Raw genomic sequence first — 57,671 nt, forward strand, 5'->3', positions numbered from 1 at the left:
CTACCTCTCTGCGTAGGCCTGAAAAGGCGTTTACGCCGTCATCAGGCAGGGAGAAAAACATGCTAGAAAATCTCAAACGTCAGGTGCTGGAAGCGAATCTGGCGCTGCCAACGCACAACCTGGTCACCCTCACCTGGGGGAACGTCAGCGCGGTCGATCGCGAGCGCGGCGTCTTTGTGATCAAACCTTCCGGCGTCGATTACAGCGTAATGACCGCAGAAGATATGGTGGTTGTCAGCATCGCGACAGGGGAAGTGGTTGAAGGTAAGAAAAAGCCGTCGTCCGATACGCCGACGCACCGTCTGCTGTACCAGGCTTTTCCCACTATTGGCGGTATTGTGCATACCCATTCGCGCCACGCGACCATCTGGGCGCAGGCCGGACAGCCCATTCCGGCAACGGGGACCACGCACGCCGACTATTTCTATGGCGCGATTCCCTGCACCCGCAAAATGACCGACAGCGAAATCAACGGCGAGTATGAGTGGGAAACCGGCAACGTAATTGTCGAAACCTTTGCAAAACAGGGCATCGACGCCGCGCAGATGCCAGGGGTGCTGGTGCATTCACACGGCCCCTTCGCGTGGGGGAAAAATGCCGAAGACGCCGTGCATAACGCCATCGTCTTAGAAGAGGTCGCCTATATGGGCATTTTCTGCCGCCAGCTCGCGCCACAGTTACCGGATATGCAGCAAACGCTGCTGGACAAGCATTATCTGCGCAAACACGGGGCTAAAGCCTATTACGGGCAGTAACATGCAATAAGCGCTCGTCAGACCGTTGCGCTTTCCCTTATTATCAGGCTCCATACCCAATGGATTTCGAGTCGCATTGCGATGGCTTTTCCATGAATCCCCAGAAGCATAGATAATATGATGTGACTGGGGTGAACAGAAGAAGCCAACAAAAATGCGGCTTGAACGACGAAGGGAATCTATTCCGCGAATGCGCTTAGCACTCCCCTCACTGGAGCTGGGATATTCAACACATCGTCAGAGTCGCCACATTCCTCATCGTCGTTATCGCTGCCGTGTTTACCTGGAACGCGGTCGCTATTTATCAGTTCAGTCTGGAAGATGAGACGCGACCGACGGACTGCGCAATTGTTGCAGGCGCTGGCGTCGATGGAGGGCGACCGTCACCGGTCTTTGAAGCCAGGCTGGATCACGCCATTTGGCTTTATCAGCAGGGTCTGGTACGCGCGCTGGTGCTAACCGGAGGTTACAGCGCCGGGGCATCCGCTTCCGATGCGGCGATTGCCCGACAATATGTACTGGGAAAAGGCGTTCCTGCCAGGGCGATTTTTATTGAAGAGCACTCTACGATCACTCGCGAAAATATCCGCTATGCGAAGCAAATCCTGCTGCGCCAGCGGTGGCATACCGCGCTATTGGTGAGCGATCCACTGCATATGCGGCGCCTGAAAACGCTCGCCGAAGATGATGGCATTGAGAGTTGGTCATCCCCCACCTCATCAACCCGTTACCAAACCTGGCTGGCGCAAGCGCGTTTTTTACTTCGTGAATCCTTTTACTACAGTGGATACCTCATCCTGCGGCACACGCCTGTACAAAATAACAGTATCCCTGAGTAAACCAGGCTATAATCATGCCTGGTTTTTTTGATGGATACACAGCGTGGCGCAGTCAGGTTTTATCTTAACCCGGCACTGGCGGGATACGTCGCAGGGAACAGAAGTCACCTTCTGGCTGGCAACAGACAGCGGGCCTTTGCAGGTCACGCTTGCGCCACAGGAATCCGTTGCGTTTATCCCCACCGCACATACCGCCCGCGTCACGTCGTTATTGAGTGCTGAAAATGGCTACCGCCTGACGCCGCTTAATCTTAAAGATTTTCATCGTCAGCCGGTTTCGGGTCTTTACTGTCGCTCGCATCGCCAGTTGATGCGTCTGGAAAAGCTGTTGCGTGAGAACGGCGTGACGGTTTATGAAGGCGATGTCCGCCCGCCGGAACGCTATCTGATGGAACGCTTTATCACCTCGCCGGTGTGGGTCGAAGGTGAGACACGCAACGGTGCCATCATTAATGCGCGATTAAAACCCCATCCCGATTATCGCCCGCCGCTCAAGTGGCTTTCTCTGGATATTGAGACCACCCGCCACGGCGAGTTGTACTGCATTGGACTGGAAGGCTGCGGACAGCGCGTTGTCTATATGCTCGGCCCCGAAAATGGCGAGGCGTCGACGCTCGACTTCCAGCTTGAGTACGTCAACAGTCGCCCGCAACTGCTGGAAAAGCTGAACGAGTGGATTGCCCGCCACGATCCCGACCTCATCATTGGCTGGAATCTGGTGCAGTTCGACCTGCGCGTGTTGCAAAAACATGCTGAGCGCTACCGTATCCCGCTGCGTTTTGGCCGCGATAACAGCGAACTCGAATGGCGTGAACACGGTTTTAAAAATGGCGTTTTTTTCGCCCAGGCCAAAGGTCGGCTGATTATTGACGGCATTGAGGCGCTGAAGTCTGCCTTCTGGAATTTCTCGTCATTTTCGCTGGAGACCGTTTCGCAGGAGCTGCTTGGGGAAGGCAAATCGATCGATAATCCGTGGGATCGCATGGATGAAATCGACAGGCGTTTTGCCGAGGATAAACCCGCGCTTGCCATGTATAACCTGAAAGATTGTGAGCTGGTAACGCGAGTCTTTCATAAAACCGAGATCGTACCGTTCCTGTTAGAGCGTTCCACGGTCAACGGATTACCTGTCGATCGCCACGGTGGTTCGGTCGCCGCCTTCGGCCATCTCTATTTTCCGCGTATGCACCGTGCCGGGTACGTCGCGCCGAACCTCGGTGAAATTCCGCCTCACGCCAGCCCCGGCGGTTACGTGATGGATTCACGTCCCGGTTTGTATGATTCCGTGCTGGTGCTGGATTACAAAAGCCTGTACCCCTCGATCATTCGCACCTTTTTGATAGACCCCGTCGGTCTGGTGGAAGGGATGGCGCACCCGGATCCCGAACACAGCACCGAAGGGTTCCTCGACGCCTGGTTCTCGCGGGAAAAACACTGCTTGCCGGAGATCGTGACGAATATCTGGCACGGTCGCGACGACGCCAAGCGGCACGGCAACAAACCGCTTTCTCAGGCGCTGAAGATCATCATGAATGCCTTTTACGGTGTGCTCGGCACGACGGCCTGCCGCTTCTTCGATCCCCGCCTGGCCTCGTCGATCACCATGCGCGGTCACGCGATCATGCGCCAGACCAAAACGCTCATTGAAGCCCAGGGGTATGACGTGATTTATGGTGATACCGACTCCACCTTCGTCTGGCTGAAACGCGCCCACACGGAAGAGGAAGCGGCGAAAATTGGCCGTGCGCTGGTGGAACACGTCAACGCCTGGTGGACGCAGTCGCTACAAGAGAAAAATCTCACCAGCGCGCTGGAACTGGAATATGAAACGCATTTCTGCCGCTTTCTGATGCCCACCATCCGCGGGGCGGATACCGGCAGCAAAAAACGCTATGCGGGCCTGATTCAGGAAGGAGAGCGCCAGCGGATGGTGTTTAAAGGTCTGGAAACCGTGCGCACCGACTGGACGCCGCTGGCGCAACAGTTCCAGCAGGAGTTGTATCTGCGTATTTTTCGTAATGAACCGTATCAGGATTACGTTCGCGACACCATTGATCGACTGATGGCAGGTGAACTGGACGATCGCCTGGTCTATCGCAAGCGCCTGCGTCGACCGTTGAGCGAGTACCAGCGCAACGTCCCACCGCACGTGCGCGCCGCCAGACTGGCTGACGAAGAAAACCTGAAGCGGGGACGTCCGGCGCAGTACCAGAACCGCGGCACTATCCAGTATGTCTGGACCCTGAACGGCCCGGAGCCAAAGGATTATCAACACTCGCCGCTGGATTACGAACACTATCTGACGCGTCAGCTTCAGCCCGTCGCGGAAGGAATTCTTCCCTTCATTGATGATAACTTTGCTACACTACTGACAGGCCAATTAGGGTTATTTTGACGCGTGACGAATCCATCGCCATCCATTACCATAGCGCCCTTTCCATTCCTGGACCCAATTTACCGTTCTGCCATAGCATCTCCCTGGCAGAGGGTGATTATTGCCTGCAATTAAAGAAATAGAGCCGAACAAATATGCCTTTTACACTTGGTCAACGCTGGATCAGCGATACAGAAAGCGAACTGGGACTTGGAACCGTCGTCGCAATGGATGCGCGCACCGTCACTTTACTTTTCCCCTCCACTGGTGAAAACCGTCTGTATGCGCGTAGCGACTCCCCCGTGACCCGCGTGATGTTCAACCCTGGCGATACCATTACCAGCCATGAAGGCTGGCAACTGCAAATCGATGAAGTAAAAGAAGAAAGCGGTTTGCTTGCCTACATTGGTACCCGTCTTGATACCGAAGAAACCGGCGTGACGCTGCGTGAAGTTCTGCTCGACAGTAAACTGGCGTTCAGTAAACCACAGGATCGTCTGTTTGCCGGTCAGATTGACCGCATGGACCGGTTTGCGCTGCGCTATCGCGCGCGTAAATTTCAGAGTGAACAGTACCGTATGCCGTGGAGCGGTCTGCGCGGACAGCGCACCAGTCTGATCCCTCACCAGTTAAACATCGCCCACGACGTGGGGCGTCGTCATGCGCCGCGCGTGCTGTTGGCGGATGAAGTGGGTCTGGGGAAAACCATTGAAGCCGGGATGATCCTGCACCAACAACTGCTGTCCGGCGCGGCAGAACGCGTGCTGGTCATTGTGCCGGAAACTTTACAACATCAGTGGCTGGTCGAAATGCTGCGCCGTTTTAACCTGCGTTTCGCCCTGTTTGACGACGAACGCTACGCCGAAGCACAGCACGATGCGCTGAACCCGTTTGAAACCGAACAGCTGGTTATCTGTTCACTGGATTTCGCCCGCCGCAACAAACAGCGGCTGGAACATCTGTGTGATGCCGAGTGGGATCTGCTGGTTGTCGATGAAGCCCACCACCTTGTCTGGAGCGAAGAGGCACCGAGCCGCGAGTATCTGGCGATTGAACAACTGGCGGAACGTGTGCCAGGCGTACTCTTGCTGACCGCCACCCCGGAACAACTGGGTATGGAAAGCCACTTTGCGCGTCTGCGCCTGCTGGATCCCAACCGCTTCCACGATTTCGAACAATTTGTTGAAGAGCAGAAAAACTATCGTCCGGTGGCCGACGCCGTCGCTATGCTGCTGGCTGGTAACAAACTCAGCAATGAAGAGCTCAACATGCTGGGTGAACTGATCGGCGAGCAGGATATAGAGCCGCTGCTGCAAACCGCCAATAGCGACCGTGACGGTGCGCAGAACGCGCGTCAGGAACTGGTCTCCATGCTGATGGACCGCCACGGCACCAGCCGCGTGCTGTTCCGTAACACCCGTAACGGTGTGAAAGGCTTCCCGAAACGCGAACTGCACACCATTAAGCTGCCGCTGCCGACGCAGTATCAGACTGCTATTAAAGTGTCCGGCATCATGGGGGCCCGCAAAAACGCCGAGGACAGAGCGCGCGATATGCTCTATCCGGAACAAATTTATCAGGAATTTGAAGGCGATACCGGCACCTGGTGGAACTTCGACCCGCGCGTTGAGTGGCTGATGGGCTACCTGACCAGCCATCGCTCGCAGAAAGTGCTGGTGATCTGCGCGAAGGCGACAACCGCCCTGCAACTGGAACAAGTGCTGCGCGAACGTGAAGGTATCCGCGCCGCCGTCTTCCACGAAGGTATGTCAATTATCGAACGCGACCGCGCCGCCGCCTGGTTTGGCGAAGAGGACAGCGGCGCGCAGGTGCTGTTGTGCTCAGAAATTGGCTCAGAAGGACGTAACTTCCAGTTTGCCAGCAACCTGGTGATGTTCGACCTGCCGTTTAACCCGGACCTGCTGGAGCAGCGTATTGGCCGCCTCGACCGTATCGGCCAGGCGCACGATATCCAAATCCATGTCCCATACTTAGAGAAAACCGCCCAGTCGGTGCTGGTTCGCTGGTATCACGAAGGTCTGGACGCGTTCGAACACACCTGCCCGACCGGTCGCGCCATCTATGACATGGTCTACAGCAACCTGATCAACTATCTGGCGGCGCCCGAAGAGACCGACGGCTTTGATGAACTGCTCAAAACCTGTCGCGAACAGCATGAAGCGCTGAAGTTACAACTGGAGCAGGGCCGTGACCGCCTGCTGGAGATCCATTCCAACGGCGGCGAAAAGGCGCAACAACTGGCTGAAAGCATCGAAGAGCAGGATGATGACACTAACCTTATCGCCTTTGCCATGAACCTGTTTGATATCGTGGGGATTAATCAGGACGATCGCGGTGAAAACCTGATTGTGCTGACCCCGTCCGATCACATGCTGGTCCCGGATTTTCCGGGCCTGCCGGAAGACGGCTGCACCATTACCTTTGAGCGTGACGTGGCGCTGTCGCGTGAAGATGCCCAGTTTATTACCTGGGAACACCCGCTGATTCGTAACGGTCTGGACCTCATCCTCTCCGGCGATACTGGCAGCAGCACCATTTCGTTGCTGAAGAACAAAGCCTTGCCGGTTGGAACGCTGCTGCTGGAACTGGTCTATGTCGTTGAGGCGCAGGCGCCGAAACAGCTTCAGCTTAACCGCTTCCTGCCGCCAACGCCGGTACGCATGCTGCTGGATAAAAACGGCAATAACCTCGCCGCGCAGGTAGAGTTTGAAACCTTCAACCGTCAGCTGAGCGCCGTTAACCGCCACACCGGCAGCAAGCTGGTCAACGCGGTGCAACAGGATGTACATGCGATTCTGCAACTGGGTGAGGCGCAGGTTGAGAAGTCTGCCCGCGCCCTGATTGACGCCGCGCGTAATGAAGCGGATGAAAAACTGTCTGGCGAACTGTCGCGCCTGGAAGCGCTGCGCGCCGTCAACCCGAACATACGTGATGACGAACTTGCGGCAATTGAAAGCAACCGTCAGCAGGTGCTGGAAAGCCTCGATCAGGCGGGATGGCGTCTGGATTCACTGCGTCTCATCGTCGTCACGCATCAGTAACGGAGCCGAAAATGGGGATGGAAAACTACAATCCGCCACAGGATCCCTGGCTGGTGATCCTGTATCAGGATGAGCACATAATGGTAGTCAACAAGCCGAGCGGCCTGTTATCTGTGCCGGGGCGTCTTGAGGAACATAAAGACAGCGTGATGACGCGTATTCAACGCGACTATCCGCAGGCAGAATCTGTGCATCGTCTGGATATGGCGACCAGCGGCGTGATTGTAGTAGCCCTCACCAAAGCGGCAGAGCGGGAGTTGAAGCGTCAGTTTCGCGAGCGTGAGCCGAAAAAACAGTATGTGGCGCGGGTATGGGGACATCCCGCGCCCGCAGAGGGGCTGGTGGATTTACCGCTGATCTGCGACTGGCCGAATCGCCCGAAGCAGAAAGTGTGTTATGAAACCGGTAAAGCGGCGCAGACCGAATATGAAGTGGTGGAGTTTGCGGCAGATAACACTGCGCGAGTCGTGTTGAAGCCCATCACCGGACGTTCGCATCAACTGCGCGTCCATATGCTGGCGCTAGGTCATCCGATTCTCGGTGACCGCTTTTATGCGCCACCCGACGCGCTGGCGATGGCCCCCCGACTGCAACTGCATGCCGAGATGCTGACCATCACCCACCCCGCGTACGGCAATAGCATGACGTTTAAAGCGCCGGCAGATTTTTAACAATAATGCCTGATGGCGCTACGCTTATCAGGTCTACGTTTGGGCTTTGTAGGCCGGATAAGACGCGTTGCGTCGCCATCCGGCAAAACCATTATTTAAAGCCTTTCTGTTCTTTGATCAGCTCGTAAGCCTTCTGAATTTCCTGCGCTTTTTGCTTCGCCATCTCCATCATTTCGGGCGGCAGACCTTTCGCCACCAGCTTATCCGGATGGTGCTCGCTCATCTGCTTACGGTAAGCGCGTTTGATGGTGGTCGCATCGTCAGTGGGTTTAACCCCCAGTACGTTGCAGGCGTCTTCCAGCGTCGGGCCACGCTGCGCCTGCTGCCAGCCACCGCCGCCGGACTGCTGCTGATAGCCGCCGCCAAACTGCGCGCCACCCTGCATCATACGCAGGAACTGATCGAACTGAGTACGGGAAATGCCCAGCTCTTCGGCAATCACATACAGCACTTCACGCTCGTTGGGATGCAGCGATCCGTCGGCAAACGCCGCCTGAATCTGAATTTCGAGAAACATACGAATCAGATCGAAACGGCCAAAACAGACGCTACGAAACTGGCGCATTTTTTCGCGTAGCGGGTAATTATCTGATTTTCCGATGCGGAACGCATTTTGCGCAGCCGATCGCGATTCACCGTGCAAATTCATCCGATCCATCAGTACATTAGCGACATGAATATCTGCTTCAGTGACGCGCCCTTTCGATTTGGTTAAGTGCCCCATCACCTCAAAGGTGGTGGCAAAAAACAGCGCCTGACGCTCACGCTGGTTGGCAAACCACGCCATTTTTCGGCTGCGGGCCTTATCGAACATGTGGCCGATCAACAGCCCCAGAACCACGCCCCAAAAGCCGCCGCCCATGAGCAGAGCCATGGCCACGCCAATTATTTTTCCCCAGTACTGCATAGACTCCCCAATTTGTCTCACTCCCGGTGAGGCCAGGTCCCACAAAACAAGCGGCTTTTTACGATCTTCCGGCTACGGTCAATTGTGGGACATCGCCTATAATTTGCATTATCATACCTGTCATTCACAGCCGTGACTAACACCACAGACGCTATAGCGGCAGGATTAACACTAGCGCTACGAACATGAGTAAGTTAGGCTGTGGCGGTTTGTCACGCGCGACGCTACTGATGATGGAACAATAAAATACAACGTATGAAAAAACGTATTCCCACCCTCCTGGCCACCATGATTGCCACAGCCCTTTACAGTCAACAGGGTCTGGCAGCCAGTCTCGCCTCACAGTGTATGTTAGGCGTGCCAAGCTATGACCGTCCTCTGGTGCAGGGCGAGACAAATGAACTCCCCGTCACAATTAATGCCGATCACGCGAAAGGGAATTATCCCGATGACGCGGTGTTTACCGGTAATGTGGACATCATGCAGGGTAACAGTCGACTGCAGGCCGATGAGGTACAGCTTCATCAGAAAGAGGCTCAGGGTCAGCCTGAGCCCGTGCGTACCGTCGATGCGCTCGGCAACGTCCATTACGATGACAACCAGGTTATCCTGAAAGGACCGAAGGGTTGGGCGAACCTGAACACCAAAGATACCAACGTCTGGGAAGGTGACTACCAGATGGTGGGCCGTCAGGGGCGTGGTAAAGCCGACCTGATGAAACAGCGCGGCGAGAACCGCTATACCATTCTTGAGAACGGGACCTTCACCTCCTGTCTGCCGGGTTCTGATACCTGGAGCGTCGTCGGTAGCGAAGTGATTCACGACCGCGAAGAGCAGGTCGCGGAAATCTGGAACGCCCGCTTTAAGCTGGGTCCGGTTCCTGTTTTTTACAGTCCGTATTTGCAGTTGCCGGTGGGGGATAAACGCCGCTCCGGTTTCCTGATCCCCAACGCCAAGTATTCGTCGAAGAACTATTTTGAGTTCTATCTGCCGTATTACTGGAACATCGCGCCAAACATGGATGCGACCCTGACGCCGCACTATATGCACCGTCGTGGCGGGGTGATGTGGGAGAACGAATTCCGTTACCTGAGTCAGGCGGGCGCTGGCCTGATGGAGTTCGACTATCTCAATTCCGACCGCGTCTACAGCGATGAGCATCCGAAAGATGACAATTCACGCCGCTGGTTGTTTTACTGGCAGCATTCAGGCGTGATGGACCAGGTGTGGCGCTTCAACGTCAACTACACCAAGGTGAGCGACCCTAGCTACTTTAACGATTTCGATAACAAGTACGGTTCCAGTACCGACGGTTACGCCACGCAGAAATTCAGCGTGGGCTACGCGGTGCAGAACTTTGATGCGACGGTCTCTACCAAGCAGTTCCAGGTGTTCGATACGGCAAACAGCAAAAGCTATTCCGCGCAGCCGCAGTTAGACGTCAACTTCTACCAGAACGATCTGGGTCCGTTTGATACCCGCATTTACGGTCAGGCCGTGCATTTTGTGAATACCAATGACAACATGCCGGAAGCAACGCGTCTGCACCTGGAGCCGACCATCAACCTGCCGCTGTCAAACCAGTGGGGCAGCATCAACACCGAAGCGAAACTGCTGGCGACCCACTATCAGCAGACCAATCTGAAATGGTATAACGCCAACTATGCGACAGATCTTGATGATTCCGCCAACCGCGTGATGCCGCAGTTTAAAGTCGACGGTAAGATGGTCTTTGAACGGGATATGAATATGCTCGCGCCGGGTTACACCCAGACGCTGGAGCCGCGTGCGCAGTACCTGTACGTGCCGTATCGTGACCAGAGCGGCATTTACAACTACGACTCTTCCCTGCTGCAATCTGACTATACTGGCCTGTTCCGTGACCGCAGCTATGGCGGTCTGGACCGCATTGCTTCCGCTAACCAGGTCACGACCGGCGTCACATCTCGCGTTTATGATGACGCTGCCGTTGAACGTTTTAACGTTTCTGTTGGTCAAATCTACTATTTCACGGAGTCTCGCACCGGCGATGACAATATCCAATGGGAGAACGATAACCAGACAGGTTCATTAGTATGGGCAGGTGACACCTACTGGCGTATTTCGGAACGCTGGGGTCTGCGCGGCGGCATTCAGTACGACACTCGTCTGGACAGCGTCGCCACCAGCAGCTCCAGTCTTGAATACCGTCGCGATGAAGACCGTCTGGTCCAGTTGAACTACCGTTACGCCAGTCCGGAGTATATTCAGGCGACATTGCCAGCACGATATTCCACGGCAGAACAGTACAAAAACGGGATCAGCCAGATCGGTACCGTTGCCAGTTGGCCGATTGCTGATCGCTGGTCCATTGTCGGCGCTTATTATTTTGATACGAATGTGAATAAACCTGCCGACCAAATGTTAGGTGTGCAGTACAACTCCTGCTGTTATGCAATTCGCGTCGGTTACGAGCGTAAGCTGAACGGTTGGGATAGCGATAAAGAACACGCGGTATATGACAACGTGATTGGCTTTAACATCGAACTTCGCGGCCTGAGCTCCAACTACGGTCTCGGCACGAGCGAGATGTTGCGTTCCAACATTTTGCCATATCAAAACTCTTTGTGATCTGATTGATTTACCACGTAATCCGCAGTGCGGTTAATTGAAATGGAAAAAGTATGAAGAACTGGAAAACGCTGCTTCTCGGTATCGCCATGATCGCGAATACCAGTTTCGCTGCCCCGCAGGTAGTCGATAAAGTCGCAGCCGTCGTAAATAACGGTGTCGTACTGGAAAGCGACGTTGATGGCCTGATGCAGTCTGTCAAACTGAACGCCAACCAGGCAGGTCAACAACTTCCGGACGACGCTACGCTGCGTCATCAGATCCTGGAACGTCTGATCATGGATCAGATTGTCCTGCAGATGGGTCAGAAGATGGGCGTAAAAATCTCTGACGAACAGCTTGATCAGGCGATTGCCAATATCGCTAAACAGAACAACATGACGCTGGATCAGATGCGCAGCCGTCTGGCTTATGATGGTCTGAGCTACTCAACCTATCGTAATCAGATCCGTAAAGAGATGCTCATCTCTGAAGTGCGTAACAACGAAGTGCGCCGCCGCGTAACGATCCTGCCGCAGGAAGTCGATGCGCTGGCGCAACAGGTTGGCAATCAAAATGATGCCAGCACGGAGCTGAACCTGAGCCACATCCTGATCCCGCTGCCGGAAAACCCAACGTCTGACCAGGTGAACGACGCAGAATCCCAGGCGCGTTCCATTGTTGAGCAAGCCCGTAACGGCAGCGACTTCGGCAAACTGGCGATCACCTATTCTGCTGACCAGCAGGCGCTGAAAGGCGGCCAGATGGGTTGGGGTCGTATTCAGGAACTGCCGGGCATTTTTGCCCAGGCGCTGAGCACCGCGAAGAAAGGCGATATTATTGGCCCGATTCGTTCCGGTGTCGGTTTCCATATCCTGAAAGTGAACGATATGCGCGGCCAGAGCCAGAGCATCTCCGTGACCGAAGTTCACGCTCGTCATATTCTGCTGAAGCCGTCGCCTATCATGACCGACCAGCAGGCGCGTCTGAAGCTTGAGCAGATCGCAGCGGATATCAAGAGCGGTAAAACCACCTTTGCTGCCGCAGCGAAAGAGTTCTCTCAGGATCCGGGCTCGGCTAACCAGGGCGGCGATCTGGGCTGGGCTGCTGCGGACATTTTCGATCCGGCATTCCGCGATGCGTTAACCCGCATGAACAAAGGCCAGATGAGCGCACCGGTGCACTCCTCTTTCGGTTGGCACCTGATCGAACTGCTGGATACGCGTAACGTTGATAAAACCGACGCCGCGCAGAAAGATCGTGCTTACCGTATGCTGATGAACAGGAAGTTCTCGGAAGAAGCCGCAACCTGGATGCAGGAACAGCGTGCCAGCGCTTACGTTAAAATCCTGAGCAATTAATGACGGTTGCTCAACGTGTTGTGATCACTCCCGGCGAGCCCGCCGGGATTGGTCCGGATCTTGTCGTTCAACTTGCCCAGCGCGACTGGCCCGTTGAACTGGTGGTTTGCGCCGATGCCACGGTACTGGCCGACCGGGCGGCAATGCTCGGTCTTCCCCTCACGCTACACCCCTACTCCCCACAAAACCCTGCCAAACCGCAGGCTGCCGGCACGCTTATGCTGTTACCCGTCGCACTTCGTGCGCCTGTCGTTCCTGGGCTGTTAGTCGTGGAGAATGGCGAGTATGTGGTGCAGACGTTGGCCCGCGCCTGTGACGGCTGTTTGCAAGGTGAATTTGCCGCGCTGATTACGGGTCCCGTGCATAAAGGCGTTATCAACGACGCGGGCGTGCCTTTCACCGGTCACACCGAGTTTTTTGAAGAGCGTTCGCAAGCGAAAAAAGTCGTGATGATGCTGGCGACCGAAGAGTTACGCGTGGCGCTGGCGACCACCCACCTGCCGCTGCGCGACGTCGCTGACGCCATTACCCCCGCGCTGCTGCATGAAGTGATTGGCATTTTGCATCACGATCTGCGCACCAAATTTGGTGTGGACGATCCGCGCGTGCTGGTCTGTGGTCTGAACCCACATGCCGGTGAAGGGGGGCATATGGGCAGCGAGGAGAATGACACAATCATTCCGGTGCTTGACGCGCTACGCGCCCAGGGGATGAAATTGATGGGTCCGCTACCCGCTGACACACTGTTTCAGGCTAAATATCTGCAACATGCCGATGCTGTGCTGGCAATGTACCACGATCAGGGCCTCCCCGTGCTAAAATACCAGGGATTTGGTCGCGGCGTGAATATCACGTTGGGCCTGCCCTTTATTCGTACCTCGGTTGATCACGGCACCGCGCTTGAACTGGCGGGTCGGGGTGAAGCTGATGTCGGCAGTTTTATTACGGCGCTTAATCTCGCCATCAAAATGATTGTTAATACCCAATGAATAATCGAGTCCATCAGGGCCACTTAGCCCGTAAACGCTTCGGGCAAAACTTCCTCAACGATCGGTTTGTGATCGACAGTATTGTCTCCGCCATTAACCCGCAAAAAGGTCAGGCGATGGTCGAAATCGGCCCCGGTCTGGCTGCGCTGACGGAGCCGGTTGGCGAACGTCTGGATGCGCTGACGGTCATTGAACTTGACCGCGATCTGGCCGCTCGTCTGCAAACACATCCTTTCCTGGGACCCAAGCTGACTATCTATCAGCAGGACGCCATGACCATGAATTTTGGCGAATTGTCTGAAAAGATGGGACAACCGCTGCGCGTGTTCGGCAACCTGCCCTATAACATCTCTACGCCGCTGATGTTCCACCTGTTTAGCTATACTGATGCCATAGCCGATATGCACTTTATGTTGCAGAAAGAAGTGGTGAATCGTCTGGTTGCAGGACCAAACCGTAAGGCGTATGGTCGCTTAAGCGTGATGGCGCAATATTATTGCAACGTGATCCCGGTGCTTGAAGTGCCGCCATCCGCTTTCACACCGCCGCCAAAAGTGGATTCCGCCGTGGTGCGACTGGTACCGCACACCACGATGCCCTATCCGGTAAAAGATATTCGCCTGTTGAGCCGCATCACCACAGAAGCGTTCAACCAGCGCCGTAAAACGATTCGTAATAGCCTCGGCAATTTGTTCAGCGTTGAGGTCTTAACGGAACTGGGTATTGACCCGGCAATGCGAGCGGAAAATATCTCTGTCGCGCAGTACTGCCAGATGGCGAACTATCTGTCAGAAAACGCGCCATCGAAGGAGAGTTAAGCATGATCAATTCGCCCCGAGTGTGTATTCAGGTCCAGAGCGTCTATATTGAGGCGCAATCCTCACCTGATGATGAACGTTACGTTTTTGCCTACACCGTAACCATCCGCAATTTGGGGCGAGCGCCCGTGCAGCTACTGGGACGCTATTGGTTGATAACCAACGGTCATGGCCGAGAAACCGAAGTCCAGGGAGAAGGTGTGGTCGGCGTTCAGCCGCACATTGAACCTGGCGAAGAGTACCAGTACACCAGCGGTGCCGTTATTGAAACGCCGCTGGGCACCATGCAGGGTCATTACGAAATGATTGATGAGAACGGCGTCGCCTTTACCATCGATATTCCGGTTTTCCGACTCGCCGTTTCCACTCTTATTCATTAAAACAATAACTATGGCAACATACCTTATTGGCGACGTTCACGGTTGCTACGATGAGCTGATCGCATTGCTGCAACAAGTCAATTTTACGCCCGAAAACGATACCTTGTGGTTAACCGGCGATCTGGTCGCCCGTGGCCCCGGCTCACTGGACGTGCTGCGTTATGTGAAATCACTCGGCGACTGTGTTCGTCTGGTGCTTGGCAACCACGATCTGCATCTGCTGGCGGTTTTTGCGGGTATCAGTCGCAACAAACCGAAAGACCGTCTGAGCCCGCTGCTGGAAGCACCGGACGCGGACGAACTGCTCAACTGGCTGCGCCGTCAGCCGCTGTTGCAGATAGATGAAGAGAAGAAGCTGGTAATGGCGCATGCGGGTATCACGCCGCAGTGGGATTTGCAGACCGCCAAAGAGTGCGCACGTGATGTCGAAGCGGTGCTGTCGAGCGACTCTTACCCCTTCTTCCTCGATGCCATGTATGGCGACATGCCGAATAACTGGACGCCGGAACTGACCGGACTGGCACGCCTGCGCTTTATCACCAATGCTTTTACCCGGATGCGTTACTGCTTCCCGAACGGGCAACTGGATATGTACAGCAAAGAGTCCCCGGAGGATGCCCCCGCACCGTTGAAACCGTGGTTTGCCATTCCTGGGCCCGTCAGCGAGGCTTACAGCATCGCGTTTGGTCACTGGGCTTCTCTGGAAGGAAAAGGGACGCCGGAGGGGATCTATGCGCTGGATACCGGATGCTGCTGGGGAGGAAATTTAACCTGCCTGCGCTGGGAAGATAAGCAGTACTTTGTTCAGCCGTCAAACCGACAGATGGATCTGGATGAAGGCGAAGCCGTTAACGCCTGATCTGTTTTGCCTGGTGGCGCTGCGCTTATCAGGTATACGAGATGGTTTGTAGGCCGGATAAGACGCTAAGCGTCGCCATCCGGCACTCATCACTTACTTAGCGGCGTTCCAGAATTTCGAAACAATAGCTGTGTGAGTTCTGCCCGTCAGCGTCGTGAAACTCACTGAACACCGATTCCCAGTCATCCGGCTCGTAGTCCGGGAAATGCGTATCCCCTTCCACTTCCGCATCGATGTGCGTCAGATACAGTTTCTGCGCTTTTGGCAGGAACTGCTCGTACACACGACCCCCACCAATCACCATAATTTCTGGCGCATCACCGCAGGCCGCAATCGCTTCATCAACCGATTTAACCCACTGCACGCGATCGTCAGTACCCGGCTGGCTGCTGATGACGATGTTCTTACGTCCCGGCAACGGTCGACCGATGGATTCCCAGGTATGGCGCCCCATAACGACAGGTTTATTTAACGTATTACGTTTAAACCAGGCGAGATCAGCAGGTAGATTCCACGGCATGGCGTTTTCCATGCCAATAACGCGATCTACCGCTAACGCAGCAATCAGACTGATCATTGAATATTTCCCGGAAGCAAAAAAAATTGTCGCCACTATACGGAAAGAGCAATCTTTCGTCGACTAACGAACAGAAGAAGAGCACGAAAATTTTCCGATCTGCTGGCGAGTCCACGACTTCGCAGTGGACTCCCGGCATTACAGTAGTTCAAAAACAATCAATTAACAGTAAAGTTTGCAGTACATCACATTTTTTACTCAGGTTGACGGTTTAACTTCCGGTTCATCGGCAACGTCTCCAGTATGCTTACCTTCGTCGGTTCCCTGCCAGCCATGGCGCTGAATGAGCGACAGATGTTCGCGATCCTCGGTGATGATTTCGCTCAACATCGCGCTGGTTCGTTTATAGACCGCCGCCCGGGAGATTGCGTCGTCCTCACCTTTCGCCATTTCTTCCACCATTTGCGTATTAAAGCGGCGGAACAGGTCAGCGCGTTCACGCGCTTCATAACGGCCAAGCCCGAGGCTTTCCAGCGCCAGACGCCCGGTTTTAAGTGCGCCTTCAAACGTTTCACGTTCCGGTTGATCCACACCCGCCTGGCGCAGGCGAATGTAATGATCAACATCGCGCGCCCGCGCAATAATTTGCAGGTTCGGGAAATGGATTTTTACCATCTCCGTCAACTCCAGGCTGGTTTGCGGATCGTCAATGGCGTTAATCAACACTTCCGCTTTCGATGCCCCGGCGGACTCCAGCAGATCCATCCGGGTTGCATCGCCGTAGAACACCTTCATGCCGAATTTACGCAGCGTCTCGATGTGGTCCGGATCGTGATCGAGAACCACCATCTTCACGCCGCTGGAGAGCAGCAAACGGCCGGTGATTTGCCCGAAGCGCCCAAACCCGGCAATAATCACGCGCGGCTGCTCTTCATCAATTTCATCAGCTTCCCGTTCTTCACCCGCGGCCGATTTCTCCATTCGCGTGAGGATGACCAAGAAAATCGGCGTCGCTGCCATCGACAGCGCGACCGCCAGCGTCAGTGCTTTCGCCCATTGCGGATCGAGCACGTTCGCCATCTGCGCCGCACCAAAGACCACAAACGCGAACTCACTGCCCTGCCCGAGCAGTACCGCAAACCAGCGACGCTGTTTATTCGGCACCTGTAAAGGACGAGCAATCAGCCACAGCACCCCGGTTTTAATCACCAGGAAGCCGACCAGCAGAATAATGATACGTAGCGGATTATCGATAAACGTCCCGAAATCGATAGACATGCCGACGCCGATGAAAAACAGCCCCAGCAGCAGCCCCTTAAACGGCTCAATATCGCTTTCCAGCGCGTGGCGATACTCTGAACTTGCCAGCAATACGCCAGCCAGGAACGCCCCCATCGCCATCGACAGTCCCACTTCTTCAAGCAACAGCCCGAAGCCAAAAACCAGAAAAAGCGCCACGGCGCTGAACACTTCGCGCAGGCCAGAACGCGCAACGAAACGCAGCGCCGGACGGGTCACATAGCGCCCCAACAGCACCACCAGCACCAGCGCGCCAGCGACTTTCAGTGCCGACAGCGCGAACGCCCCGAGCGTGGTCGACGCGCCACTCGTTGCCAGTAGCGGGATCATCGCCACCAGTGGAATCGCCGCGATATCCTGGAACAGCAGCACGGCAAAGGCGCTGCGCCCCATCTGCGAAACGGTCAGGTTGCGCTCATTCATCGCCTGCATGGCAATCGCCGTGGAGGAGAGCGCCAGCGTCATACCAATCAGTTCCGCCACCTGCCAGCGCAGGCCGAGGAACATACAGAACAGACCAATCAGGCCGCCGCAGACCACCATCTGTAGCGCGCCGCCGCCAAACACCGAGGCGCGCAGTTTCCATAGCCGCTGGGGATCGAGTTCCAGTCCAATGACGAACAGCATCAGCACCACGCCGATTTCGGCAAAGTGCAGAATAGATTCGGCATCCGTTACCAGACGTAAACCCCAGGGGCCGATGATGCAGCCCGCGATGAGATAACCCAGCACCGAGCCTAAGCCCAGCCGGACGGCAATCGGCACGATCAGCGCCGCCGACCCAAGATAAATCAGCGCCTGTATGAGCGTATGGCTATCCATTGTGCGCCTCCTGCCATTCCATCAGTCGTTGCTTGTAATGACGTGCCTGCGCCTGCAGCGTTTCGTCATCGCAGATAAACGTACAGTGCATCGCAAACGGTGGAAGCCAGTTGAGCCCGCAGTAGATTGCCGTCGCCTGGAGCGGCTGTGAGAGCACATCAAAGCCTGGGTGCGAACCGATATCGAAGTGATTATCGCCGCCGCCGGTGGTCACCGCCCACATCACCTGTTTACCGCGCAGCGCTGTCCCGCCGTGACCATAGGCCCAGCCGTGGGAAAGCACTTTATCCATCCACAGTTTGAGTAAGGGGGGAACGCTGTACCATTGCATGGGGTGCTGCCAGACGATCAGATCAGCGCGAGAGAGCGCCTCTTGTTCCGCAGCGATATCGATATTGAAGTCAGGATAGAGTTGATAGAGCGAACGAACCTCGACGCCTTCCAGCGTCCTTGCCTGCTCAAGCATCCGTTTATTCGCATGCGAATGCTGCGGATAAGGATGCGCATAAATAATGAGAATCATGATAAGCCTGTTATTTTACCACTCTGTTTTATAAGAGAGTGTAGTCAGTAATCCAACAGGCTAATAGTGAATATTATTGAGCAGACAAATGGACAAAACTGAACTAGTTATCCAGCTCGCTCATATTTTTCACCTGATCGCGGTTAATTTGCTCCGTCTGGCCAGTTTCCGCGTTTTTGTAGGAGACCAGGCCCGTGTCGTCATCCACCTGCGGTTTACCGTCGGTGACAATGGTTCGGCCATCGGTCGTACGTACAGCCTGGTTCGAAGAGCAGCCGGCGACGGTGAAGACGGTTGCTGCGGCAAAAATGGAAGCGATCAACAGTTTCTTTTGCATGGTGTTCTCCCTGCTTTTCAGTCATTTTCAGTGATATACCCATTAACTGTAGACGCACTGACTGACGCTGGGGGCAAATACAGAACACTCTGAAGGTTCACCTTAAGACAGCGGTTTCCTGCGAATCGTCATCGTACTGGTCTGAGCAAGCGTCAGGCCGCGCGTTTCTGGCGCAAAGGCAATGGAGACCAGCAGCCCTACCAACGAGATCCCCGCCCCCATCAGCATCACCTGGCTGATACCGTATTTAGTAATGAAGATCGGCAATGCCCAGGTGGAGAGAATGGTGCCAATGCGGCTCAACGACATGATCACCCCCACGGCAGAGGCGCGAATATCGGTCGGGAACAGTTCATTGGGATAGAGCCACTGTAGATTCCCCGGTCCACCGGAGAAAAAGGCATACACCGCGAATGCCGTCACCACCAGCCAGATGCCCATTTCCGGGATCAGCCCCAGCACCGCCAGCGCCAGCGTCATCATCACGAAGCTGCCAATCAGCAGCGGTCGCCGCCCCGCACTGTTCAGCCAGAACATCGGCGGGATACAGCCCAGCATAAAGAACAGGCTGATCACTACGTTACCCAGCGCCGCGCTCTTCCCGGCACCCAGCCCCAACAGACCGACAATCTGCGGACCAAAGGTGTAAATGGCAAACATGGGGATCACCTGACAGGTCCAGATCGCCGCGACAAACAGCACAAACGGAAAGTGGCGACGATTGAACAGCTGCAAAAAGCGCGTCTCCTGCGTCGTGTCTTCATCAAACGCCACCGGCTCGCCGAACAGCTTAATCATCATCGCTTCGCACTCTTTGACCCGCCCTTTGCGCAGCAGCCAGCGCGGGGATTCGGGCAAATCAAAGCGACCGATCAGGATCAAAAGACAGGGGATCGCCGCGCTCCCGAGCATCCAGCGCCAGCCGCCTTCGACGTCATACAGCCAGTAACCCACCAGATCGGCGCAGGTCGCGCCGACGTACCACATCGCCGCAATAAAACTGATCGAGAAGGCGCGTTGCCGCGTGCTGGAAAACTCGGTAATCATCGAGGTGGCGATAGGATAATCTGCGCCAATCACGACGCCAATCAGCACCCGCATCACCAGTAGCTCAGCCGGGGACGAGACAAACATGGTGGCTACCGATATCACCCCGATGGCGATGATATCGATGAGAAACATTTTGCGCCGCCCTACTTTATCCGAGATATAACCAAACAGAGAAGTGCCGACAAACAGCCCGGCCAGCGTTCCCGCGCCCAGCAAACCAATCCAGTCGGCATCCAGCTTCAGCGCTGGCGTGAGCTGTTCCAGCGCAACGCCAATCATCACCAGTACATAACCGTCCAGAAACGGGCCACCGCTTCCCCACAGCATGATCCTGCGGTGAATAGAGGAGAACTGAATATCATCAAAGTTCCTGGGCTGTTGCATGGCGATGTCCTGTTTGCCGACATTCGGCATTAGTGCTTAACTGCCTGATGGCACTGCGCTTATCAGGCCTACTTATCCCCCGTAGGCCGGATAAGGCGAAGCCGCCATCCGGCAGTGGAGTGTCTACCTGTACTGTTTTATTTACCTTAATGCCTGATGACGCTGCGCTTATCAGGCCTACTTATCCCCCGTAGGCCGGATAAGGCGAAACCGCCATCCGGCAGTGGAGTGTCTATCTGTACTGTTTTATTTACCTTAATGCCTGATGACGCTGCGCTTATCAGGCCTACATAATCCCCCGTAGGCCAGATAAGGCGAAGGCGCCATCCGGCAGTGGAGTGTCTACCTGTACTGTTTTATTTACCTTAATGCCTGATGACGCTGCGCTTATCAGGCCTACATAACCCCCTGTAGGCCGGATAAGGCGAAGCCGCCATCCGGCACCCGGTTTAACCGTAACGGAACTCCACACCGAAGGTACCGCGCGGGTATTCCCACTTCTCCAGCGCCGTATCGAGTCCCAGGATCCGACAGGTGCCGCACTCCAGACATCCGGCGTAATCAAAGCGCACGCTGCCATCATCCTGCTTTTTGTATAACCCGGCCGGACAGGCCTTGATCAACACCTCCAGCACCTGTTTGTCCGGTACCGCCTTCATGATGATGTGCGGATGCTCTTCATCGACATTGAATTTGTTGACGCCCAGTTTGACGTCCACGTTGACGGGAGAGGTCATAATACGGTCACTCCTTTAATGCCATCCTTCATCAGGTTGATGAAGCCCACCTTCTTCGCATGGTGCAGGATCTTCTTACGCATCGGCACCGGCGCACTGCCGTCGACGGTAAAGAGGTCGCGTGCGATACCGACGACCATTTCCGGATAACGGGTAAACATGCGCGGGTTATCGAGGAACGCGGGCAGCCGCTGGTACATGCGCATATCGCGCATCGGACCGTTGTCGAGATGCTGGCGATACTCCGCCAGCCCCTGACGGCTAAAGTCGTTGCTTTGCATGGCCGAGAGCACCGTTTTCGCCGCCGCTTCGCCAGCCGCCACCGCGAGATCCATCCCGCGAATCGTAAAGCCGAGGTTCATACACATGCCCGCCGCGTCGCCGGCAATCAGCACGCCGTCGCCCACCAGTTCAGGCTGCATGTTCATCCCTGCTTCCGGCACCACGTGCGCGGCGTACTCCACCAGCTTGCCACCCGCGATCAGCGGCGCAACCGCCGGATGCTGCTTGAAATCTTCCAGCATTTGCGGGACTGATTTTTTCGCCTCTTTCAGGTGATGAAGACCGCACACCAGCCCCAGTGACAGGGTGTTTTCGTTGGTATAGAGGAAGCCACCGCCCATCAGGCCATCCGTGGGCGATCCGGCGAACAGACAGGCCGCCCCTTCGTTACCCTGCAACTGGAAGCGATCTTCAATCACCGACTTCGGCAGTTCGATCAGCTCTTTCACACCGACCGCCACGTGCGCCGCCTCAACGCGTTTCGCCATCCCCAATTTTTCTGCCAGCAGGGAGTTGACGCCATCGGCGAGGATGACCACCCTGGATTCAATGATGTCGCCGTCCGCTTCCACGCCAACCACGTTGCCATCGCGCTGAACGACGTTATCCACGCGGATCCCGGTGATCAACTGCGCGCCAGCTTCTTCCGCCTGCGCCATCAGCCAGGCGTCAAATTTACTGCGCAACACCGAATAAGAGACCTGCGACGGGCCCGCCTTTTCACCGTTGAGATAGTCCACGGTCATCGCCCCGTTATCGGTCATAAAAGCAAGCTTTTCGTGGGTGATGACCCGCTCAACAGGGGCCTGCTCAGCAAAGCCTGGAATAATGCGCTCCAGGCTGTGGGCGTAAATGCGCCCACCGGTAACATTCTTCGCGCCAGCGGAATTTCCGCGCTCGATAACCAACACCTGGGCCCCTTCACGGGCGAGCACCAGGGCCGCGACGGAACCGGCAAGCCCGGCGCCCACGATGATGGCATCAAAGATATCTTCGGACATACGTACTCCCTGCCTGAATGGATTAGCGTGCCAGTGCGGTCGTCAGCGCGGGCAGGATCTTCAGCGCGTCGCCGACAATGCCGTAATCCGCATACTGAAAGATCGGCGCATTTTTGTCTTTGTTGATGGCAAAAATGGTCTGCGCGCCGTTCGCCCCCACCATGTGCTGGATCTGCCCGGAGATCCCCACCGCCAGGTACAGTTCCGGTTTGAGCATCAGGTTCGAGATCCCGACGTAGCGCTCATGCTCCATCCACTTCTCGTTTTCGGCGACCGGGCGCGAACAAGCCAGTTCTGCGCCAATGGCCTGGCACAGCGCTTGCGCCAGTGAGATATTCTCTTTGCTGCCTATGCCGCGTCCGACGCTGACCACCAGTCGGGCTTTATCGAGATCGACGCTGTTACTCTGACGTGGTTGGATGGCGGTGCGCGTGACGGTAATCTCCGGCGCCTGCCATGCCACGCTGTGCGTCTCGCCGCTGCGTGCGGCATCCAGCTGTTGCGCCTCAAAGGTGCCGCTGCTGAGCGTCAGTACCGCAAACGGCGTTGAGAGCGTCTCTTCACCCATCGCCAGACCGCCATACACCATATGTTTGACTGTCGCCCGGCCATCCTGCTGCGTTACCGCGCTGGCGTCATTAGAGACCGCTGCCGCAAGGCGATAGCCCAGTTTTGCCGCCAGCAGTTTGCCGCGACGCGTGTTAGGCAGCAGCACGAGGCCAGAATCGCTCTGCTGACGAACGGTCTGTGCCATCACGTGCGCATAGTCTTCCACCATGCGATCGTCCGGTTTGCCGCTCAGTTGCCAGACGTGATGCGCGCCCAACTGAATGGCGGTGGTCGCCTCGTCGGCGTTTTGCACAAATGCGTTAACCTGTTCACCTAAAACCTGCGCGCCGCTCATCAGTTCCGGCAGACGAGACGCGGTATCGCTGAATACCCAGACGCTGGAAAACTTGCTCATAACATCCCCTTCTTAATTAATGATTTTGCGCAGGCTATCGGCAAACGCAGCAATCTGATCTTCACCATCGCCTTCAATCACAATGCGCTGGCGCTCACGTTGTTTTGGCGCGGCCACCGTTTGTATGGACCACGCGTCCCCGCCGCTGAAGCCAATATCGGCCGCTGACCAGACCTGAACCGGTTTTTTCGCCGCCCCCAGAATGGCTTTCATGGACGGAATTTGTGGGGAGTTAATGTCGGTGGAGACGGCCACGACCGCCGGAAGAGGGATGCTCAGCGTTTCGATTTCATCCTCCAGTTCACGTTCAACGGTCAGCGTGCTTTCCGTCAGGGAGAGGATTTTACTCACGCCGTTGATGGCGGGAATGTTCAGTGTTTCACCCACCAGCAGGCTGACCTGCTGCGCGTAGAGATCGGAAGAGCCATCGCCGCAAATCATCAGGTCAAATCCCGACTTTTGTGCGGCAGCGGCCAGCGCCGCAGCGGTCTGCTGTGGCAGCGCCTGCTCGAACTGGTCGTCAATGACCACCACCAGTTCGTCCGGACCGCGGGAGAGGACATCCTTACGCCCTTTTGCGTTGGTTAACGCTTTGCCTCCCACGCTCAGGGCAATCACCTGCGCATCGCTGGCCTGCTGTTTCAACTGACAGGCCGCTTCAATCGCGTTCAGATCGTACTGGCTGATTTTGCCATCTGCTTTGCTGAAATCTAATGAACCATCTGCGTGATTGACGACAATATCCTGTTCATCAGGTACACACTTGTAGCAAGTAATTATCTTCATTGCATCTCCAGATATCATGAAGGAAACGTATTTATATCGGCGGTGTTAAATACAGATATCACGCTCTTTAATTCGGAAATAAAACCATAATCACCAATATTGAAAATGTCACACACTGATATTCGCAACTTTCAATATTGTTAAGCGCCTCACCAATATTGAAACCCAGCGCCAAAAAGAAAGATTTTCAATATTGCCTGGCAGATCACCAATATTGAACGACAAACGATGTAAAACCGAACGATCACATCATTAACTTAATGATTTATATTTATTTTATTGTAATTTTGGCGCCAGAACGCCCCAACCCAGAAGTGTGACGAACGTTACAGAATGCCGCAAAACGAATACCCATTATGAGTTACTTGCCAACGCGTCCTGAGGTTAAACGGGTATCAACAAATATTTAATAAAAATAAACAAAAATAAAACAAACGGGAACGCTAAATAAATTTCGTTTTCAACCTGGAATTCACTCATGAAAAATGAAAAAAGAAAGTCTGGAATTGAGCCAAAGGTTTTTTTCCCGCCGCTAATAATAGTCGGGATACTTTGCTGGCTAACGGTACGCGATCTCGATGCCGCAAACGTCGTTATTAATGCCGTCTTCAGTTATGTCACCAATGTCTGGGGATGGGCATTTGAGTGGTATATGGTCATTATGCTCATCGGCTGGTTCTGGCTGGTGTTTGGCCCCTACGCGAAAAAGAAATTAGGTGACGAGAAACCGGAGTTCAGCACCGCCAGCTGGATTTTCATGATGTTCGCCTCCTGTACCTCAGCCGCCGTGCTGTTCTGGGGATCGATAGAGATTTACTACTACATCTCCACGCCGCCGTTCGCGCTGACGCCGGGCTCAACGCCGGCGAAAGAGATAGGTCTGGCCTACAGCCTGTTCCACTGGGGGCCGCTGCCGTGGGCAACGTACAGCTTCCTTTCCGTGGCCTTCGCCTACTTCTTCTTTGTACGCAAAATGGACGTTATTCGCCCAAGTTCAACATTGGTTCCACTGGTTGGCGAAAAACATGCGAAAGGGCTATTCGGCACTATCGTTGATAACTTCTACCTGGTGGCGCTGATCTTCGCGATGGGAACCAGCCTTGGGCTGGCGACGCCGCTGGTGACCGAGTGCATGCAGTGGCTGTTTGGTATTCCGCACACCCTGGAACTTGACGCTATCATCATCACCTGCTGGATAATTTTGAACGCCATTTGCGTGGCCTGCGGCCTGCAAAAAGGGGTCAAAATCGCCAGCGACGTGCGCAGCTATTTGAGCTTCCTGATGCTCGGCTGGGTATTCATCGTCAGCGGCGCCAGCTTCATCATGAACTACTTCACCGACTCCGTCGGGATGCTGCTGATGTACCTGCCACGCATGCTGTTCTATACCGATGCCATCGGCAAAGGCGGTTTCCCGCAGGGCTGGACGGTCTTCTACTGGGCATGGTGGGTGATTTACGCCATCCAGATGAGTATCTTCCTGGCGCGTATCTCTCGCGGTCGTACCGTGCGCGAACTGTGCTTCGGCATGGTGTTGGGCCTGACGGCATCGACCTGGATCCTGTGGACAGTGCTGGGCAGTAACACCCTGCTGCTGATGGATAAAAACATCATCAACATTCCGCAACTGATTGCCGATCACGGCGTGCCGCGCGCAATTATCGAAACCTGGGCCGCCCTGCCGCTCAGCACCGCCACGATGTGGGGATTCTTTATCCTCTGCTTTATTGCCACCGTCACATTGATCAACGCCTGTTCTTACACCCTGGCGATGTCGACCTGTCGTGAAGTTCGCGATGGCGAAGAGCCGCCGCTGCTGGTGCGTATCGGCTGGTCCGTGCTGGTCGGCGTGATTGGCATCGTGCTGCTGGCGCTCGGCGGCCTGAAGCCGATACAAACCGCGATTATCGCCGGGGGCTGCCCGCTGTTCTTCGTCAACATTATGGTGACGCTCTCCTTTATCAAAGACGCCAAAGTGCACTGGAAAGATAAATAAACCTAATTACCCCATGACATAGAGGTTAGAAGATGGATTTCAATTTCAATGATGAGCAGGAACTGTTTGTCGCCGGTATTCGTGAACTGATGGCCAGTGAGAACTGGGAAGCCTATTTTGCCGAGTGCGATCGCGACAGCGTGTATCCGGAGCGTTTCGTGAAAGCGCTGGCGGATATGGGCATCGATAGCCTGCTGATCCCGGAAGAACATGGCGGCCTGGAAGCCGGATTCGTCACCGTGGCTGCCGTCTGGATGGAGTTGGGACGCCTCGGCGCGCCTACCTACGTGCTGTACCAGTTGCCGGGCGGTTTTAATACCTTCCTGCGCGAAGGCACCCAGGAGCAGATCGATAAAATCATGGCGTTCCAGGGAACGGGGAAACAAATGTGGAACTCCGCCATCACCGAACCGGGAGCGGGATCGGATGTTGGGAGTTTGAAAACCACTTATACCCGCAAAAATGGTAAGGTTTATCTTAATGGTAGTAAGTGTTTTATCACCAGTAGCGCCTACACCCCTTATATCGTGGTCATGGCAAGAGACGGCGCTTCCCCGGATAAACCCATCTATACCGAATGGTTTGTCGACATGAGTAAACCCGGCATCAAGGTCAACAAACTTGAGAAGTTGGGTCTGCGCATGGACAGCTGCTGTGAAATCAACTTTGACGATGTCGAGCTGGACGAAAAAGACATGTTCGGTCGGGAAGGTAACGGCTTTAACCGCGTAAAAGAAGAGTTCGACCACGAACGTTTCCTCGTCGCCCTCACCAACTACGGTACGGCAATGTGCGCCTTTGAAGATGCCGCGCGCTACGCCAACCAGCGCGTGCAGTTTGGTGAAACCATCGGTCGTTTCCAGTTGATCCAGGAGAAATTCGCCCATATGGCGATCAAATTAAACTCCATGAAAAACATGCTGCTGGAAGCGGCGTGGAAAGCAGACAACGGCACCATCACCTCGGGTGATGCGGCGATGTGCAAATACTTCTGCGCCAATGCCGCGTTTGACGTGGTGGACACCGCCATGCAGGTCCTTGGCGGCGTGGGGATTGCGGGCAACCACCGTATCACCCGCTTCTGGCGTGACCTGCGCGTTGACCGCGTATCCGGTGGCTCTGACGAAATGCAGATCCTGACGCTCGGCCGTGCCGTACTGAAGCAATACCGTTAAGACAGCGACATGCCCGGTGACGCTGCGCCTACCGGGCCCATGTTTTGTAGGCCGGATAAGGCGTTTACGCCGCCATCCGGCGTCGATTGCCTGATGGCGACCCTTGCGTCTTATCAGGCCTACAAATTATTCAGGAGTATTTTATGGATCGTCTACCAATGCCGGCTTTTGGGCCGCTTGCCGGGCTACGGGTGGTTTTCTCCGGGATCGAAATCGCCGGGCCGTTCGCCGGACAGATGTTTGCCGAATGGGGCGCTGAAGTTATCTGGATCGAAAACGTCGCCTGGGCCGATACCATCCGCGTTCAGCCAAACTATCCGCAATTGTCGCGGCGTAATCTGCACGCGCTCTCGCTGAATATTTTTAAAGATGAAGGTCGGGAAGCGTTTCTGAAGCTGATGGAAACCACCGATATCTTCATTGAGGCCAGTAAAGGTCCGGCATTTGCCCGTCGGGGAATTACCGATGACGTCCTGTGGCAACATAACCCGAAACTGGTTATCGCTCACCTGTCCGGCTTCGGCCAGTACGGTACTGAGGAGTACACCAACCTTCCGGCCTATAACACCATTGCTCAGGCCTTCAGCGGCTATCTGATCCAAAACGGCGACGTCGACCAGCCCATGCCCGCATTCCCCTACACCGCCGACTACTTCTCTGGCATGACGGCCACCACAGCCGCGCTGGCGGCATTGCATAAGGTGCGGGAAACCGGCAAAGGCGAAAGTATCGATGTCGCAATGTACGAAGTGATGCTGCGCATGGGTCAGTACTTCATGATGGATTACTTCAACGGCGGCGAAATTTGCCCACGTATGACCAAAGGTAAAGACCCCTACTACGCCGGCTGTGGGCTGTATAAATGCGCCGACGGCTACATCGTGATGGAGCTGGTCGGGATTACGCAGGTCACCGAATGCTTTAAAGACATCGGCCTGGCCCACATTCTCGGTACGCCGGAAGTGCCGGAAGGAACACAGTTAATTCATCGCGTCGAGTGTCCGTACGGACCGCTGGTCGAAGAGAAACTGGATGCGTGGCTGGGCGCGCACACCATCGCGGAAGTCCAGGCGCGTTTCGCTGAGCTGAACATCGCTTGCGCCAAAGTGCTGACCATTCCTGAACTGGAAGGCAATCCGCAGTACGTTGCCCGCGAATCCATCACCCAGTGGCAAACGATGGATGGCCGCACCTGCAAAGGGCCAAACATCATGCCGAAATTCAAAAACAACCCGGGGAAAATCTGGCGTGGTATGCCGTCGCATGGCATGGATACGGCCGCCATTCTGAAAAATATCGGTTACAACGACGCAGACATTAAGGAACTGGTCAGTAAAGGTCTGGCCAAGGTTGAGAACTAAACGCGACGCGCTGACCGGGCAGTCTGGTTAGCGCATCGCCAGTGAAGATGGACAGGAGTGCAATGGATATCGTTGGCGGACAACACCTACGTCAGATGTGGGACGACCTGGCCGGGGTATATGGCAGTAAAACGGCGCTGATTTGCGAATCCAGTGAAGGGGTCGTGCGCCAGTACAGCTACGCCTCGCTTAACGAGGAAATCAATCGGACGGCAAACCTTTTCCACGCGTTGGGCATTCGCAAAGGCGATAAGGTTGCCCTGCATCTGGATAACTGCCCGGAGTTTTTCTTTTGCTGGTTCGGGCTGGCAAAAATTGGCGCGGTCATGGTGCCAATTAATGCCCGCCTGCTGCGCGACGAAAGCACGTGGATCCTGCAAAACAGCGAGGTTCAGCTGCTGGTGACCAGCGCGGCTTTTTATCCGATGTATCGCCAGATTCAACAGGAAAACGCAACGCTGCTTAACCATATCTGCCTGATTGGCGAAGCGTTACCTGTGGCTGACGGCGTAAGCCATTTTACGCTGTTGAAGGACCAGCAGCCGACGACATTGCGCGATACCCCAGCGTTGTCCACGGACGACATGGCCGAAATCCTGTTTACCTCCGGCACCACCTCCCGACCTAAGGGGGTGGTGATCACCCACTACAACCTGCGTTTTGCCGGCTACTACTCGTCATGGCAATGCGCCCTGCGAGATGACGACGTTTACCTGACGGTGATGCCTGCGTTTCACATCGACTGCCAGTGCACTGCCGCCATGGCCGCCTTTTCGGCAGGCGCAACCTTTGTGCTGATTGAGAAGTACAGCGCCCGCGCCTTTTGGGGACAGATACGTAAATACCGTGCGACCGTCACGGAATGTATTCCGATGATGATCAGAACGCTGATGGTTCAACCCGCCTCGCCGCTGGACAAAGAGCACCGCTTACGGGAAGTGATGTACTACCTCAATCTGTCGGTGCAGGAAAAAGACGCGTTTCTTGAGCGCTTCGGGGTGCGTCTGTTGACCTCGTACGGCATGACGGAAACCATCGTCGGCATCATCGGCGATCGCCCCGGCGATAAGCGACGCTGGCCCTCCATCGGACGTCCCGGTTTTTGTTACGAAGCGGAAATTCGCGATGAGCAGAACCGCGCGCTGCCCGTGGGTGAAATTGGGGAAATCTGCATCAAGGGCGTGCCGGGTAAAACGATTTTCAAAGAGTACTACGGCAGACCAGACGCGACGGCCAAAGCGCTTGAACCAACCGGCTGGCTGCATACCGGTGATTCCGGCTATCGCGATGAGGACGGTTTTTTCTATTTCGTCGACCGCCGCTGCAACATGATTAAGCGCGGAGGGGAAAACGTCTCCTGCGTAGAGCTGGAAAATATTATTTCAGCACATCCTAAAATTCAGGACATTGTCGTTATCGGAATTAAAGATTCAATTCGCGATGAGGCAATAAAAGCTTTTGTGGTACTCAACGAAGGTGAAACGCTCAGTGAAGAGGAATTTTTCAGCTTCTGTGAAAAAAATATGGCGAAATTTAAAGTCCCTTCAATTATGGAGATTAGAACCGACCTGCCGCGAAATTGTTCAGGAAAAATAATCAAAAAAAATCTGAAATAACCCTACAGGCAGGAATAGCCCTGCCAGACATCCTATTTTTGGAGATGAACCATGAGTGAATCTTTACATTTAACCCGCAATGGGCCGATTCTGGAAATTATGCTGGACAGGCCAAAAGCGAATGCCATTGATGCAAAAACCAGTTTTCAAATGGGCGAGGTTTTTCTTAATTTCCGTGACGATCCCGAACTGCGCGTGGCAATCGTCACTGGCGCGGGTGAAAAATTTTTTTCCGCCGGCTGGGATTTAAAAGCCGCCGCGGAAGGTGAAGCGCCGGACGCAGATTTTGGTCCTGGTGGATTCGCTGGTCTGACCGAAATATTCAATCTCGACAAACCGGTGATCGCCGCCGTCAATGGCTATGCCTTCGGCGGTGGTTTTGAACTGGCGCTGGCGGCAGACTTTATTGTTTGTGCCGATAACGCCAGTTTTGCGCTCCCTGAAGCCAAACTTGGCATCGTACCGGACAGCGGCGGCGTTCTGCGCCTGCCGAAAATATTGCCCCCGGCAATCATCAACGAAATGGTCATGACCGGCAGACGCATGAATGCGCAAGAGGCTCAGCGCTGGGGGATAGTCAACCGCGTGGTCAGCCAGCAAGAGCTGATGGCCAGCGCACGTGAACTGGCACAACAACTGGTGAACAGCGCCCCGCTGGCGATCGCCGCACTGAAAGAAATTTACCGCGCAACCAGTGAAATGCCGGTGGAAGAGGCTTATCGCTTCATCCGCAGCGGCGTGCTGAAGCACTATCCTTCTGTACTGCATTCTGAAGATGCGTTCGAAGGGCCGCTGGCGTTTGCTGAAAAACGCGATCCGGTCTGGAAGGGACGGTAATGCCTGATGGCGCTGCGCTTATCAGGCCTACGCCGCCCATATGTTTACGCCGCCATCCGGCAAAAATATACGCTGTCCTGTAGGCCGGGTAAGGCGTTTACGCCGCCATCCGGCAAAACATACGCGGCCCTGTATGCCGGATAAGGCGTTCACACCGCCATCCGGCAAAATATACGCGGCCCTGTAGGCCGGATAAGGCGTTCACGACGCCATCCGGCAAAAATATACGCTGTCCTGTAGGCCGGATAAGGCGTTTACGCCGCCATCCGGCAAAATATACGCTGTCCTGTAGGCCGGATAAGGCGCTTACGCCGCCATCCGGCAAAACATACGCGGCCCTGTAGGCCGGATAAGGCGTTCACACCGCCATCCGGCAAAACATACGCTGTCCTGTAGGCCGGATAAGGCGTTTACGCCGCCATCCGGCAAAAAACAATTGAGGTATGTCGATGAGTTGCTACGACTTTGAAGGCTTAATTCCCGTGGTCCATCCCGAGGCGTATGTGCATCCCAGCGCGGTACTGATTGGCGATGTGATCGTGGGGGCTGGCGTTTACGTCGGCCCGCTCGCCTCGCTGCGCGGTGACTATGGCCGCTTGATCCTCGAAGCGGGTTCCAACCTCCAGGACGGTTGCATCATGCATGGCTACTGCGATACGGACACGGTGGTACGTGAGAACGGACACATCGGACACGGCGCCATCCTGCACGGCTGTGTGATTGGCCGGGACGCGCTGGTTGGAATGAACAGCGTAATCATGGACGGTGCGATGATCGGTGACGAAAGCATTGTCGCCGCCATGAGCTTCGTCAAAGCCGGATTTACCGGTGCCGCGCGGCAGTTGCTGGTCGGCACGCCGGCTCGCGTCGTTCGTGACGTCAGCGAACAGGAACTGTACTGGAAACGGCTGAATACGCAGGAATATCAGGATCTCGCCGTGCGCTGTCGGGCATCGCTACGGGAAACGTCGCCGTTAACGGCGGTGGAAGCAAACCGACCGCGCCTGAAGGGCACGACCGAGGTGAAGCCCAAATCGGCAATGTAATCATGCCGGATGGCACTGCGCCATCCGGCAAACAAAAGATTACCGACGCATACTTTTTGACAGCATCATCTGCCATTTCTGCTCGCGGTTCAGTTCTGACGGCGGCACCGCCGACATCCGCGGCGATTTGTTGACCATCTTCTCCTGCGCGCTATGCCCCAGACGAGCATACAGTTGTGGATCAATGTGTGTCACTCTGACCAGTCGCTGGCACTGACATCCACGACCTTCCAGTTGATTAGGGATAGTCTTAGTCTCGCAATTAATTTCCCCGACCTCAGCGAGAATATAAGAGACGGTATTGATCGCTTTGCAGTGATCCATATTAAAGTGCTTCGCAATCTCTTTCGCACTCACCCAACGCTTTTCTGCCATCACCCAATCAGCGATCAACAGGTAAAGCGGTTTTTCAACATATTCTTCACACATAAGCACACCATTTCACAAATTAAAAATCTTGCTATGCCCTGTCCATCAAATACAAAACAAGACCACATTGAAATTGTGGGATTAAATAATAGTAAGCAACTTAGCGGCGCATTAGTGTGAGCCAAATCTTGCTTGTTACATTGAAAGTCGCCCTGGCGTGCAATATACCCCCAGGAATGAACTGAGTGCATAAAAAAACGGCTCCGTTTCCGGAACCGTTTTTAAAACAAAGGCTAATGCTGCCGCCGCTTATTTTTTAATTTGCGCGTGCATTTCCTGAACGGAGGTCACTTTCTCCGTCGCATCAGCATTCAGCGCCATCGCCGTGGCAAAACCCCCGTTCAGCGTGGTGTCGTAATGCACTTTGTATTGCAGCGCGCTACGGCGAATCACCCTGGAGTCTTCGATTGCACGACGGCCTGCGGTGGTGTTGATGATGTAGGTATATTCGCCATTCTTGATACGGTCCTGAATGTGCGGACGACCTTCGTGCACCTTGTTCACCAGACGCGGGTTGATTCCGGCTTCACCCAGCACAATCGCAGTACCGTGGGTAGCATCCAGCTCAAATCCCTGCTTCAGCAGTTTCGCGGCCAGGTCCACCACGCGCTCTTTATCACCTTCGCGTACGGAGAGCAGCGCTCGGCCCTGTTTCTTCATCGTGGAGTTGCTGCCCAGTTGCGCCTTGGCGAACGCTTCCGCAAAGGTACGGCCTACGCCCATCACTTCCCCGGTGGAGCGCATTTCTGGCCCTAACAGCGGGTCGACGCCCGGGAACTTGTTGAACGGCAGCACCACTTCTTTCACCGAGTAGTACGGTGGGATAATTTCTTTGGTCACGCCCTGCTCGGTCAGCGATTTGCCCGCCATCACGCGCGCCGCCACTTTCGCCAGCGGTACGCCGGTCGCTTTGGAGACAAACGGTACGGTACGCGCCGCACGCGGGTTAACTTCAATCAGGTAGACTTCGTTATCTTTCACCGCAAACTGAACGTTCATCAAACCGCGCACCTGCAGTTCGAAGGCCAGTTTCTGCACCTGCTGGCGCATCACATCCTGAATTTCCTGACTCAGAGTGTAAGCGGGCAGAGAACAGGCGGAGTCGCCGGAGTGGACGCCCGCTTGTTCAATGTGCTCCATGATGCCGCCAATCAGCACCATTTCGCCGTCGCAGATTGCATCCACATCCACTTCAATCGCGTCGTCAAGGAAGCGGTCGAGCAGAACCGGCGCGTCGTTGGAAACGCTGACTGCGGTCTGGAAGTAGCGGCGCAGGTCAGCTTCGTCGTAGACGATTTCCATCGCGCGGCCACCCAGCACGTAGGACGGGCGCACCACCAGCGGGTAGCCAATTTCTTTCGCCTTTTCAACCGCCATTTCAATCGCGGTCACGGTAGCGTTCGCCGGTTGTTTCAGCTTCAGACGGTCAACGGCCTGCTGGAAACGCTCACGGTCTTCCGCACGGTCAATCGCATCCGGGCTGGTGCCGATAACCGGTACGCCTGCCGCTTCCAGCGCACGCGCCAGTTTCAGCGGGGTCTGACCGCCGTACTGTACGATCACGCCCTTTGGCTTCTCGATGCGCACAATTTCCAGCACGTCTTCCAGCGTTACCGGCTCAAAGTAGAGGCGGTCGGAGGTGTCATAGTCGGTGGAGACCGTTTCCGGGTTACAGTTGACCATGATGGTTTCGTAACCGTCTTCACGCAGCGCCAGAGAGGCGTGTACGCAGCAGTAATCAAACTCGATCCCCTGGCCGATACGGTTTGGACCACCGCCGAGCACCATGATTTTGTCGCGGTCAACGGACGGGTTCGCCTCGCACTCATCTTCATAAGTGGAGTACATGTAGGCGGTATCGGTGGCGAATTCTGCCGCACAGGTGTCCACACGCTTGTAGACCGGGTGCAGGTTGTACTGGTCACGCAGTTTGCGTACTTCCGCTTCACGCACACCGGCCAGTTTAGCCAGACGCGCATCGGCAAAGCCTTTGCGTTTCAGGGCGCGCAGGAAGTCAGGGGTCAGGCCGTTGATGCCCAACTCCACGACTTTTTCTTCCAGACGTACCAGCTCTTCAATCTGTACCAGGAACCAGCGATCGATGTTGGTCAGGTTGAACACGCCGTCAACGGACAGGCCCGCACGGAACGCATCGGCGATATACCAGATACGCTCGGCGCCAGCATCTTTCAGCTCGCGGCGGATTTTGGTCAGCGCTTCCGGGTCATCCAGGCTTACTTTCGGGTCGAAGCCGGTGGCACCCACTTCCAGACCGCGCAGCGCTTTTTGCAGAGATTCCTGCTGGGTGCGGCCAATCGCCATCACTTCACCGACAGATTTCATCTGGGTGGTCAGACGGTCATTAGCGCCGACGAATTTTTCGAAGTTGAAGCGAGGGATTTTAGTGACCACATAGTCGATGGACGGCTCAAACGACGCCGGGGTACGACCGCCGGTGATGTCATTCATCAGTTCATCAAGGGTGTAACCCACCGCCAGTTTCGCCGCCACTTTTGCAATCGGGAACCCAGTCGCTTTCGACGCCAGCGCCGAGGAGCGGGATACGCGCGGGTTCATCTCGATCACAATCAGACGACCGTTTTTCGGGTTCACCGCAAACTGAACGTTCGAACCGCCGGTTTCAACGCCGATTTCACGCAGTACCGCCATCGAAGCGTTACGCATGATTTGATATTCTTTGTCGGTCAGCGTCTGGGCAGGCGCAACGGTGATGGAGTCACCGGTGTGAATACCCATCGCATCGAAGTTCTCGATGGAGCAGACGATGATGCAGTTGTCGTTTTTATCACGCACCACTTCCATCTCGTACTCTTTCCAGCCAATCAGCGATTCATCAATCAGCAGCTCGTTGGTTGGGGAGAGATCCAGACCGCGGGTACAAATCTCTTCAAACTCTTCGCGGTTGTAAGCGATGCCGCCGCCGGTGCCGCCCATCGTAAAGGACGGACGGATGATACACGGATAACCGACGTCGGCCGCTACCGCCAACGCTTCTTCCAGCGTATGGGCAATACCGGAGCGTGCTGTGTCGAGACCGATTTTTTTCATCGCGATGTCGAAACGGCGACGGTCTTCTGCTTTATCAATCGCGTCAGCCGTAGCACCAATCATGGTCACACCGAACTCGGCAAGCACCCCCTGACGCTCCAGTTCCAGCGCGCAGTTCAGCGCCGTCTGACCGCCCATGGTCGGCAGCACCGCGTCCGGGCGCTCTTTTTCAATGATTTTGCGGACCACTTCCCAGTGAATCGGCTCGATGTAGGTCGCATCGGCCATTTCCGGGTCGGTCATGATGGTTGCCGGGTTGGAGTTCACGAGGATGACGCGGTAACCCTCTTCACGCAGCGCTTTACACGCCTGCGCACCGGAGTAGTCAAACTCACACGCCTGACCGATAACAATCGGACCCGCGCCCAGAATCAGGATACTTTTTATGTCTGTACGTTTTGGCATGGCTCTCTTAACTCCTGATTATTTCGCGGACTGACGGTAAAGCTCAATTAACTCGATAAAGTGGTCGAACAACGGCGCGGCATCGTGAGGTCCCGGGCTCGCTTCCGGGTGGCCCTGGAAGCTGAATGCCGGTTTGTCGGTGCGATGAATCCCCTGCAAGGTGCCATCGAACAGCGACTTGTGGGTGACGCGTAGATTTGCCGGCATGGACGCTTCATCCACCGCAAAGCCGTGGTTCTGGGCCGTAATCATCACCGTATTGTTGTCGATATCTTTGACCGGATGGTTACCGCCGTGGTGACCGAATTTCATTTTCACGGTTTTCGCCCCGCTTGCCAGTGCCAGCAACTGATGGCCTAAGCAGATGCCGAACACCGGAATATCGGTCTCGAGGAATTTCTGAATCGCGTCGATAGCGTAATCGCACGGCGCCGGGTCACCAGGACCGTTCGACAGGAAGATCCCGTCCGGATTCATCTTCAGCACTTCTTCCGCCGACGTTTTTGCCGGAACGACCGTCAGGCGACAGCCTCTGTCTACCAGCATGCGCAGGATGTTGCGCTTGGCGCCAAAATCGTAGGCAACAACGTGGAAGGGCAGCTCGCTTTCTGTCTTCGCTTCCGGCAGGTCATCGGCCAGCGTCCAGCTCCCCTGCGTCCAGCTGTATGATTCCGTGGTGGTCACTTCTTTCGCCAAATCCATTCCGTTCAGGCCCGGGAACGCTTTTGCTTTTTCCAGCGCCAGCGCGGCATCCAGGTTATCGCCCGCGATGATGCAACCGTTTTGCGCCCCTTTCTCACGCAGCAGACGCGTCAGCTTACGGGTATCGATATCGGCAATCGCCACGATGTTATGGCGTTTCAGGTAAGAAGAAAGGTCTTCGGTATTGCGGAAGTTGCTGGCAATCAGCGGCAGGTCACGAATGACGAGGCCTTGCGCATGGACCTGGGAGGATTCTTCATCGGCGGCATTGGTGCCGACATTACCAATATGGGGATAAGTAAGAGTAACGATTTGGCGGGAATAGGAAGGATCAGTGAGGATTTCTTGATAACCGGTCATTGAAGTATTGAAAACGACTTCCCCAACCGCCGAACCTGTTGCCCCTATGGCCCGACCGTGAAACTGGGTTCCGTCTTCCAGAACCAATAGCGCTGACTTAATCAAAACACCCTCCAGAGAATATTCACTCACTTTATTTGCATATTAATGCACTTTCATAGCATAGATCAATGCAAATTTGCTTACCCGTGGATTTCTGGCAAACGGCGGCATTCTGGAGATAAGGCAGGCAAAAGTCAACTTAAAGGCGGTATTTTTTATATTCTTTTACGACTCAGGATGAATTCATCGAATTTAACAGGCAAAAAGATCACCTAACCCTGGCAGGAAAACGCTTGCGTGAACAATTATGCGTGAAAAACAGTCTTACGCTTTGAAAAAGTGGACCATATGGTCAAAATTTACAATAAGATAACGTAAAACAGCGAGAAAAGATGAGTTTTCTTGCCATTAATTAAGATAACAGACGTAAACGTGCAAAATAAAAGGGCAATAAAAATATTGCCCTATGTAATCAATGCATTGAGATTACAATAACCACATCACGAAAGGTAATAATTGACTATAAATTGTTGAGATCAAGCACATCTCGCATATCAAAAAGACCGTTTTGCTTTGTACTCACCCAAAGTGCCGATCTGACGGCACCATTGGCAAAAGTCATACGACTGGACGCTTTGTGGGTGATTTCGATGCGCTCACCGATATCTGCAAACATGGCGGTATGTTCGCCCACAATGTCTCCGGCGCGCACGGTGGCAAAACCAATCGTTCCCGGTACACGTTCGCCGGTATAGCCTTCGCGACTGTAGACGGCGCACGCTTTCAGATCTTTATCCAGCGCATGGGCAATCGCCTCGCCCATCGCCAGCGCGGTGCCTGACGGCGCATCAACCTTATGGCGGTGGTGCGCTTCAATGATTTCGATGTCGGTGTAGTCACCCATCACCTTCGCCGCCTTTTCCAGCAGCTTGAGCATCACGTTGACGCCAACGCTAAAGTTCGCCGCGAAGACAATACCCATCTCCTGGGCGGCATCGCGAATCGCCTGTTTTCCCGCATCGTCAAAACCGGTGGTGCCAATGACCATCCCTTTACCATGCTGACGACAAAATGCCAGATGATTCAGCGTACCTTCCGGACGGGTAAAATCGATAAACACATCGAAATCCCCTTTTACCGCCTCAAGGCTACTTTGCACGGTAACGCCGGTCTTCCCGACGCCCGCCAGTTCTCCGGCATCGCTGCCCAGCAGTGACGATCCCTCGCGCTCAAGCGCCGCACCAAGTGCAACGCCTTCCATCTGTAGCGCTGCCTGAATTAACTGGCGGCCCATACGGCCACCCGCGCCCGCTATTGCGACACGGACCTGTGCATCATGCATAGTTATTCTCTTACGTTAAAATGATGTAAATCGTTTTCAGATTACCCAGCACATCGTCATGCCGCTAGCCAAAAACGTCGATAATTAGAATTTAATGATAAACACAGAGAGATATCAGTAAAAAGCATGACGATCAGCGAAAACCACATGATTCTCTGACCACCAGCGCCGGCGGCAGAATAATGCGTTTCGCCGGCTCATCGTTTCCCTGAATACGACTGTAAAGTAACTCTCCCGCCTTACGACCGATCTCTTTTGCCGCCACCGATACGGTCGTGAGCGCAGGCTGAACCAACGCCGCTTCGGTAATATCATCGAACCCGACTAATGCAAAGTCACGCCCGGGCTCACGCCCCATTTTACGTAGCGCCTGCATCACCCCCAGCGCCACAATGTCCTGATAACACACGGCGGCGGTAATGTGCGGATGATGCACCAGCAGAGCCTCTGCGACTTTCGCGCCATCAATCTGGCTGGCCTCTGCGGCAACGATCCACTGCGGATTCGGCGAGATGCCATGTTCCAGTAGCGTGCTGGTAAATCCGCCAATACGCTGCGCCCGACTTCCTGAATTTGGACTGCCGCCAATGAAGGCGATATTTTTATGCCCCATGTTGACTAAATGGGTCGTTGCCATCTGCGTCCCGAGAAAGTTATCGGTGCCGACAAAATCAAAATCCGGATCGCTGAGCGGGCGAACGACCATGATGGCGGGGATATTGCGCCGTTTTAGCGCTTCAAAAAATGAGCCCGGCGTTTCCCGCGCCGCGCAGAGCACCATGCCACAGGCGTTATTACGCATCAGCGAGTCAACAAACTTTTGCTGACGCTCACCTGACTCTTCGCTGTTCGCCAGAAACAGCAGCAGGTCGTGCCGTTCCATCTCATGACTGAGTCCCGCCGTCATCTCGCCATAAAACGGGTTGGTAATATCATGCAACAAGAGCCCAACCTGATTACTGCTGCGATTACGCAAATTCGCTGCGGTCTGGTTATAGACATAGCCAGAATCATCCAGCGCTTTTAGCACGCGTTCGCGCGTTGCCTGTGAAATTCGCCCCCGATTGCGCAGCACCATCGACACGGTCGCCGTGGAGACGCCTGCGCGTTCCGCAACCTGCGCCAGGGTAATGGTTGTCATGACTTCTCCTGTTTTCCCTGAAGGTTAATCGAATAACCTCAATGTGGTCCCAATACGTGTGATTCTCATCACGCTGGTGTGCTTTTCACCACCCTGGTTTCTGATTATGGCGGGTTAATCGCGTTAACCACCCTATGAAAATAAGGTTAATCGATTAATCTTTAATTAGCCAATACGGAGACGGAAAATGCGTACAACCTACAATAAATTCCCTGAGGTTGATGTTCAGGGTTATGACGACGAGGCCTGGGAAGGCTGGGCGGCGATCCATTCGGTGCTTAACGCCCGGGTTTGCGAATCATCTAAAACTATACTGATTGTCGATTGCTATCCGGGCGTACGACTGGATGAACTGGAACAACGGCTCGTCACGACGTTTAACGCCGCCTTAGTGGTCAATATCGAATCCGCACGCCGTGATGAACAGGCACTGCATGATTTGCTGGCGCGTAATCTGACCGATGACCGCGTATTTGGCGTTCTCTCCTGCCACCATCTTGACGAGTTTTTTGATACCCACAGGCTCAACCTGTTGCACCAACAGATTGATGCTATCCCCAGCGGTCTCGTGATCGTCTATGGGTCAGGCGCGGCCCTGGCGCATCCCGGCGATGTGCTGGTGTATGCCGATCTCCCACGCTGGGAGATTCAACAGCGAATGCGTCATGACGGTCTGGGGAACTGGGGAGCGGATAACGAGGATGAAGATATTCTTCGTCGCTATAAGCGCGCCTTTTTTATTGAATGGCGAGTCTTTGACCGACACAAAACGCCGCTGCTTAAACGCGCTGATTATTTGCTTGATACCACGGTTGCAGACGCGCCGGTGATAGTCAGCGGCGAAGCGCTACGTGCCGGGTTGCAGCAAACCACCACACAACCGTTTCGCGTCGCCCCCTTCTTTGATCCGGGCGTCTGGGGCGGACAGTGGATGAAACAACAATTCGATCTCGATCCCTCAGCGCCCAATTACGCGTGGTGTTTTGATTGCGTGCCCGAGGAAAACAGCCTGTTACTGCGTTTTGGTCATGTGCGGATCGAGATCCCCTCTCAGGACCTGGTGCTGACCTACCCCCGCGCCCTGCTTGGCGAGAAAGTTCATGCTCGCTTTGGCGCGGAATTCCCGATTCGCTTTGACTTCCTCGACACTATTGGCGGTCAGAATTTGAGCTTTCAGGTTCACCCGGTTACCGAATACATCCAGCAGCAATTTGGTATGCACTATACCCAGGATGAGAGTTATTACATCCTCGAAGCAGAACCCGATGCGGTGGTCTATCTGGGCACGAAAACCGGGATCGCGCCTGAAGCGATGCTGGACGATTTGCGGGCGGCGGGACGAGGCGAGAAAGCCTTTAATGACGAACGCTTTGTCAATCAGATCCCCGCGCGTAAGCACGATCACTTTCTCATCCCCGCCGGAACCGTGCACTGCTCGGGGGCCGGGACGATGGTTCTGGAGATCAGCGCCACGCCCTATATTTTTACCTTCAAACTGTGGGACTGGGGGCGTCTGGGCCTGGACGGATTGCCGCGTCCCGTCCATCTGGATCATGGTCAACAGGTCATTGACTGGCAGCGCGATACGCAATGGGTTCACGACAATCTGATCAACCGCATTGAGCTCATCGCTGAAGGGGACGGCTGGCGGGAAGAAAGAACCGGGATGCATGAACGTGAGTTTATCGAAACCCGCCGCCACTGGTTTACGACGCCGGTGACACATCATACTCACGGCGGTGTTAACGTTCTGAATCTGGTCGAAGGCGCACAAGCGGTAGTTGACAGCCCGAGCGGCGCGTTTGCCCCGTTTGTCGTTCACTATGCAGAGACCTTTATCATCCCCGCCGCCGTTGGGGAATACCGAATTTCACCTTCAGGCGACAGCGTCGGTCAGCAACTGGCGACCATCAAAGCCTGGGTAAGAGGATAAGCCGATGATCCACATTATTGTCGCCAGCCACGGCCCTCTGGCACAAGCGCTTCTCGCTAGCGGACGAATGGTTTACGGCGAATTACCGCACGTTTACGCCGTGACGCTCAGCGAACAGGACGGTATCGAAGGATTTAAAGCGCGCTTTTGCGAGGTACTGGCGGATGCGGGGCAACGCGCTGACGGTGTACTGGTGCTCTGCGACATGCAAAGCGGCACGCCGTGGAATGTCGCCTGCCAGCACGCCTTTTCGCCACAAACGGTTCCGCCCGTCGCCGTCGTGGCGGGGATGAATCTCCCGATGCTGCTGTTAAGCGAGGAGATAGTCCCGCTCACAGATGTTCATGCCGCAGCCGAAACGCTGCTGGCGTTAACCGCCCCCACGCTGACGAAGGCCGCCCCGGTTTTTTCCGTGCAGTCAGATGATTTTTAAAGGAAACCATTATGAGTATTTCTTTTGTCCGTATCGATGACCGCGTTATTCATGGGCAGCTCGTCACACGTTGGGCCAAAGAGCTGCCCTGCGACGGCATTGTCGCCATTGACGATGCCGTCGCGGCCGATCCGCTGCTCTCCTCGGTGATGAAAGGCGCGGTGCAGGACACTAAAGTCTGGTTATTTGATACCGCCACCGCGATTGAGAAACTGCCCAAAGTCATCGCCAGTGAGAAACGTTATTTCGTGATTGGCAAATCGCCGGTCACGCTGATGCGCATCGAAGAAGCGGGTATCAGCCTGCGCAATGCCAACGGCAAAATTAACGTTGGCCCGATGAGCGCGCGCGCCGATACCACGACAATTGGCCCCAATCAGTCAGTCAATGCGCATGAGATCGCCGCCTTTGACTGGTTGACGCAGCACGGGCACCAGGTTGAATTCCGGCTGGTGCCGGATGCCAGTTGCTACAGTTGGCAGGATGCGCGCCAGAAGCTGAAATAAGGAGCGGACGATGATTATCGAAGCGATGTTGATTGGTATTCTGTGTTATCTCGGCGCCCTCAGCAGTCCCTGGCTTCTGGGGCTGACGGGCGGCTGGTATCTGATCACCCGACCGCTGATTTCCGGCACGTTGGTCGGGATTATTCTTGGTGACATGAAAACCGGGATCATGATTGGCGTTGCGGTTCAGGCAGTATATATCGCCATGGTGACGCCCGGCGGTTCAATGCCCGCCGATCTCAACTTTGTAGCTTACCCGGCTATTGCGCTGGGGATCCTCTCAGGTAAAGGTCCGGAAGTGGCGGTCGCGCTGGCCGCCACCATCGGGATTGCCGGGACCATACTGTTTAATGCAATGATGGTACTAAACTCTTTCTGGAACCATCGCGCCGACACGGCGCTGGAACGGGGCGATGAGCGGGGCATTTATCTGAACAGTGCCATCTGGCCGCAGGTAACGAACTTTGTGCTGCGTTTTGTGCCCACCTTTATTGCGGTGTACTTCGGCGCCCAGTACATCAGCGGCTTTATGGACAGCCTGCCGAAGATCGTTCTGTCGACGATGAACGTGCTGGGCGGCATTTTGCCCGCCGTCGGGATTGCGATTTTGCTCAAGCAGATCATCAAAAATTACACCATGCTGATCTACTTCCTCGTCGGTTTCGTCTGCATCGTCTTTTTAAAACTCAACATGGTCGCGCTGGTGATCGTCGGTTCACTGCTGGCGTTGATTCACTATAACTACAAGCCGGAACCGCCGCAGGCGACAAACGCGACGTCGGTTACCCGCGATGATGAGGATGAATTCTGATGGAAGAACGTACGCTTACCCGTAAAGATCTTCGCCGCTGCTGGCGAGCCTGGATGATGCATAACTTATCGTCAATGAGTTTTGAACGGCTGGAGTCTTTTGGCTTTTGTCTGAGCATGTTGCCCGTTGCGAGAAAGCTCTATCCCGATGCCGCACAGCGGACCGAAATGTTGCGTCGACACGCATCGTTCTACAATACCGAACCCCAGATTGGCGCCATCGTGAACGGGATGGCGCTGGGACTGGAAGAGAAAAAAGCGAACGGCGAACCGATCGACGGGGAGACGATCAACACCCTGAAGGTGGGTCTGATGGGCCCGATTGCCGGGATCGGCGACTCGATGATCCCCGGTATGCTGATCCCCATTCTGCTCAGTATCGGCATGGCGCTGGCGGCTGGCGGCAATATCCTGGGTCCGCTGTTTTATACCGTCGCCTGGCTCGCCATCATCATTCCCGGCTCATGGTTCTTGTTTCTGAAAGGCTACAAGATGGGCTCCGGCTCGGTGGAAATACTGGTGAGCAGCAAATCGACTCGTCTGCGCGAAGCCCTATCACTGCTGGGCGTTTTCGTCATGGGCGGCGTCGCGGCAAGCTACGTGAAGCTTGGAACCGGGATGGAATTTATTACCAAAGATGGCGTAAATATTCATGTTCAGCAGATGCTGGATGGTATCTTTCCGCAACTGCTCCCGCTGGTGGTCGTTCTCGGCACCTGGTATCTGATGGCGAAACGCGGCGTCTCGCCGGTGAAAGCAATGGTCCTGTTGCTGATCCTGGCTGCACTGGGCGTCGCAACAGGCCTGTTTGCAGGTTAGTGCCGATGAAACGGAACAACCGGGGCCATGCCCCGGTTTTCAGGGATGGAAGTTCTGCCACAGCCCTGCATACTTATCCGGACGAGAGATAAACTGAAAGCGTCCCGGGTCGGTAATAAATTGCTGATAGATTGGCGCGGAAGTGAGTGAAAATTCCGTATAGTGACGGGGCGTAACGGCCTGCAGTCTTCCGGGAATATAGCGCGGATTATGCTGCCAGATAACGTGGTTACCCTGTAGTAACGGATACCATGCCAGTCCTTTATGCGCCCGCACGGCCTCATACTCAAAGCCATATTCCCGATCGCACCACGCACCAAAGGTTAATGGCGCATTCGGATCCGCGGATATCGTCGCATGTGCCCAACCGGGCGGCACCAGCACTTTTTCTCCAGGACCGGCAATCACCGCAAAGCAGCGACCGGGATCGTCACCCACATATTCCTGCATGTAGACGATCGCTTTCCCCTGCCAGATCTCATACAACTCCGGCGGAGACCAGCCGCTGTGCTGACTCACGCGATGCACATGTCCCTGACTGCGAATCGGTTCTTCGCCCAACCGACCCGCCGCATAGGTCACCACGCCAAACAGCAGCATGCGTTTTTTCAGCTCTTCGCGATCCTTCATTCGCGCCACATCCATCGCGATAGCGTACACCTCTTCCGGCCCCTCACACTGCGGATCGCGCAGGGAAGGACGAATCTGATCGAGTCGGCGAATTTCCGGCATCGGCCCGGTCACATCATCCCCATAGCTGAAGCCAAGCGGATGACGATGCACGGTCATATCCAGACCATAAAGACGCGCTGAGTCACTCATTCTGCGCCTCCCTCACCTGAATCTGCTGATTTTCCTCAAAGACCCTGAGAGTGAACCCCTTCGCCAGCGCCGCATAATCATGCCCGGCCACACCTGGCCAGACGGCAAGCGCAGAAAGCACCTCACTTCCGGTGTTGATCAACCGGTGCGCGGTGAAACCTGGAATGATATGAATTGACCCGGCACAAACGCTTTCCAGTCGTGCTTGCCCCTGCTCATTTTGCAGCAGCAAAAGCCCGTTCCCGCGCAGGCCAAAATAGACTTCGCCCTGTTCACGGCGCGCATGAAAGTGCCCGCGAGTCATGAAATATTCATCGCCGACGCGTCCGGGATAAAGATGAGTAACGCCCGTATAGAGTTCGCCTTCCGCCGGGGAGGTCGCCAGGATCTCAACGTCATACACCACATGCTCACCCGCCAGTCGTTGTCTGGCGGGATCGTCGGCAAAAATACCAATAAGATCCCGAATACGGGTTGATTTACGCAACAGCGGCCCTTTTGTCAACGCGCCGCTCGCCCATTCCACCTGCGGTGGCTGGATAAATGGATGATTCATATGTGTCTCCGGCCCGAGGAGAACAACAGAATCAGAATAGCAGATTAATCGATTAACCTGCCTGTTCTGTCAACAGAGTGCGGCGCGTATCACACTCCTTAGGGTGCCAGCGCCAGAACCTCCGCCACCCACTGCTGGAAACCGGAAACATTAATATCCAGAGCGACCTGCACGTTCGCCGGTTTGTTCATCCGTCCCTCAATATCCACCACGGTCGTCCCGGCGGTATATTCCCCCAGCGTTTCAACCGCGACGAAGCACGGCTTCACGGTAAACAGATCCGGTCGCACCAGCCAGGCTATGGCGCAGAGATCGTGCATCCGCACGCCGGTGCGCATTGTCCCGCTGCGATAGTGGCTGAACAGAGCATGCAACATATTCCCGGTGCGATTGAGGGCGGGAAGCGCTGCCAGATAGTCCGGCGTCAGCATCGCCTGGTTCGTGACGTCCAGCCCGCACATCACAATTTCAATGCCGCTGCGAAATACGCGGGCGGCCGCTTCTGGATCGACAGCAATGTTAAATTCGGCGTTAGGGGTAAAATTCCCTCGTCCGGCAGAACCGCCCATGATCACCAGACGACGGATATTGAAGGTACATTCTGGATAGTGCATCAGCAGCAGCGCAATATTCGTCAGCGGACCGATCGCAACCAGCGTAATCGGCTTCGGGGCGCTCATCAGCGCGTCGCGAAGGGCAATAAACGCCGGTTTCGCCAGCGGCTGTCGGTCATGCTCGACAAAATCGTAGCCTTCCATGCCCGATTCGCCATGGACATAAGCCGCGTCGCGTAGCGAACGCAGCAGCGGCGTCGCGGCCCCCTGTGCGAGAGGGACATCAGCATTCCAGAAATGCAGTAGTTGCAGAGCGTTGCGGGTGGTTTTCTCCACGGAGACGTTACCGGCGACCGTGGTCATCAGTTGCAGGTCGAGCTGCGGGGCAAACAGCGCGGCGGCAATCGCCGCAGCATCATCAATGCCCGGGTCGGTGTCGAGAATAATGGGCAGACGCATGATTCCTCCATAAAAAATGCCGGGTATCAGACCCGGCATCTTCGCATAGATTAGCGTGAACTAAATCATTCGACTTCACGAACATCCACACGCAGCTCTTTCGGCACTTCGAAAACGATGTTCTCTTCACGCCCTTCCAGCGGGATAGCATCGCCGCCACCCAGCTCCTGCAAACGCGCGATGACGTTTTGCACCAGAATATCCGGCGCCGATGCGCCAGCGGTGACGCCCACGCATTGTGCCTCTTTCACCCAGGCTTCCTGGATATCGGTCGCGTCGTCAATCAAAAACGCGGCTTTCCCCATCCGCTGCGCCAGTTCGGCCAGACGGTTGGAGTTAGACGAATTCTTTGACCCCACCACCAGCACGACATCCGCCTGCTCAGCCAGCGCACGCACCGCTTCCTGACGGTTTGTGGTGGCGTAACAAATATCATCTTTACGCGGTCCGACGATTTTCGGGAAGCGTTGACGCAGCGCGTCAATCACGTCTGACGTATCGTCCACGGAGAGCGTAGTCTGGGTCATAAAGGAGAGCTTGCCTTCGTTTTTCACATTAAGCGAAAAAACATCTTCCGGCGACTCAACCAGGTACATGCCCCCTTCCGGGTTGCTGTACTGTCCCATCGTGCCTTCGACTTCCGGATGCCCGGCGTGACCAATCAGGATCGACTCTTCACCGCGACGACTGGCGCGCGCCACTTCCATATGCACTTTGGTCACCAGCGGACAGGTGGCGTCAAAGACGGTGAGATCGCGGCCTTTTGCTTCGTTGCGCACCGCCTGAGAAACACCGTGAGCGGAGAAGATCAGGATCGCGCCGTCCGGCACTTCGCTGATCTGTTCGATGAAAATCGCCCCGCGCTCGCGCAGGCTGTCGACCACGTAACGGTTATGCACCACTTCGTGACGAACATAAATCGGCGCGCCATAAATGGCCAGCGCGTTTTCAACAATGCTGATAGCGCGGTCTACACCGGCGCAAAAGCCGCGCGGGTTGGCCAACAGGATCTGCATTTTACGCCTCCAGTGCCGGATCAACTTCCAGCACTTCAATATCAAAATGAACGGTATGCCCGGCCAGCGGATGGTTGAAATCAACGGTGATGGAGTCACCATTGATTTCACGGATCACACCAGGCATCTCACTGCCGTCCATTGCGGTAAAAAGCATAATAGCCCCGATTTCAGGTTCGCCTGCGTCCATAAATTCGCGACGCGAGAAGTACTGAATCAGGTCTGGCGTCGTGATGCCAAACGCGGCATCCGGCTCCAGGGAAAAGGTGGTTTTATCGCCGTCTTTCAGTCCGAGAAGATGTTGCTCCAGTCCTTCAGACAGAGAACCATCCCCCAGGCGGAAAAGCGCGGGCTTGCCGTTATTACGGGTTGACTCTGCGGTGGAGCCATCGTCGAGTTTTAAGGTGAAGTGCACCAGCACCGCACTGTTACTCTGTACTGATTTAGACATGCAGATTGCTCACTTGTTGTGACTCACCGGTTTGCCCGATGGCGCTTGCGCTTATCAGGCCTACAAGGTTCGCGCTATTTTGTAGGCCGGATAAGGTGCTTGCGCCGCCATCCGGCACATGTTTGCCCGATGACGCTACGCTTATCGGGCCTACAAGGTTCGCGCTATTTTGTAGGCTGGATAAGGCGCTTACGCCGCCATCCGGCATATGTTTGCCCGATGGCGCTTGCGCTTATCGGGCCTACAAGGTTCGCGCTATGTTGTAGGCCGGATAAGGCGCTTGCGCCGCCAGCCGGCAATTTTTATGCGGCTTTTTTCTCTCTGGAGGGCAAAAAACCTTCCAGCACAATCAACGCCGCACCGACACAAATCGCCGAATCGGCCAGGTTGAAGGTGGCAAAATGCCAGTCCCCGACGTAGAAATCGATCATGTCGACAACGAAGCCATGCCACAGGCGGTCGAACAGGTTCCCCAGCGCACCGCCAATGATTAACGCATACGCGATGTTATTCAGCTTCTGCGTCGCTCTGGAGCGGTACATCATCACCGCCAGAATGACACAGATACCGATCGCAATACCGGCAAAGAACCAGCGCTGCCAGCCGCCGCTATCGGCGAGGAAGCTAAACGCCGCACCATAGTTACGCGCATAATGCAGATTAAGCGACGGGAACAGCGACACCGTATCCCCCAGAGCAAAATTCTGGAGGATCAGGTACTTGCTGCCCAAATCGATAATCAGCACGACTACTACCAGCCACAGCCAGCGTAGCCCTGTTGAACAAAGAGGCTTACTCATCAGGCAAACTTACGTTTTTCGCCGTCACCGGCGATGTTGCTGACACAGCGACCGCAGATTTCTGCGTGTTCCGCTACCTTGCCGACATCCGTCGTGTAATGCCAGCAACGCGGGCATTTATCACCTTCGGCTTTGCTCAGGGCGATCTTCAGCCCTTTGAGCACTTCGCTCTGCTGTGCGTCAGCAGAAGCCCCGGCATAGTCAGCGACTTTCGCCCCGGAGGTCAACAGGACAAATCGTAATTCATCGCCCAGCGCGGTCAGTTTAGCAGCCAGTTCAGGTTCCGCGTACAGGGTCACTGCCGCTTCCAGAGAGCCACCCACTTTCTTATCCGCACGCGCTTGTTCGATAACTTTGTTCACTTCGCCACGCACTTTCAGCAGCTCGTCCCAGAAGTCATCGTTCATCGCTTCGCTGTCCGCCAGACCAAACAGACCTTCGTACCACTCGCCGGTGAAGACATACTTCTCACGGGAGCCCGGCAGGTAGCCCCAGATTTCATCCGCGGTGAAGGACATGATCGGTGCCATCCAGCGTACCAGCGCTTCCGCGATATGATACAGCGCGCTCTGGCAGCTGCGACGCGCCACGCTGTCCGCTTTCGCGGTGTACTGGCGGTCTTTGATGATGTCGAGATAGAACGACCCCATTTCCACCGAGCAGAAGCGCATCAGGCGCTGCACCACTTCGTGGAAATCATAGGATTCGTACGCTTTCAGGATATCTTCCTGTGCCGCTTTCGCGCAGCCGACCGCCCATCTGTCCAGTACCACCATCTCTTCCGGTTTCACCATGTCTTTAACCGGATCAAACCCGTTCAGGTTCGCCAGCAGGAAGCGCGCGGTGTTACGGATACGACGATAGCTGTCGGCAGCACGTTTGAGGATCTCATCCGAAACGGCCATTTCACCGGTGTAGTCGGTTGATGCCACCCACAAACGCAGAATGTCGGCGCCCAGTTTGTTCATCACATCCTGCGGCGAAACGGTGTTACCGATGGATTTGGACATTTTGCGGCCCTGACCATCAACGGTAAAGCCGTGCGTCAGTACCTGGCGATACGGCGCTTTGCCTTTCATCGCGGTGGAGATCATCAGAGAAGACATGAACCAGCCACGGTGCTGGTCGGAGCCTTCCAGATACATATCCGCGGCATGACCGGCGAATTCCGGACGCACGTCCACGACGGAGGCGTGAGTTGATCCGGAGTCAAACCAGACGTCCAGCGTATCCGGCACTTTCACGTACCGATCGGCTTCATCACCCAGAATCTCTTTCGGATCGAGATCCCACCAGGCCTGAATACCGTCAACTTCAACGCGTTTCGCCACTTCTTCCATCAGTTCGATGGCGCGCGGATGCAGCTCTTCAGTGTCTTTGTGAACGAACAGAGACATCGGTACACCCCAGGTACGCTGACGAGAGATACACCAGTCAGGGCGGTTCGCAACCATCGATTCGATACGTGCCTGACCCCAGTCCGGGATCCACTGCACGCCTTTGATCTCTTTCAGAGACTGCTCACGCAGACCTTTCTGATCCATGCTGACGAACCACTGTGGGGTCGCACGGAAGATAATCGGCGATTTGTGACGCCAGCAGCACGGATAGCTGTGCTGCATTTTCTCAACGTGCAGCAGCGCGCCTTTTTCACGCAACAGCTCAACGATAAGATCGTTGGCTTTAAAGACGTTCACACCGTCCAGCGTCGGCCAGGTGCCCGGCAGATACGCACCGTCCGGCCCCACCGGGTTAGCGACTTCCAGACCGTATTTCTGGCCGATGACATAGTCATCCGGACCATGACCCGGCGCGGTATGTACGGCCCCGGTACCGGCATCCAGCGTCACGTGATCGCCGAGGATCGCCGGAACGTCGAAGCCCATAAACGGATGCGTAAAGCGCAGCAGCTCAAGCTCTGCCCCTTTTACGCTAGCGAGAACGGTGTAGTCCGTCGCGCCAATGCGTTGCATCACGCTTTCAACCAGATCTTTCGCCAGGATCACCGCCTGACCGTCGATCTGTACCAGCGCATAGTCAAAGTCAGGCGCAATGGAGATCGCGCGGTTTGCCGGCAGCGTCCACGGCGTGGTGGTCCAGATCACCAGCGAGATTGGGCCATTGACGTTCGTCACGCCAAATTTCGCCTTCACCGCATCCTGATCCGCAGCAACAAAAGCCACGTCGATGGACGGAGAGGTTTTGTCGTAATATTCCACTTCCGCTTCTGCCAGCGCAGAACGGCAGTCTACGCACCAGTGCACAGGCTTCGCGCCTTTATGCAGGTGACCATTGCCAATGATTTTGCCCAGCGCGCGGATGATGTTGGCTTCCGTTTTGAAGTCCATCGTCAGATACGGATGGGACCAGTCGCCAAGCACGCCCAGACGGATAAAATCTTTACGCTGACCGTCAACCTGGGTTGCGGCATATTCACGGCACTTCGCGCGGAACTCCGCCGCGGTAAATTTTTCGCCTGGCTTACCGAATTCCTGCTCCACTTTCAGCTCGATCGGTAGACCGTGGCAGTCCCAACCCGGAACGTAAGGCGAGTCATATCCCGCGAGTCCTTTGGACTTCACGATAATGTCTTTCAGAATCTTGTTAACCGAGTGACCAATATGAATGCTGCCATTCGCATAAGGAGGGCCATCATGCAGAATGAAGGTTTTTTTGCCTTTTTTGGCCGCACGAATGATGCCGTACAGGTCATCATCAGTCCAACGCGCCAGCATTCCCGGTTCGCGCTTGGCGAGATCGCCGCGCATCGGGAACCCTGTTTCCGGCAAATTCAGGGTTGATTTAAAGTCACTCATCAGATTCTCGGTTCCGTATTGATTACCCAGGCATTTAAGCCGGTTTTGTTAGCCCAAAAAAATCACGGGCAGTTAATTCATCTCGCGCAATCTGCGCTTTGAGTTCATCCAGCGAGGCAAATCGCTGTTCATTGCGTATTTTTTTACGCAGCACAACATCTATATGGCGACCATAGAGGTCCATTGCAACATCCAGCAGATGCACTTCCAGTTGCTGGCGCACGCCCGAAACCGTCGGACGGGTCCCGATGTTCGCTACGCCGGGCAATGGCTTTTCGCCAAGCCCCATCACTTCTACCGCATAAACCCCTTTTACCGGGGAAACCTGACGACGCAGCGGTAAATTTGCCGTCGGGAAACCAATGGTGCGTCCGAGTTCATCACCGTGCACTACGCGACCAGAGATGGTAAACGGATGGCCCAGCAGGCTTTCGGCGAGGGCCAGGTTGTCTTCTGCCAGCGCCTGACGCACGGCGGTGCTACTGATACGAACACCACCTTCGCAGAAAGTTTGGGTGCTGGTGATATCAAAACCATATTCCACGCCGGCCTTCTGTAATAACAAGAAATCGCCTTCACGACCAGCGCCAAAGCGGAAATCATCCCCCACCGCGAGAAATTGCACGCCAAGACGATTCACCAACAATTCGCTGATAAAGGACTGCGCCGTGAGGGCAGCGAAACGGCGATCGAATCGCACGCACAGCACGTAGTCGACGCCGCATTGCGCGAGATAACGCAATTTTTCACGCAGGCGGGTCAGCCGCGCAGGGGCTTTGTCTGTCGCAAACAGTTCGAGCGGCTGCGGTTCAAAAATCATCACCATCACCGGTAAGCCACGCCTGCGCCCTTCTTCCTGCAAACCATGCAGCAGCGCACGATGACCACGATGCACGCCGTCGAAATTACCAATAGTCAGCACACACCCGTGCGGGGCCTGACTGAGATTATGTATGCCGCGTATCAGCTTCATGTCTGGCTCAAAACAGTGAAAATCGCCAAAGTATACCTTGTACGGCGGTCAAGGTTAACCGGCGATTGATGTGGCGAAACAGAAAGCAGATGGATTTCATTACCCTGAGGCAAATACCGACCACAAACTGACAAAGCAATTCAATTTTTATCGCTGAAAAGCTGTATTCACAGCCAGCAAGCTGGTAGAATCCTGCGCCATCAATACGTAACGTAGCGTCGCTAGATTAACGGCGCTTATTTGCACAAATCCATTGACAAAAGAAGGCTAAAAGGGCATATTCCTCGGCCTTTGAATTGTCCATATAGAACACATTTGGGAGTTGGACCTTGGCTAATATCAAATCAGCTAAGAAGCGCGCCGTTCAGTCTGAAAAGGCTCGTAAGCACAACGCAAGCCGTCGCTCTATGATGCGTACTTTCATCAAGAAAGTATACGCAGCTATCGAAGCTGGCGACAAAGCTACTGCACTGAAAGCATTTAACGAAATGCAACCAATCGTGGACCGTCAGGCTGCTAAAGGTCTGATCCACAAAAACAAAGCTGCACGTCATAAAGCTAACCTGACTGCACAGATCAACAAACTGGCTTAATCGCCTGTTGATTGTTGCTTTGTGAAGAAACCCGCGCAAGCGGGTTTTTTTATGTCTGGACTATTTGTTCTGGGGCGTGAATAACGCCGAATAGTTCGTATTGCAGATGCGCTGTACCGCCGGATGCTGAATCATCCTCTCGGCAAAGATGGCATGATATTCCTCCATCACATTTTCCACGCGACCAATTTCTACCACCGAATCGTCCGCGTAAAAATCATGCGCATAGAGCGTTGGAGCCACGAAAATCGCATTATGCGTCGCGCCAAAGGCTTTCATCAATGCGGCGTCGTCAAACTCCCCCAGAATCTCAATCTTCAGCCCCTGGGAATTAATCCAGTTCAGCAACTTGCGTCCTAGCATCGAACGCCGCCCGGGGATCAGCAAACGTCGCTCTTCCAGACAGGCCGGGAAGGGTTTTTCCGGTAACGGCTGAGTACACCAGAAGCTGACGCTACATTCGCCAATCTTCACCGAAAACAGCCCTTCCTGCTGCGTAGAATCAATCGGGCAGTCCGAAATAATCATGTCCAGCTTATGCTGACTGAGTTGCTCCAGCAGCATCTCATGGGTCGATTCAAAACAGCGCAGGTGGATCTGTTCACCTTCAACGACAGCCGCATCCAGTACGTTGCTGACCAGTCGTTTCGACAGCGCATCCGCCACGCCCACGTCAAATAGCAGATTGGACTCTTTGCGGTAGTTCACGATATCCAGCATCTCCTGGCTTAGGGTAAACATTTTATCCGCATAGCGAAAAACCAGTTCGCCGAGTTCACTGGGCTCCAGACCGCGCCCCTTACGCTTGAAGAGTTTACCCTGCAGGCGCTCCTCAAGCGCTTTAATCTGCCCGGTGATGGTTTGCGGCGTTAAATAAAGCGCCTCCGCCGCACCGACCACGGAGCCCTCTTTATAGACGTGCCAGAAGTAATAGAGATGGTTGTAATTAATGTGGGACATACACTCTCTCTGAAAAATGTCACAATAAGGGAAGCCGGAAAAAGCTTCCCTGCTAACTCGCCCCGATCAGACTGACGGGCGTAAACGTGCGCGCAGCAAGCTGTAGCCAATCACCGCCGACAGCAAGGAGCCAATCAGGATCCCCAGCTTCGCCCAGTTAATCAGCTCCGGATCCACGCTGCCAAAGGCCAGGCTGGCGATAAAGATCGACATCGTAAAGCCAATGCCGCACAGGATGCCGACCGCCATGATTTGCGGGAACGAGGTTCCCTCCGGCAGTTGCGCCAGCTTCAGACGCAACGCCAACCAACAGAACAGGCTGATACCCAGCGGCTTACCCACCAGCAGGCCCGCAATGATGCCCAGCGGCAGGATGGAGGTCAGCCCGTCCATCGTCACGCCCTGCAAAGAAACGCCCGCATTGGCGAAGGCAAACAGCGGCAGGATCAGATATGCCACCCACGGATGCAGAACATGCTCCAGACGCTTCGCCGGAGAACGCCCGTACTTCTCTTTCAGCGGAATGAAAAAGCCGACGATCACACCCGCCAGCGTTGCATGAACGCCGGATTTCAGCACGGCGGTCCACAACACCACCCCAACAAGGATGTACACGCCCGTACGCCGGACGCCGCACAAATTAAGGAGCGCCAGAATCGCAATCGCAAATGCCGCCACACCCAATGACACCATCGACAGATCGTGGGTGTAGAAGACGGCGATAATAATGATCGCGCCCAGGTCATCGATAATCGCCAGCGCCATCAGGAAAATTTTCAACGCCAGCGGCACCCGACTGCCGAGCAGGGCCAGCACGCCCAGGGCAAAAGCGATATCCGTGGCGGCCGGGATCGCCCAGCCTTCGCGGGTGATCGGATCGGCATAGTTGAATGCCAGATACAGCAGCGCCGGGACAATCATTCCGCCAATAGCGGCAATCACCGGGAAAGCCGCCTGACGCAGACTCGCCAGAGAGCCCTGCATCAGCTCGCGCTTGACCTCAAGGCCAATCAGCAGGAAAAACACCGCCATCAGGGCGTCGTTGATCCACAGCAGCATGTTTTTATTGATTTCAAGCGCGCCAACGCGCAGTTGGACAGGCGTCTCGAGAAAGGCGCGATACCATCCACTGGTCACACCCATATTGGCCATCAGCATGGCCAGTACAGCGGCGATGATAAGAATGATGCCCCCAGAGGCATCACTGCTAAAGAAACGATGCAGATGTTTCACTTTTTATTCTCTCTATAGGGTGAATACTTCGTAATTACTATCATACTCCGCATGAATAATCGTTAAAATTAGATTATTCATGGCATAACATTCGATTTTACCGAGTTATAGAGACATAAAAAAAGCCTGAGATCTCGCAATCCCAGGCTTTTGGTCGATACGGCAGACGTGATTAGCGGGTCAAATCATCAAAGAACTTTTTCACGCCGTCAAAGAAGCTCTTGGAGCGCGGGCTGTTCTTTTCACCGGTTGGGCCACCAAAGCTTTCCTGCAGATCTTTCAGCAGTTGCTTCTGTTTCTCGTTCAGACCAACCGGCGTTTCGACCACGACGCGGCACAGCAAATCGCCCTGCGCGCCGCCGCGAACCGACTTCACTCCTTTGCCACGCATGCGGAACAGTTTTCCGGTCTGCGTTTCGCTGGGTACTTTCAGCTTCACGCGGCCATCCAGCGTCGGAACTTCAATTTCGCCGCCGAGTGCTGCCATCGCAAAGTTAATAGGTACTTCACAGTACAGGTTGTTGCCTTCACGTTCGAAGATTGGGTGCTGTTTCACCTGAACCTGAACGTACAGATCCCCTGCCGGTGCGCCGTGCTCACCAGCTTCACCTTCGCCAGAGAGACGAATGCGATCACCGGTATCCACGCCTGCCGGTATTTTAACCGACAGCGTTTTGCTCTTCTCGACGCGACCATGACCGTGACACTTGTTGCACGGATCTTTGATCAGCGTACCGCGCCCCTGACAGTGTGGACAGGTTTGCTGAACCGCGAAGAACCCCTGACGCATCTGCACCTGACCGGAACCATGACAGGTCGGACAGGTCTGCGGCTGAGTCCCCGCTTTCGCGCCACTGCCGTGGCAAACATCACACTCTTCCAGCGTCGGAATGCGGATCTCTTTGGTCACGCCACGTACGGCTTCTTCCAGGGTGAGATCCATGTTGTAACGTAAATCGGCCCCACGCGCAGCACGTTGACGACCCCGACCACCGCCAAAGATATCGCCAAAAACGTCACCAAAGATATCGCTGAAGTCAGCGCCGCCGCCAAAACCGCCGCCGCCGCCCATCCCGCCTTGCTCAAACGCGGCATGACCGTACTGGTCATAGGCAGCGCGTTTCTGCGAGTCGGTCAGGACTTCATACGCTTCTTTGATCTCTTTAAACTTGGCTTCGGCCTCTTTATCACCCTGGTTACGGTCCGGGTGAAATTTCATGGCCAGGCGCTTGTAGGCCTTTTTGATTTCACGCTCTTCCGCTGATTTGGAAACGCCTAAAATCTCGTAATAGTCTTGCTTAGCCATCTCTTTTTTCTGCCCTTAACATGCGTGCACGGGCGGAGAGGAAACCTCTTCGCCCGTGCCAGTAATTACCCGTTCAAAGGGCGATTATTTTTTGTCTTTCACTTCTTCAAACTCAGCGTCGACAACATCATCATCTTTCGCGTTGTTTGCGGAAGCGTCAGCGGAGCCCGCCTGCTGTTGCGCATGCTGCTGCTGAGCGATTTCCATCAGTTTCTGGGAAACCTGCGCCAGCTCCTGCATCTTCGCTTCGATGGCCGCTTTGTCTTCGCCTTTCAGCGCCGTTTCCAGTGCGGTCAGCGCAGATTCAATGGCCGTTTTGTCGTCAGCCGGTAACTGCTCGCCTGCTTCTTCAACCTGCTTACGCGTGCTGTGCAGCAGATGGTCGCCCTGGTTGCGGGTCTGAACCAGCTCTTCAAACTTACGGTCAGACTCAGCATTCGCTTCGGCTTCGCGAACCATTTTCTGAATTTCTTCTTCATTCAGGCCAGAAGACGCCTTGATGGTGATCTTCTGCTCTTTACCGCTGTTTTTGTCTTTCGCGGAAACGTGCAGGATACCGTCAGCATCGATATCGAAGGTCACTTCGATCTGCGGCATGCCGCGCGGTGCCGGGTTGATCCCATCCAGGTTGAACTGACCCAGAGATTTGTTATCAGACGCACGTTTACGTTCACCCTGCAGCACATGGATGGTTACCGCAGACTGGTTGTCTTCCGCGGTAGAGAACACCTGGCTGTGCTTGGTCGGGATAGTGGTGTTTTTGTTGATCAGCGCAGTCATCACACCGCCCATGGTTTCGATACC

The 57,671-nt window shown here is 55.0% G+C and carries 51 protein-coding genes (1 of these 51 cut by a window edge); 23 read left to right on the forward strand and 28 right to left on the reverse strand.

Annotated features, from left to right (window positions below; all coding sequences use genetic code 11):
• Positions 1-59: 59 nt before the first annotated feature.
• From araD to rluA, 5 genes are all read left to right on the forward strand, one after another.
• Positions 60-755 (forward strand): L-ribulose-5-phosphate 4-epimerase, encoded by a 696-nt coding sequence (araD, locus tag GBC03_25535; GenBank protein ID QFS73330.1) that lies wholly within the window; start codon positions 60-62, stop codon positions 753-755.
• 266 nt (positions 756-1,021) lie between these two features.
• Complete coding sequence (locus GBC03_25540) at positions 1,022-1,594, forward strand: YdcF family protein (GenBank protein QFS73331.1); 573 nt, start codon at positions 1,022-1,024, stop codon at positions 1,592-1,594.
• Between the two features lie 43 nt (positions 1,595-1,637).
• The gene (gene polB / locus GBC03_25545; GenBank protein QFS73332.1) at positions 1,638-3,989 is read left to right on the forward strand and encodes a DNA polymerase II; all 2,352 of its coding nucleotides are present in this window, start codon (positions 1,638-1,640) and stop codon (positions 3,987-3,989) included.
• A 134-nt stretch (positions 3,990-4,123) separates the two neighbouring features.
• Positions 4,124-7,030, forward strand: a complete 2,907-nt coding sequence (gene rapA, locus GBC03_25550) for an RNA polymerase-associated protein RapA (protein QFS73333.1) — start codon at positions 4,124-4,126, stop codon at positions 7,028-7,030.
• Between the two features lie 11 nt (positions 7,031-7,041).
• On the forward strand, positions 7,042-7,701 hold the full coding sequence (gene rluA / locus GBC03_25555; protein QFS73334.1) for a bifunctional tRNA pseudouridine(32) synthase/23S rRNA pseudouridine(746) synthase RluA: 660 nt from the start codon (positions 7,042-7,044) through the stop codon (positions 7,699-7,701).
• A gap of 91 nt (positions 7,702-7,792) precedes the next feature.
• On the opposite strand, the gene djlA is transcribed toward rluA, so the two are convergent.
• Positions 7,793-8,608 (reverse strand): co-chaperone DjlA, encoded by an 816-nt coding sequence (djlA, locus tag GBC03_25560; protein ID QFS73335.1) that lies wholly within the window; start codon positions 8,606-8,608, stop codon positions 7,793-7,795.
• Positions 8,609-8,863: 255 nt separating this feature from the next.
• Between djlA and lptD the strand changes: the two genes are divergently transcribed.
• From lptD to apaH, 6 genes are read left to right on the forward strand one after another with little or no spacing between them, the layout of a single operon-like run.
• Positions 8,864-11,218, forward strand: a complete 2,355-nt coding sequence (lptD, locus tag GBC03_25565; GenBank protein ID QFS73336.1) for an LPS assembly protein LptD — start codon at positions 8,864-8,866, stop codon at positions 11,216-11,218.
• 53 nt (positions 11,219-11,271) lie between these two features.
• Positions 11,272-12,558 carry a peptidylprolyl isomerase SurA gene (gene surA, locus GBC03_25570; GenBank protein ID QFS73337.1) on the forward strand — a complete coding sequence of 429 codons (1,287 nt, stop codon included), beginning with the start codon at positions 11,272-11,274 and terminating at the stop codon, positions 12,556-12,558.
• On the forward strand, positions 12,558-13,547 hold the full coding sequence (gene pdxA / locus GBC03_25575) for a 4-hydroxythreonine-4-phosphate dehydrogenase PdxA (protein QFS73338.1): 990 nt from the start codon (positions 12,558-12,560) through the stop codon (positions 13,545-13,547). Before surA ends, pdxA begins: the two co-directional genes overlap by 1 nt.
• Positions 13,544-14,365, forward strand: coding sequence for a 16S rRNA (adenine(1518)-N(6)/adenine(1519)-N(6))-dimethyltransferase RsmA (gene rsmA, locus GBC03_25580; GenBank protein ID QFS73339.1), 822 nt, complete (start codon positions 13,544-13,546; stop codon positions 14,363-14,365). Before pdxA ends, rsmA begins: the two co-directional genes overlap by 4 nt.
• A gap of 2 nt (positions 14,366-14,367) precedes the next feature.
• Positions 14,368-14,745: a Co2+/Mg2+ efflux protein ApaG gene (gene apaG / locus GBC03_25585; protein ID QFS73340.1), complete on the forward strand. Its 378-nt coding sequence runs from the start codon at positions 14,368-14,370 to the stop codon at positions 14,743-14,745.
• A gap of 10 nt (positions 14,746-14,755) precedes the next feature.
• Positions 14,756-15,604, forward strand: a complete 849-nt coding sequence (apaH, locus tag GBC03_25590) for a bis(5'-nucleosyl)-tetraphosphatase (symmetrical) (GenBank protein ID QFS73341.1) — start codon at positions 14,756-14,758, stop codon at positions 15,602-15,604.
• A 97-nt stretch (positions 15,605-15,701) separates the two neighbouring features.
• On the opposite strand, the gene folA is transcribed toward apaH, so the two are convergent.
• The 9 genes from folA to fixA form a co-directional block, all read right to left on the reverse strand.
• Positions 15,702-16,181 (reverse strand): type 3 dihydrofolate reductase, encoded by a 480-nt coding sequence (gene folA, locus GBC03_25595; protein QFS73342.1) that lies wholly within the window; start codon positions 16,179-16,181, stop codon positions 15,702-15,704.
• A gap of 198 nt (positions 16,182-16,379) precedes the next feature.
• Positions 16,380-18,242: a glutathione-regulated potassium-efflux system protein KefC gene (gene kefC / locus GBC03_25600; GenBank protein QFS73343.1), complete on the reverse strand. Its 1,863-nt coding sequence runs from the start codon at positions 18,240-18,242 to the stop codon at positions 16,380-16,382.
• Positions 18,235-18,765 carry a glutathione-regulated potassium-efflux system oxidoreductase KefF gene (kefF, locus tag GBC03_25605; GenBank protein ID QFS73344.1) on the reverse strand — a complete coding sequence of 177 codons (531 nt, stop codon included), beginning with the start codon at positions 18,763-18,765 and terminating at the stop codon, positions 18,235-18,237. Before kefF ends, kefC begins: the two co-directional genes overlap by 8 nt.
• 103 nt (positions 18,766-18,868) lie before the next feature.
• A complete protein-coding gene (locus GBC03_25610) occupies positions 18,869-19,102 on the reverse strand; it encodes a YgdI/YgdR family lipoprotein (GenBank protein QFS73345.1) in 234 nt (77 codons plus the stop codon).
• A gap of 102 nt (positions 19,103-19,204) precedes the next feature.
• Positions 19,205-20,536: an MFS transporter gene (locus GBC03_25615; protein ID QFS73346.1), complete on the reverse strand. Its 1,332-nt coding sequence runs from the start codon at positions 20,534-20,536 to the stop codon at positions 19,205-19,207.
• Positions 20,537-20,985: 449 nt separating this feature from the next.
• Positions 20,986-21,273: a ferredoxin-like protein FixX gene (fixX, locus tag GBC03_25620; protein ID QFS73347.1), complete on the reverse strand. Its 288-nt coding sequence runs from the start codon at positions 21,271-21,273 to the stop codon at positions 20,986-20,988.
• Positions 21,270-22,556, reverse strand: a complete 1,287-nt coding sequence (locus GBC03_25625; GenBank protein ID QFS73348.1) for an FAD-dependent oxidoreductase — start codon at positions 22,554-22,556, stop codon at positions 21,270-21,272. Before GBC03_25625 ends, fixX begins: the two co-directional genes overlap by 4 nt.
• Positions 22,557-22,578: 22 nt before the next feature.
• Positions 22,579-23,520 (reverse strand): electron transfer flavoprotein subunit alpha/FixB family protein, encoded by a 942-nt coding sequence (locus GBC03_25630; GenBank protein ID QFS73349.1) that lies wholly within the window; start codon positions 23,518-23,520, stop codon positions 22,579-22,581.
• A gap of 12 nt (positions 23,521-23,532) precedes the next feature.
• Positions 23,533-24,306, reverse strand: coding sequence for a putative electron transfer flavoprotein FixA (gene fixA, locus GBC03_25635; GenBank protein QFS73350.1), 774 nt, complete (start codon positions 24,304-24,306; stop codon positions 23,533-23,535).
• Between the two features lie 478 nt (positions 24,307-24,784).
• On the opposite strand from fixA, the gene caiT reads away from it, so the two are divergent.
• The 6 genes from caiT to caiE all read left to right on the forward strand — a co-directional run bounded on the left by caiT (position 24,785) and on the right by caiE (position 32,337).
• Complete coding sequence (gene caiT, locus GBC03_25640) at positions 24,785-26,302, forward strand: L-carnitine/gamma-butyrobetaine antiport BCCT transporter (GenBank protein ID QFS73351.1); 1,518 nt, start codon at positions 24,785-24,787, stop codon at positions 26,300-26,302.
• Between the two features lie 32 nt (positions 26,303-26,334).
• Positions 26,335-27,477: a crotonobetainyl-CoA dehydrogenase gene (gene caiA / locus GBC03_25645; protein ID QFS73352.1), complete on the forward strand. Its 1,143-nt coding sequence runs from the start codon at positions 26,335-26,337 to the stop codon at positions 27,475-27,477.
• 143 nt (positions 27,478-27,620) lie between these two features.
• Positions 27,621-28,838 carry an L-carnitine CoA-transferase gene (caiB, locus tag GBC03_25650; protein ID QFS73353.1) on the forward strand — a complete coding sequence of 406 codons (1,218 nt, stop codon included), beginning with the start codon at positions 27,621-27,623 and terminating at the stop codon, positions 28,836-28,838.
• Positions 28,839-28,900: 62 nt separating this feature from the next.
• Positions 28,901-30,454, forward strand: a complete 1,554-nt coding sequence (caiC, locus tag GBC03_25655; protein ID QFS73354.1) for a crotonobetaine/carnitine-CoA ligase — start codon at positions 28,901-28,903, stop codon at positions 30,452-30,454.
• Positions 30,455-30,505: 51 nt separating this feature from the next.
• A complete protein-coding gene (gene caiD / locus GBC03_25660; GenBank protein ID QFS73355.1) occupies positions 30,506-31,291 on the forward strand; it encodes a crotonobetainyl-CoA hydratase in 786 nt (261 codons plus the stop codon).
• 449 nt (positions 31,292-31,740) lie between these two features.
• Entirely contained in the window at positions 31,741-32,337 is a 597-nt protein-coding gene (gene caiE / locus GBC03_25665) for a carnitine operon protein CaiE (GenBank protein QFS73356.1), read from the forward strand.
• 39 nt (positions 32,338-32,376) lie between these two features.
• On the opposite strand, the gene caiF is transcribed toward caiE, so the two are convergent.
• From caiF to malI, 5 genes are all read right to left on the reverse strand, one after another.
• Positions 32,377-32,766: a carnitine metabolism transcriptional regulator CaiF gene (gene caiF / locus GBC03_25670; GenBank protein ID QFS73357.1), complete on the reverse strand. Its 390-nt coding sequence runs from the start codon at positions 32,764-32,766 to the stop codon at positions 32,377-32,379.
• Positions 32,767-33,015: 249 nt separating this feature from the next.
• Entirely contained in the window at positions 33,016-36,240 is a 3,225-nt protein-coding gene (gene carB / locus GBC03_25675) for a carbamoyl-phosphate synthase large subunit (protein QFS73358.1), read from the reverse strand.
• Positions 36,241-36,258: 18 nt separating this feature from the next.
• A complete protein-coding gene (carA, locus tag GBC03_25680; protein ID QFS73359.1) occupies positions 36,259-37,407 on the reverse strand; it encodes a glutamine-hydrolyzing carbamoyl-phosphate synthase small subunit in 1,149 nt (382 codons plus the stop codon).
• Between the two features lie 457 nt (positions 37,408-37,864).
• A complete protein-coding gene (gene dapB / locus GBC03_25685; GenBank protein QFS73360.1) occupies positions 37,865-38,686 on the reverse strand; it encodes a 4-hydroxy-tetrahydrodipicolinate reductase in 822 nt (273 codons plus the stop codon).
• 133 nt (positions 38,687-38,819) lie between these two features.
• A complete protein-coding gene (malI, locus tag GBC03_25690; protein QFS73361.1) occupies positions 38,820-39,827 on the reverse strand; it encodes a Mal regulon transcriptional regulator MalI in 1,008 nt (335 codons plus the stop codon).
• Between the two features lie 187 nt (positions 39,828-40,014).
• On the opposite strand from malI, the gene GBC03_25695 reads away from it, so the two are divergent.
• From GBC03_25695 to GBC03_25715, 5 genes are read left to right on the forward strand one after another with little or no spacing between them, the layout of a single operon-like run.
• Complete coding sequence (locus GBC03_25695; GenBank protein ID QFS73362.1) at positions 40,015-41,760, forward strand: mannose-6-phosphate isomerase; 1,746 nt, start codon at positions 40,015-40,017, stop codon at positions 41,758-41,760.
• A 4-nt stretch (positions 41,761-41,764) separates the two neighbouring features.
• Entirely contained in the window at positions 41,765-42,193 is a 429-nt protein-coding gene (locus GBC03_25700) for a PTS fructose transporter subunit IIA (protein QFS73363.1), read from the forward strand.
• Positions 42,194-42,204: 11 nt separating this feature from the next.
• Positions 42,205-42,699, forward strand: a complete 495-nt coding sequence (locus GBC03_25705) for a PTS mannose/fructose/sorbose transporter subunit IIB (GenBank protein QFS73364.1) — start codon at positions 42,205-42,207, stop codon at positions 42,697-42,699.
• A 10-nt stretch (positions 42,700-42,709) separates the two neighbouring features.
• Entirely contained in the window at positions 42,710-43,510 is an 801-nt protein-coding gene (locus GBC03_25710) for a PTS sugar transporter subunit IIC (GenBank protein QFS73365.1), read from the forward strand.
• Complete coding sequence (locus tag GBC03_25715) at positions 43,510-44,328, forward strand: PTS system mannose/fructose/sorbose family transporter subunit IID (GenBank protein QFS73366.1); 819 nt, start codon at positions 43,510-43,512, stop codon at positions 44,326-44,328. Before GBC03_25710 ends, GBC03_25715 begins: the two co-directional genes overlap by 1 nt.
• A gap of 39 nt (positions 44,329-44,367) precedes the next feature.
• Here the strand turns inward: GBC03_25715 and GBC03_25720 are convergent, their stop codons facing one another.
• The 9 genes from GBC03_25720 to GBC03_25760 form a co-directional block, all read right to left on the reverse strand.
• Positions 44,368-45,150: a glucose-6-phosphate isomerase gene (locus GBC03_25720; protein QFS73367.1), complete on the reverse strand. Its 783-nt coding sequence runs from the start codon at positions 45,148-45,150 to the stop codon at positions 44,368-44,370.
• Complete coding sequence (locus tag GBC03_25725) at positions 45,143-45,706, reverse strand: glucose-6-phosphate isomerase (protein QFS73368.1); 564 nt, start codon at positions 45,704-45,706, stop codon at positions 45,143-45,145. Before GBC03_25725 ends, GBC03_25720 begins: the two co-directional genes overlap by 8 nt.
• A gap of 98 nt (positions 45,707-45,804) precedes the next feature.
• Complete coding sequence (rihC, locus tag GBC03_25730; GenBank protein QFS73369.1) at positions 45,805-46,719, reverse strand: ribonucleoside hydrolase RihC; 915 nt, start codon at positions 46,717-46,719, stop codon at positions 45,805-45,807.
• A 65-nt stretch (positions 46,720-46,784) separates the two neighbouring features.
• Positions 46,785-47,735 carry a 4-hydroxy-3-methylbut-2-enyl diphosphate reductase gene (gene ispH / locus GBC03_25735; GenBank protein ID QFS73370.1) on the reverse strand — a complete coding sequence of 317 codons (951 nt, stop codon included), beginning with the start codon at positions 47,733-47,735 and terminating at the stop codon, positions 46,785-46,787.
• Position 47,736: 1 nt separating this feature from the next.
• Complete coding sequence (fkpB, locus tag GBC03_25740; GenBank protein ID QFS73371.1) at positions 47,737-48,186, reverse strand: FKBP-type peptidyl-prolyl cis-trans isomerase; 450 nt, start codon at positions 48,184-48,186, stop codon at positions 47,737-47,739.
• A gap of 302 nt (positions 48,187-48,488) precedes the next feature.
• A complete protein-coding gene (locus GBC03_25745) occupies positions 48,489-48,986 on the reverse strand; it encodes a lipoprotein signal peptidase (GenBank protein QFS73372.1) in 498 nt (165 codons plus the stop codon).
• Complete coding sequence (ileS, locus tag GBC03_25750; protein QFS73373.1) at positions 48,986-51,802, reverse strand: isoleucine--tRNA ligase; 2,817 nt, start codon at positions 51,800-51,802, stop codon at positions 48,986-48,988. Before ileS ends, GBC03_25745 begins: the two co-directional genes overlap by 1 nt.
• Before the next feature lie 34 nt (positions 51,803-51,836).
• Positions 51,837-52,775 (reverse strand): bifunctional riboflavin kinase/FAD synthetase, encoded by a 939-nt coding sequence (gene ribF, locus GBC03_25755; protein ID QFS73374.1) that lies wholly within the window; start codon positions 52,773-52,775, stop codon positions 51,837-51,839.
• A 7-nt stretch (positions 52,776-52,782) separates the two neighbouring features.
• Positions 52,783-52,980, reverse strand: coding sequence for a DUF2575 domain-containing protein (locus GBC03_25760; GenBank protein ID QFS74129.1), 198 nt, complete (start codon positions 52,978-52,980; stop codon positions 52,783-52,785).
• Positions 52,981-53,104: 124 nt separating this feature from the next.
• Here GBC03_25760 and rpsT point away from each other — a divergent pair, with 124 nt between their 5' ends.
• Complete coding sequence (gene rpsT / locus GBC03_25765) at positions 53,105-53,368, forward strand: 30S ribosomal protein S20 (GenBank protein ID QFS73375.1); 264 nt, start codon at positions 53,105-53,107, stop codon at positions 53,366-53,368.
• 60 nt (positions 53,369-53,428) lie between these two features.
• On the opposite strand, the gene nhaR is transcribed toward rpsT, so the two are convergent.
• From nhaR to dnaK, 4 genes are all read right to left on the reverse strand, one after another.
• On the reverse strand, positions 53,429-54,328 hold the full coding sequence (gene nhaR / locus GBC03_25770) for a transcriptional activator NhaR (GenBank protein ID QFS73376.1): 900 nt from the start codon (positions 54,326-54,328) through the stop codon (positions 53,429-53,431).
• Positions 54,329-54,394: 66 nt separating this feature from the next.
• Complete coding sequence (nhaA, locus tag GBC03_25775; protein ID QFS73377.1) at positions 54,395-55,561, reverse strand: Na+/H+ antiporter NhaA; 1,167 nt, start codon at positions 55,559-55,561, stop codon at positions 54,395-54,397.
• 172 nt (positions 55,562-55,733) lie between these two features.
• Positions 55,734-56,867 carry a molecular chaperone DnaJ gene (gene dnaJ, locus GBC03_25780; GenBank protein QFS73378.1) on the reverse strand — a complete coding sequence of 378 codons (1,134 nt, stop codon included), beginning with the start codon at positions 56,865-56,867 and terminating at the stop codon, positions 55,734-55,736.
• Positions 56,868-56,951: 84 nt separating this feature from the next.
• Positions 56,952-57,671, reverse strand: partial view of a molecular chaperone DnaK gene (gene dnaK, locus GBC03_25785; protein ID QFS73379.1) — the 3' portion only. It continues 1,197 nt past the right edge of the window; only the last 720 of its 1,917 coding nucleotides appear in the window; its start codon lies beyond the right edge, outside the window — the gene reads right to left on this strand; the stop codon is at positions 56,952-56,954.

This window comes from Citrobacter telavivensis (assembly GCA_009363175.1).
Classification (GTDB): Bacteria; Pseudomonadota; Gammaproteobacteria; order Enterobacterales; family Enterobacteriaceae; genus Citrobacter_A; species Citrobacter_A telavivensis.

What these genes read in the sequence shown, in the direction of transcription:
- araD (QFS73330.1), top strand. Translation starts at nt 60, where the DNA reads ATGCTAGAAAATCTCAAACGTCAGGTGCTGGAAGCGAATCTGGCGCTG.
- rapA (QFS73333.1), top strand. Translation starts at nt 4,124, where the DNA reads ATGCCTTTTACACTTGGTCAACGCTGGATCAGCGATACAGAAAGCGAA.
- rluA (QFS73334.1), top strand. Translation starts at nt 7,042, where the DNA reads ATGGGGATGGAAAACTACAATCCGCCACAGGATCCCTGGCTGGTGATC.
- djlA (QFS73335.1), bottom strand. Translation starts at nt 8,608, where the DNA reads ATGCAGTACTGGGGAAAAATAATTGGCGTGGCCATGGCTCTGCTCATG.
- lptD (QFS73336.1), top strand. Translation starts at nt 8,864, where the DNA reads ATGAAAAAACGTATTCCCACCCTCCTGGCCACCATGATTGCCACAGCC.
- surA (QFS73337.1), top strand. Translation starts at nt 11,272, where the DNA reads ATGAAGAACTGGAAAACGCTGCTTCTCGGTATCGCCATGATCGCGAAT.
- pdxA (QFS73338.1), top strand. Translation starts at nt 12,558, where the DNA reads ATGACGGTTGCTCAACGTGTTGTGATCACTCCCGGCGAGCCCGCCGGG.
- rsmA (QFS73339.1), top strand. Translation starts at nt 13,544, where the DNA reads ATGAATAATCGAGTCCATCAGGGCCACTTAGCCCGTAAACGCTTCGGG.
- apaG (QFS73340.1), top strand. Translation starts at nt 14,368, where the DNA reads ATGATCAATTCGCCCCGAGTGTGTATTCAGGTCCAGAGCGTCTATATT.
- apaH (QFS73341.1), top strand. Translation starts at nt 14,756, where the DNA reads ATGGCAACATACCTTATTGGCGACGTTCACGGTTGCTACGATGAGCTG.
- folA (QFS73342.1), bottom strand. Translation starts at nt 16,181, where the DNA reads ATGATCAGTCTGATTGCTGCGTTAGCGGTAGATCGCGTTATTGGCATG.
- kefC (QFS73343.1), bottom strand. Translation starts at nt 18,242, where the DNA reads ATGGATAGCCATACGCTCATACAGGCGCTGATTTATCTTGGGTCGGCG.
- kefF (QFS73344.1), bottom strand. Translation starts at nt 18,765, where the DNA reads ATGATTCTCATTATTTATGCGCATCCTTATCCGCAGCATTCGCATGCG.
- GBC03_25610 (QFS73345.1), bottom strand. Translation starts at nt 19,102, where the DNA reads ATGCAAAAGAAACTGTTGATCGCTTCCATTTTTGCCGCAGCAACCGTC.
- GBC03_25615 (QFS73346.1), bottom strand. Translation starts at nt 20,536, where the DNA reads ATGCAACAGCCCAGGAACTTTGATGATATTCAGTTCTCCTCTATTCAC.
- fixX (QFS73347.1), bottom strand. Translation starts at nt 21,273, where the DNA reads ATGACCTCTCCCGTCAACGTGGACGTCAAACTGGGCGTCAACAAATTC.
- GBC03_25625 (QFS73348.1), bottom strand. Translation starts at nt 22,556, where the DNA reads ATGTCCGAAGATATCTTTGATGCCATCATCGTGGGCGCCGGGCTTGCC.
- GBC03_25630 (QFS73349.1), bottom strand. Translation starts at nt 23,520, where the DNA reads ATGAGCAAGTTTTCCAGCGTCTGGGTATTCAGCGATACCGCGTCTCGT.
- fixA (QFS73350.1), bottom strand. Translation starts at nt 24,306, where the DNA reads ATGAAGATAATTACTTGCTACAAGTGTGTACCTGATGAACAGGATATT.
- caiT (QFS73351.1), top strand. Translation starts at nt 24,785, where the DNA reads ATGAAAAATGAAAAAAGAAAGTCTGGAATTGAGCCAAAGGTTTTTTTC.
- caiA (QFS73352.1), top strand. Translation starts at nt 26,335, where the DNA reads ATGGATTTCAATTTCAATGATGAGCAGGAACTGTTTGTCGCCGGTATT.
- caiB (QFS73353.1), top strand. Translation starts at nt 27,621, where the DNA reads ATGGATCGTCTACCAATGCCGGCTTTTGGGCCGCTTGCCGGGCTACGG.
- caiC (QFS73354.1), top strand. Translation starts at nt 28,901, where the DNA reads ATGGATATCGTTGGCGGACAACACCTACGTCAGATGTGGGACGACCTG.
- caiD (QFS73355.1), top strand. Translation starts at nt 30,506, where the DNA reads ATGAGTGAATCTTTACATTTAACCCGCAATGGGCCGATTCTGGAAATT.
- caiE (QFS73356.1), top strand. Translation starts at nt 31,741, where the DNA reads ATGAGTTGCTACGACTTTGAAGGCTTAATTCCCGTGGTCCATCCCGAG.
- caiF (QFS73357.1), bottom strand. Translation starts at nt 32,766, where the DNA reads ATGTGTGAAGAATATGTTGAAAAACCGCTTTACCTGTTGATCGCTGAT.
- carB (QFS73358.1), bottom strand. Translation starts at nt 36,240, where the DNA reads ATGCCAAAACGTACAGACATAAAAAGTATCCTGATTCTGGGCGCGGGT.
- dapB (QFS73360.1), bottom strand. Translation starts at nt 38,686, where the DNA reads ATGCATGATGCACAGGTCCGTGTCGCAATAGCGGGCGCGGGTGGCCGT.
- malI (QFS73361.1), bottom strand. Translation starts at nt 39,827, where the DNA reads ATGACAACCATTACCCTGGCGCAGGTTGCGGAACGCGCAGGCGTCTCC.
- GBC03_25695 (QFS73362.1), top strand. Translation starts at nt 40,015, where the DNA reads ATGCGTACAACCTACAATAAATTCCCTGAGGTTGATGTTCAGGGTTAT.
- GBC03_25700 (QFS73363.1), top strand. Translation starts at nt 41,765, where the DNA reads ATGATCCACATTATTGTCGCCAGCCACGGCCCTCTGGCACAAGCGCTT.
- GBC03_25705 (QFS73364.1), top strand. Translation starts at nt 42,205, where the DNA reads ATGAGTATTTCTTTTGTCCGTATCGATGACCGCGTTATTCATGGGCAG.
- GBC03_25710 (QFS73365.1), top strand. Translation starts at nt 42,710, where the DNA reads ATGATTATCGAAGCGATGTTGATTGGTATTCTGTGTTATCTCGGCGCC.
- GBC03_25715 (QFS73366.1), top strand. Translation starts at nt 43,510, where the DNA reads ATGGAAGAACGTACGCTTACCCGTAAAGATCTTCGCCGCTGCTGGCGA.
- GBC03_25720 (QFS73367.1), bottom strand. Translation starts at nt 45,150, where the DNA reads ATGAGTGACTCAGCGCGTCTTTATGGTCTGGATATGACCGTGCATCGT.
- GBC03_25725 (QFS73368.1), bottom strand. Translation starts at nt 45,706, where the DNA reads ATGAATCATCCATTTATCCAGCCACCGCAGGTGGAATGGGCGAGCGGC.
- rihC (QFS73369.1), bottom strand. Translation starts at nt 46,719, where the DNA reads ATGCGTCTGCCCATTATTCTCGACACCGACCCGGGCATTGATGATGCT.
- ispH (QFS73370.1), bottom strand. Translation starts at nt 47,735, where the DNA reads ATGCAGATCCTGTTGGCCAACCCGCGCGGCTTTTGCGCCGGTGTAGAC.
- fkpB (QFS73371.1), bottom strand. Translation starts at nt 48,186, where the DNA reads ATGTCTAAATCAGTACAGAGTAACAGTGCGGTGCTGGTGCACTTCACC.
- GBC03_25745 (QFS73372.1), bottom strand. Translation starts at nt 48,986, where the DNA reads ATGAGTAAGCCTCTTTGTTCAACAGGGCTACGCTGGCTGTGGCTGGTA.
- ileS (QFS73373.1), bottom strand. Translation starts at nt 51,802, where the DNA reads ATGAGTGACTTTAAATCAACCCTGAATTTGCCGGAAACAGGGTTCCCG.
- ribF (QFS73374.1), bottom strand. Translation starts at nt 52,775, where the DNA reads ATGAAGCTGATACGCGGCATACATAATCTCAGTCAGGCCCCGCACGGG.
- nhaR (QFS73376.1), bottom strand. Translation starts at nt 54,328, where the DNA reads ATGTCCCACATTAATTACAACCATCTCTATTACTTCTGGCACGTCTAT.
- dnaJ (QFS73378.1), bottom strand. Translation starts at nt 56,867, where the DNA reads ATGGCTAAGCAAGACTATTACGAGATTTTAGGCGTTTCCAAATCAGCG.